Annotated in this window: 52 protein-coding genes and 2 pseudogenes (2 of these 54 cut by a window edge); 12 read left to right on the top strand and 42 right to left on the bottom strand. The window is 40.7% G+C overall.

The genetic code is table 11. The annotated features are described in order from the left end of the window. On the bottom strand, positions 1–338 hold the start of the coding sequence (gene hdcC, locus LDK34_RS04990; protein ID WP_017262073.1) for a histidine-histamine antiporter. It extends 1,123 nt beyond the left edge of the window; the window shows 338 of its 1,461 coding nt (coding positions 1–338); it begins with the start codon at positions 336–338; its stop codon lies beyond the left edge, outside the window. An 840-nt stretch (positions 339–1,178) separates the two neighbouring features. Here hdcC and LDK34_RS04985 point away from each other — a divergent pair. Together LDK34_RS04985 and speC (LDK34_RS04980) are read left to right on the top strand one after the other, a co-directional pair. Further along, on the top strand, positions 1,179–2,672 hold the full coding sequence (locus LDK34_RS04985; protein ID WP_236941536.1) for a BglG family transcription antiterminator: 1,494 nt from the start codon (positions 1,179–1,181) through the stop codon (positions 2,670–2,672). A 97-nt stretch (positions 2,673–2,769) separates the two neighbouring features. Beyond that, positions 2,770–4,947, top strand: coding sequence for an ornithine decarboxylase (gene speC / locus LDK34_RS04980; RefSeq protein ID WP_178942371.1), 2,178 nt, complete (start codon positions 2,770–2,772; stop codon positions 4,945–4,947). 147 nt (positions 4,948–5,094) lie between these two features. Here the strand turns inward: speC (LDK34_RS04980) and hisS are convergent, their stop codons facing one another. The 10 genes from hisS to LDK34_RS04930 form a co-directional block, all read right to left on the bottom strand. Further along, positions 5,095–6,381 carry a histidine--tRNA ligase gene (gene hisS / locus LDK34_RS04975; protein WP_178942370.1) on the bottom strand — a complete coding sequence of 429 codons (1,287 nt, stop codon included), beginning with the start codon at positions 6,379–6,381 and terminating at the stop codon, positions 5,095–5,097. Between the two features lie 370 nt (positions 6,382–6,751). Beyond that, positions 6,752–7,258: an ECF transporter S component gene (locus LDK34_RS04970; RefSeq protein WP_178942369.1), complete on the bottom strand. Its 507-nt coding sequence runs from the start codon at positions 7,256–7,258 to the stop codon at positions 6,752–6,754. A gap of 7 nt (positions 7,259–7,265) precedes the next feature. Continuing rightward, the gene (locus LDK34_RS04965; protein ID WP_178942368.1) at positions 7,266–7,838 is read right to left on the bottom strand and encodes a TIGR01440 family protein; all 573 of its coding nucleotides are present in this window, start codon (positions 7,836–7,838) and stop codon (positions 7,266–7,268) included. A gap of 39 nt (positions 7,839–7,877) precedes the next feature. Beyond that, complete coding sequence (locus LDK34_RS04960; RefSeq protein ID WP_178942367.1) at positions 7,878–8,369, bottom strand: pyridoxamine 5'-phosphate oxidase family protein; 492 nt, start codon at positions 8,367–8,369, stop codon at positions 7,878–7,880. A gap of 10 nt (positions 8,370–8,379) precedes the next feature. Beyond that, entirely contained in the window at positions 8,380–9,549 is a 1,170-nt protein-coding gene (locus tag LDK34_RS04955) for an MFS transporter (RefSeq protein ID WP_236941535.1), read from the bottom strand. 264 nt (positions 9,550–9,813) lie between these two features. Next, positions 9,814–10,611, bottom strand: coding sequence for a PfkB family carbohydrate kinase (locus LDK34_RS04950; protein ID WP_236941534.1), 798 nt, complete (start codon positions 10,609–10,611; stop codon positions 9,814–9,816). Positions 10,612–10,708: 97 nt separating this feature from the next. After that, complete coding sequence (potE, locus tag LDK34_RS04945; protein WP_178914265.1) at positions 10,709–12,022, bottom strand: putrescine-ornithine antiporter; 1,314 nt, start codon at positions 12,020–12,022, stop codon at positions 10,709–10,711. A gap of 75 nt (positions 12,023–12,097) precedes the next feature. After that, positions 12,098–14,275 (bottom strand): ornithine decarboxylase, encoded by a 2,178-nt coding sequence (gene speC, locus LDK34_RS04940; protein ID WP_178943545.1) that lies wholly within the window; start codon positions 14,273–14,275, stop codon positions 12,098–12,100. A gap of 300 nt (positions 14,276–14,575) precedes the next feature. Continuing rightward, positions 14,576–15,577 carry a LacI family DNA-binding transcriptional regulator gene (locus LDK34_RS04935; protein ID WP_178942363.1) on the bottom strand — a complete coding sequence of 334 codons (1,002 nt, stop codon included), beginning with the start codon at positions 15,575–15,577 and terminating at the stop codon, positions 14,576–14,578. A gap of 150 nt (positions 15,578–15,727) precedes the next feature. Further along, on the bottom strand, positions 15,728–16,579 hold the full coding sequence (locus tag LDK34_RS04930; RefSeq protein ID WP_178942362.1) for a bifunctional hydroxymethylpyrimidine kinase/phosphomethylpyrimidine kinase: 852 nt from the start codon (positions 16,577–16,579) through the stop codon (positions 15,728–15,730). Positions 16,580–16,778: 199 nt separating this feature from the next. Between LDK34_RS04930 and LDK34_RS04925 the strand changes: the two genes are divergently transcribed. The 5 genes from LDK34_RS04925 (at position 16,779) to LDK34_RS04910 (ending at position 19,175) form a co-directional block, all read left to right on the top strand. Then, positions 16,779–17,819 (top strand): DUF3114 domain-containing protein, encoded by a 1,041-nt coding sequence (locus tag LDK34_RS04925; RefSeq protein ID WP_178942361.1) that lies wholly within the window; start codon positions 16,779–16,781, stop codon positions 17,817–17,819. 213 nt (positions 17,820–18,032) lie between these two features. Then, complete coding sequence (locus LDK34_RS04920) at positions 18,033–18,236, top strand: DUF1659 domain-containing protein (RefSeq protein WP_161001134.1); 204 nt, start codon at positions 18,033–18,035, stop codon at positions 18,234–18,236. A gap of 25 nt (positions 18,237–18,261) precedes the next feature. Continuing rightward, positions 18,262–18,558 (top strand): DUF2922 domain-containing protein, encoded by a 297-nt coding sequence (locus tag LDK34_RS04915; protein WP_178942360.1) that lies wholly within the window; start codon positions 18,262–18,264, stop codon positions 18,556–18,558. Between the two features lie 106 nt (positions 18,559–18,664). Continuing rightward, positions 18,665–18,796: a hypothetical protein gene (locus tag LDK34_RS12610; protein WP_263863214.1), complete on the top strand. Its 132-nt coding sequence runs from the start codon at positions 18,665–18,667 to the stop codon at positions 18,794–18,796. A gap of 193 nt (positions 18,797–18,989) precedes the next feature. Beyond that, positions 18,990–19,175: a hypothetical protein gene (locus tag LDK34_RS04910; RefSeq protein ID WP_178942359.1), complete on the top strand. Its 186-nt coding sequence runs from the start codon at positions 18,990–18,992 to the stop codon at positions 19,173–19,175. Positions 19,176–19,262: 87 nt separating this feature from the next. Here LDK34_RS04910 and LDK34_RS04905 read toward each other — a convergent pair whose 3' ends face one another. Together LDK34_RS04905 and LDK34_RS04900 are read right to left on the bottom strand one after the other, a co-directional pair. Then, on the bottom strand, positions 19,263–19,841 hold the full coding sequence (locus LDK34_RS04905; RefSeq protein ID WP_178942358.1) for a hypothetical protein: 579 nt from the start codon (positions 19,839–19,841) through the stop codon (positions 19,263–19,265). A gap of 303 nt (positions 19,842–20,144) precedes the next feature. Continuing rightward, complete coding sequence (locus LDK34_RS04900; protein WP_178942357.1) at positions 20,145–20,747, bottom strand: nitroreductase family protein; 603 nt, start codon at positions 20,745–20,747, stop codon at positions 20,145–20,147. A gap of 178 nt (positions 20,748–20,925) precedes the next feature. Between LDK34_RS04900 and LDK34_RS04895 the strand changes: the two genes are divergently transcribed. Continuing rightward, positions 20,926–21,672 (top strand): NADP-dependent (R)-specific alcohol dehydrogenase, encoded by a 747-nt coding sequence (locus tag LDK34_RS04895; protein ID WP_236941533.1) that lies wholly within the window; start codon positions 20,926–20,928, stop codon positions 21,670–21,672. Positions 21,673–21,755: 83 nt separating this feature from the next. On the opposite strand, the gene LDK34_RS04890 is transcribed toward LDK34_RS04895, so the two are convergent. The 4 genes from LDK34_RS04890 to LDK34_RS04875 all read right to left on the bottom strand — a co-directional run bounded on the left by LDK34_RS04890 (position 21,756) and on the right by LDK34_RS04875 (position 23,828). Next, on the bottom strand, positions 21,756–22,172 hold the full coding sequence (locus tag LDK34_RS04890) for a pyridoxamine 5'-phosphate oxidase family protein (RefSeq protein ID WP_178942355.1): 417 nt from the start codon (positions 22,170–22,172) through the stop codon (positions 21,756–21,758). 88 nt (positions 22,173–22,260) lie between these two features. Then, positions 22,261–22,767: a hypothetical protein gene (locus tag LDK34_RS04885; protein ID WP_178942354.1), complete on the bottom strand. Its 507-nt coding sequence runs from the start codon at positions 22,765–22,767 to the stop codon at positions 22,261–22,263. A 107-nt stretch (positions 22,768–22,874) separates the two neighbouring features. Beyond that, complete coding sequence (locus LDK34_RS04880; RefSeq protein WP_178942353.1) at positions 22,875–23,378, bottom strand: pyridoxamine 5'-phosphate oxidase family protein; 504 nt, start codon at positions 23,376–23,378, stop codon at positions 22,875–22,877. A 285-nt stretch (positions 23,379–23,663) separates the two neighbouring features. Then, positions 23,664–23,828, bottom strand: a complete 165-nt coding sequence (locus LDK34_RS04875) for a hypothetical protein (protein WP_017262098.1) — start codon at positions 23,826–23,828, stop codon at positions 23,664–23,666. Between the two features lie 466 nt (positions 23,829–24,294). On the opposite strand from LDK34_RS04875, the gene LDK34_RS04870 reads away from it, so the two are divergent. Further along, on the top strand, positions 24,295–24,711 hold the full coding sequence (locus LDK34_RS04870) for a pyridoxamine 5'-phosphate oxidase family protein (protein WP_178942352.1): 417 nt from the start codon (positions 24,295–24,297) through the stop codon (positions 24,709–24,711). A gap of 69 nt (positions 24,712–24,780) precedes the next feature. On the opposite strand, the gene LDK34_RS04865 is transcribed toward LDK34_RS04870, so the two are convergent. The 10 genes from LDK34_RS04865 to LDK34_RS04820 all read right to left on the bottom strand — a co-directional run bounded on the left by LDK34_RS04865 (position 24,781) and on the right by LDK34_RS04820 (position 36,687). Continuing rightward, positions 24,781–25,563 carry a MurR/RpiR family transcriptional regulator gene (locus LDK34_RS04865; protein WP_161003022.1) on the bottom strand — a complete coding sequence of 261 codons (783 nt, stop codon included), beginning with the start codon at positions 25,561–25,563 and terminating at the stop codon, positions 24,781–24,783. Between the two features lies 1 nt (position 25,564). Then, complete coding sequence (gene aguA, locus LDK34_RS04860) at positions 25,565–26,671, bottom strand: agmatine deiminase (protein WP_178942351.1); 1,107 nt, start codon at positions 26,669–26,671, stop codon at positions 25,565–25,567. 214 nt (positions 26,672–26,885) lie between these two features. After that, on the bottom strand, positions 26,886–27,854 hold the full coding sequence (arcC, locus tag LDK34_RS04855; RefSeq protein ID WP_236941532.1) for a carbamate kinase: 969 nt from the start codon (positions 27,852–27,854) through the stop codon (positions 26,886–26,888). Positions 27,855–27,863: 9 nt separating this feature from the next. Next, positions 27,864–28,958 (bottom strand): agmatine deiminase, encoded by a 1,095-nt coding sequence (gene aguA, locus LDK34_RS04850; protein ID WP_178942349.1) that lies wholly within the window; start codon positions 28,956–28,958, stop codon positions 27,864–27,866. 7 nt (positions 28,959–28,965) lie between these two features. Next, complete coding sequence (locus tag LDK34_RS04845; RefSeq protein ID WP_236941531.1) at positions 28,966–30,390, bottom strand: APC family permease; 1,425 nt, start codon at positions 30,388–30,390, stop codon at positions 28,966–28,968. A 45-nt stretch (positions 30,391–30,435) separates the two neighbouring features. After that, positions 30,436–31,473, bottom strand: a complete 1,038-nt coding sequence (gene ptcA / locus LDK34_RS04840) for a putrescine carbamoyltransferase (protein ID WP_178942347.1) — start codon at positions 31,471–31,473, stop codon at positions 30,436–30,438. 487 nt (positions 31,474–31,960) lie between these two features. Next, positions 31,961–32,638, bottom strand: a complete 678-nt coding sequence (locus LDK34_RS04835; protein WP_178942346.1) for a hypothetical protein — start codon at positions 32,636–32,638, stop codon at positions 31,961–31,963. An 81-nt stretch (positions 32,639–32,719) separates the two neighbouring features. Further along, positions 32,720–33,862 (bottom strand): lactonase family protein, encoded by a 1,143-nt coding sequence (locus LDK34_RS04830; RefSeq protein ID WP_178942345.1) that lies wholly within the window; start codon positions 33,860–33,862, stop codon positions 32,720–32,722. A 34-nt stretch (positions 33,863–33,896) separates the two neighbouring features. Beyond that, the gene (locus LDK34_RS04825; RefSeq protein WP_236941530.1) at positions 33,897–35,114 is read right to left on the bottom strand and encodes a mandelate racemase/muconate lactonizing enzyme family protein; all 1,218 of its coding nucleotides are present in this window, start codon (positions 35,112–35,114) and stop codon (positions 33,897–33,899) included. A 244-nt stretch (positions 35,115–35,358) separates the two neighbouring features. Further along, positions 35,359–36,687, bottom strand: coding sequence for an enolase C-terminal domain-like protein (locus LDK34_RS04820; RefSeq protein ID WP_178943457.1), 1,329 nt, complete (start codon positions 36,685–36,687; stop codon positions 35,359–35,361). 135 nt (positions 36,688–36,822) lie between these two features. Between LDK34_RS04820 and LDK34_RS04815 the strand changes: the two genes are divergently transcribed. From LDK34_RS04815 to LDK34_RS04805, 3 genes and pseudogenes are all read left to right on the top strand, one after another. After that, positions 36,823–37,725, top strand: a complete 903-nt coding sequence (locus LDK34_RS04815) for a LysR family transcriptional regulator (RefSeq protein WP_178942344.1) — start codon at positions 36,823–36,825, stop codon at positions 37,723–37,725. Positions 37,726–38,032: 307 nt separating this feature from the next. Then, a complete protein-coding gene (locus LDK34_RS04810) occupies positions 38,033–39,022 on the top strand; it encodes a hydroxyacid dehydrogenase (RefSeq protein ID WP_178942343.1) in 990 nt (329 codons plus the stop codon). Next, positions 39,019–40,419, top strand: a pseudogene (locus tag LDK34_RS04805) (SLC13 family permease). Before LDK34_RS04810 ends, LDK34_RS04805 begins: the two are co-directional and overlap by 4 nt. 271 nt (positions 40,420–40,690) lie before the next feature. Here the strand turns inward: LDK34_RS04805 and argS are convergent. The 15 genes and pseudogenes from argS to fucP form a co-directional block, all read right to left on the bottom strand. After that, on the bottom strand, positions 40,691–42,379 hold the full coding sequence (argS, locus tag LDK34_RS04800; RefSeq protein WP_178942341.1) for an arginine--tRNA ligase: 1,689 nt from the start codon (positions 42,377–42,379) through the stop codon (positions 40,691–40,693). Positions 42,380–42,653: 274 nt separating this feature from the next. Further along, a pseudogene (locus LDK34_RS04795) lies at positions 42,654–44,131 on the bottom strand (amino acid permease). Positions 44,132–44,238: 107 nt separating this feature from the next. After that, positions 44,239–44,691 carry an arginine repressor gene (locus tag LDK34_RS04790; RefSeq protein WP_017262960.1) on the bottom strand — a complete coding sequence of 151 codons (453 nt, stop codon included), beginning with the start codon at positions 44,689–44,691 and terminating at the stop codon, positions 44,239–44,241. A 19-nt stretch (positions 44,692–44,710) separates the two neighbouring features. Then, positions 44,711–45,388 (bottom strand): Crp/Fnr family transcriptional regulator, encoded by a 678-nt coding sequence (locus LDK34_RS04785; protein ID WP_236941529.1) that lies wholly within the window; start codon positions 45,386–45,388, stop codon positions 44,711–44,713. 150 nt (positions 45,389–45,538) lie between these two features. Continuing rightward, a complete protein-coding gene (arcC, locus tag LDK34_RS04780; RefSeq protein WP_178942339.1) occupies positions 45,539–46,477 on the bottom strand; it encodes a carbamate kinase in 939 nt (312 codons plus the stop codon). 20 nt (positions 46,478–46,497) lie between these two features. Continuing rightward, positions 46,498–47,628 (bottom strand): aminotransferase, encoded by a 1,131-nt coding sequence (locus tag LDK34_RS04775; protein ID WP_236941528.1) that lies wholly within the window; start codon positions 47,626–47,628, stop codon positions 46,498–46,500. Positions 47,629–47,640: 12 nt separating this feature from the next. Then, positions 47,641–49,065 carry an arginine-ornithine antiporter gene (arcD, locus tag LDK34_RS04770; protein WP_178942337.1) on the bottom strand — a complete coding sequence of 475 codons (1,425 nt, stop codon included), beginning with the start codon at positions 49,063–49,065 and terminating at the stop codon, positions 47,641–47,643. A 71-nt stretch (positions 49,066–49,136) separates the two neighbouring features. Then, entirely contained in the window at positions 49,137–50,174 is a 1,038-nt protein-coding gene (gene argF / locus LDK34_RS04765; protein ID WP_236941527.1) for an ornithine carbamoyltransferase, read from the bottom strand. Between the two features lie 31 nt (positions 50,175–50,205). After that, positions 50,206–51,438 carry an arginine deiminase gene (arcA, locus tag LDK34_RS04760; protein WP_178914292.1) on the bottom strand — a complete coding sequence of 411 codons (1,233 nt, stop codon included), beginning with the start codon at positions 51,436–51,438 and terminating at the stop codon, positions 50,206–50,208. A 558-nt stretch (positions 51,439–51,996) separates the two neighbouring features. Next, entirely contained in the window at positions 51,997–52,701 is a 705-nt protein-coding gene (locus LDK34_RS04755; protein WP_178942335.1) for a B3/B4 domain-containing protein, read from the bottom strand. Between the two features lie 112 nt (positions 52,702–52,813). Continuing rightward, positions 52,814–54,349, bottom strand: a complete 1,536-nt coding sequence (locus LDK34_RS04750; RefSeq protein ID WP_178942334.1) for a YfcC family protein — start codon at positions 54,347–54,349, stop codon at positions 52,814–52,816. A gap of 348 nt (positions 54,350–54,697) precedes the next feature. Next, entirely contained in the window at positions 54,698–55,471 is a 774-nt protein-coding gene (locus tag LDK34_RS04745; protein WP_236357429.1) for an IS3 family transposase, read from the bottom strand. 274 nt (positions 55,472–55,745) lie between these two features. Beyond that, positions 55,746–56,258 carry a helix-turn-helix domain-containing protein gene (locus LDK34_RS04740; protein WP_236941526.1) on the bottom strand — a complete coding sequence of 171 codons (513 nt, stop codon included), beginning with the start codon at positions 56,256–56,258 and terminating at the stop codon, positions 55,746–55,748. Positions 56,259–56,384: 126 nt separating this feature from the next. Continuing rightward, positions 56,385–57,305, bottom strand: coding sequence for a ribokinase (rbsK, locus tag LDK34_RS04735; protein ID WP_026017234.1), 921 nt, complete (start codon positions 57,303–57,305; stop codon positions 56,385–56,387). Positions 57,306–57,401: 96 nt separating this feature from the next. Further along, positions 57,402–57,671, bottom strand: the 3' end of a protein-coding gene (gene fucP, locus LDK34_RS04730) for an L-fucose:H+ symporter permease (protein ID WP_347880575.1). It continues 1,068 nt past the right edge of the window; the window shows 270 of its 1,338 coding nt (coding positions 1,069–1,338); its start codon lies beyond the right edge, outside the window; it ends in the stop codon at positions 57,402–57,404.

Genomic DNA, 57,671 nt, shown 5'->3' with positions numbered 1-57,671 from the left:
AAAACAGCATATGCCGCATTAGCAGCACATTCACAAACAAAGTAACCCCATGCAGTAAAGAAACCAGTGAACGCTCCAAAACCTTGTTCACCATACTTATACAAGCCTGCGGTCAAATCAGGTTTAACATCACTCAAAATAACAAAGGTCTCGGCGATGAACCAGATACCAATTCCAGTCGTTATCCATGCTAGAAGCTGCCCATTAACACCGGCAACTTGTGACATGTTTTTAGGTAAATCGAAAACCCCAGATCCGACCATTGCACTAACTGTAAGTGCAACTAGGCCAACAAAACCCAGCTTACCCGCTTGGGCTTTTTTATTGCTCTCGTCCATAGTCTAAATTCTCCTTAAAGCCGATTGGCCAATTAAGTAAAAAAATCAGATTGTGGACAGCAATTAAAAACGTTTTCTCATTTGGCAAACTACCATGCACTTTTTTAAAAGTCAACAGACCATCTATTCAATAAAACGATGATTGGCTACTAAGTGATGTCTATAAATCGCCCTTCTTAATATAGTTTTAACGAAGTTTCTGAACTCCCTTTTTCAAATTCAAATTTTTTAATTACGCAGAGTCAGAGGCTGTAATCATATTTTTTGCGTTGAAAGTTTATTAAGCATACTTTTTTCTTAAAATGATTTATCAATGCAATAAGTAATTAATTATATTTAGTCTGAATAAATAGAGCTTCGAGAAAACGCTTTCATGATTTTACACAAAATATGCAAAATCAAAAACAAAATTGAGTGCAACCTACAGCCCTCCTCAATAGCGACGCCACGCCGTTAGCGCATTTTATTGGTAAATAACCATACACTTACGTAGAAATAAATGCGGCAAGTAAAGGTAAAAAAGCACGCATGTACGCATGATACATTAATCACGTGAACAGCATTAAAGCGTTTTCTCAAAAATTGTTTTACGTGTTGTTTATAAGCTAGCTTTGGTTAATTCGACTTAAATAAGTCACGTAAATGGCTTCATTTACGTTCTTTGTTCAACTCACGACATGTCGTTAAAAATCGAGTATGCGATTACTTTTGCAGGTGGTATGTCACTTAATTTTTATCTTTTAAAGATTTCTTCAGTAGTTCCCTAGCATCAGTCTTCAAAACCGTCTGATGACTAAATGGCAAATCCGCCGATTGTAAACTTTGGAGTAAGTGAACAATATGACAAATTACGATCAAAATCTCTTGAATTTAATGCTTGCAGAAACTTCCTATCGCTCAGCGGATTATTACGCAAACGCATTGGGTGTTTCCAAAAAAACAATCTACAACCATAGCAAGGGTGTAGAAACATATTTAAATAATCATGGCTTGTTCCTGGAAAGAATGCCAAGAAAAGGCTATTTAATCACTGGATCAAGTGAAAAGAAGCAGCACCTCCGCCTAATCTTAGGTAGAAAAGTTGCTACTCAACTTGATACAAAATTTACACCTCAATATCGACGATTGTATCTTTTCGCACAGCTATTGTTTTCTGATCGTAATAGCTATCGGGTATATGCCGAGTCCTTTTTCGTCTCTGTACAATCGATAAAAAAAGACTTTGATGAAATCAACGCTTTTTTACGAGACAAAAAGATTAGCCTGCCCGATCAAACAAGCCTAGTTCACTCCTTTGAGGTTGAAATTAAGATTGAGCAAGCATTTAAAGAATATTTAGATATGTACCTTGCTCATTCTGATTTAAAGCAATCTCAACTATTTGCCATCTTTGGTACCGCAATTTTTGAAATTTCCACAAATTTTGTAGACGACAATTCGGCTCAAGATGCACACGTACAAGATGAGTACCTTCCAGACTCCTTACGTGAATTATTATTGATTTTTTTAAAACGAGTTAAGCACGGTCTCCATCTGACTGGGACTAAAAATCAAATTATTGTATTCGAATTTCAAAAGGATACCGACCTATCTCGTGTTGTTTCAAATTTGGCAGAAACATGCAAATCACATGCGGGCGTAACTTTTACTAACGAGAATCTTCGTTTCTTAAACCTTTTACTTTTGGGTCACGGCATTAGCAGCAATCCAAACAACTTTTCATCCAAATACGATTTCACTATAGCGGCCAAACACTTAATTGAACGTGTCGGACAAGAACTTGAAACGGATTTTAATACTGATAGTGAACTTTTAAAAGTCACTATTTATCATTTAATTCCTATGGTTGCCCGTTTGAACTTAGGATTGCATATTACAGACTCACTTAAGTCTGAAATTTTTGCACATCACCGCGTTATTGCTCAAACCGTTAAGCGTAGTGCTGACGAGTTGGAAACTCACTACCACATTAACTTGTATGACGATGAAGTCTCTCTCTTGTCTTTGCATTTTCTCGTTGCTGCTGAACGACATAGACGTTCAAACCATGTTCTTGTCGTTTGTCACGCAGGGGCAGAAATTTCTCAATTCGTTTTACTTTCCTTGCAAAACAACCTGCCCTCAAACAACGAAATGACACTCATTGCGCCCAGCGAATTATCCAAAACAGACCTGACAAAATTTGATTTGGTAGTCTCAACCACAACTATTGTTGATCGTACGATTCCTGTGATGTACGTTTCAGTTCTTCCGCGCGAGGAAGAGATTTCAACAATTTACTGGAAACTTGTTGATGTATATCGTAAAAGATTCAAAACAATGCGCAATTTGTAATTTTTCAAAATTAGTACATGCCAGTTTCAATCGAATATTTAACTTTAAATCTAAGAAAGCTTTCCAATACTTCATCTATCGAAAGGAAGCAGGAAAAATGTCAAAATTGAACGTCGCGATGGCTCCCGAAATTGAGGACTATGTACAATCTGATCGGGAGGTCGTTGATGTCACATCCGTTACAGACTGGACCAACGTTGGTGCAGTTGTATTGACGGATGATGAACTAGAAATCGCCGACACAGTCAAAAAAACGACTTTTGGAATACCCGTTTTTTTAGCCACACACGATACTAATGCACTTGATAATAATCAGCATCTCGATGCCGTTGATCACCTAATTGATCTAAACAATGATTTTAACAAACAAATTTATTCTCGGGAAGTTGAGCACGCTGCTAGTGAATATGAAGAGAATTTAATGCCACCATTCTTTGCAGAATTAAACAAAGTTGTTAACCGTGGATCGTGGCAGTTTGAATGTGCTGGTCATCAAGGAGGCGCATTCTATCTTAAGTCCCCCGTTGGCCGTAAATTCTACGACTTTTATGGTGAACGATTCTTCCGAGCAGATGTTTCAATCTCGGAAGATGGACTTGGTGATGTTCTAACTCATGATGGCGCGGCCTTAAAAGCAGAAAAGCACGCCGCAAAAGTATTCAATGCGGACAAAGCATACTTTGTACTAAATGGATCAACAACGTCAAATAACATTGCTATCACCGCAGCTGTTACAAAGGGTGATTTAGTACTCTTTGATCGCAATAACCATAAATCGGCTTATAATAATGCACTCGTAATGAACGGCGGTATTCCGATTTATCTGGAAACAAGTCATAATTCGTATGGATTAATCGGTGGCATCAAGGACTCTGGGTACGATGAAAAGACACTTCGCGATGAAATTCGTAAGGTAGCACCCGAAAAGGCTGATCAAAAGCGACCATTCCGGTTAGCAATCATTGAACACGACACATACGACGGTACTATGGCAAACGCACAACAAATTGTCGATAAAATAGGTCATCTTTGTGACTATATTCTTTTCGATTCTGCTTGGGCGGGCTATGAACAGTTTATTCCAATGATGAAAGAGACTTCTCCCCTGTTAGTTAACCTTGGCCCCGAAGATCCCGGTTTACTCGTTGTTCAATCAATCCACAAACAGCAGGCTGGTATTTCTCAAGCGTCACAAATTCTTAAAAAAGACAGCCATATCAAGGGTCAACGTCGCTATATAAGTCACAAACAGTTCAACAACTCTTTCATGAAGTATTCCTCAACATCCCCATTCTATGGTATTTTTGCTTCAATCGATGTTTCAGCAAGAATGCAAGAAGGCGAAACTGGTAAAAAGATGTGGAACGACACCATGTTAACGGTTGTTCGAGCACGTAAACGCTTATTACGCGAAGCAACAATGATTCGTCCGTTCGTTCCACCTATGGTCCATGGAAAGCCTTGGGAAGACGCAGATGATCAGGAAATCGTCAACGACAAAGCCTACTGGGCTTTTGATCCCGACGAAAACTGGCACGGCTTTGATGGTTATAGCAAAGGACAATATTTCATTGATCCAAATAAGCTCATGCTCGTCACTGCTGGTCTTGATATTCCAAATGACAAATATGAAGACTTTGGTGTTCCCGGTTCAATCGTGACTCACTACTTACACGAACACGGTATTATTAATGAAAAGAATGATTTAAATTCGGTGCTGTTCTTAATTACACCTGCCGAAGATGATGCAAAGATGAACAACTTAGTTGACCAAATCCTTAAGCTGGAAAAATACATCAACGAAGATGCGCCACTTAAGGAAGTATTGCCTCACCTGTACCAACAGTATGAAGATCGATACAAAAATTACACAATCCGTCAACTTTGCCAAGAAATTCATGATTTCTACAAATCACACAATGCAAAGAAATATCAAAAGGACATCTTCACCAAGAAACATCTGCCAGAAAGAGCGATGACTTTGGAAGAAGCTGATACAGAATATCGGCGTAACAATGTTAAGCTCGTCAAATTAGATGACATTCTAGGAAAAATAGCCGTGGAAGGAATCATACCTTATCCACCTGGTATTTTTGCCATCGCCCCTGGCGAACGTTGGACTCAAACGATTTTGAACTACTTTAAAGTGCTTGAAGAATCTACGAATAAGTTCCCTGGATTCAGTACTGAGGTTCAAGGAATGTACTATAAGGAAGAAAACGGTCAGGAAGTTGCCTACGGATATGTTTACGATCCCGATGCAGCTAAAGATTAGTTCACTAATTTCTCTCAATATTTTCAAAGAAGACATCGTACTGATGTCTTCTTTTTTGTTTCATATAAAAACGACACTGCTGAATTTTTAGCCCCCAGCAATGTCGTCTTTTGTATTGTTTATTTAAGATCAACGTTAATCATTTATCTATTTTAAATATGTTATTGGGTCTGTTAATAAGTCATCAATATCAACCACTTGTTTCACGTTTGAATCAGCCTTTACCAATTCTATTTTTCTATCTGTAACTTCACGTTGTCCAACAACAGCATAATAACGGGCATTCTTCCGAATTGCTTCCTTAATTTGTGAACCAACCTTAATGCCTTGATAATCTTTATCGGCCGCTAAACCTTTCTGCCTCATAGCGTTCAGTAACTTAAACGCGAGATTGTCGCCATCCTCATCCGCCGATGCAAAGAAAATATCAGCTTGTGGTTGGGGAGCAAAGTTGGGATTCTCAGCTTTCAGCAACAGTAGCAAACGTTCTACTCCCATTCCGAAGCCAATTCCGCCCTCTTTAGGACCACCTAATTGCGAAATCAGCCCATCATAACGACCACCACCACAAACTGTGACAAAACCACCACCAAATACCTTGGCATCTGACATAATTTCAAAGATGGTCTGTGTGTAATAGTCCAAGCCTCGCACCATATCCGAGTCAATCTCATAATCAATGTTTAGTTCATCCAGAAGACTCTTGACCTGCTCAAAATAATTTCTTGAATAGTCACTCAAAGAATCTAAGATTGACGGTGCATTTGCAACAATCTTTTGATCAGCCTCGTCCTTGCTGTCCAAGACCCTCAACGGATTTTTGTACAGACGCGTCTTTGAATCATCACTTAGTTGATCATAAAATGGCTTCAAGTAATTAATCAACGACGCACGATAATTGTCACGAGTTTCCTGATCGCCCAGAGAATTGATTACCAGTTTTAAGTCACTTACCCCAAGTTTCTTAAAGAACTGCAATGCCATGGCAATAACCTCAACATCAATTTGCGGAGATTCGCTATTTAAAGCTTCACACCCAATCTGGTTAAACTGCCGTTGACGCCCTGATTGAGGTCGTTCATATCTAAACATTGGCCCCATGTAATACACTTTGTATGGTTTAGGATATTCAGGACCAAACAACTTATTCTGCACATATGCACGAACTGTACCAGCAGTGCCTTCTGGTCGTAATGCAATTCTTCGACCACCTTTGTCCTCAAAATCATACATTTGTTTCTCAACAATATCTGAAGTATCGCCAACGTTTCGAGCAAAAACATTGTAGTCTTCAAACATCGGGGTTCGAATGCCCCGATATCCATACTTCGGAAAGAGATCCCTGACAACACCTTCAAGTTTCTGCCAAGTTTCAATTTCACCTGGTAAAATATCTGCTGTACCTTTTGGTCTTTGATAATCATATTCAGTCATATAAATGTCCCCTTTTCTGTATAAAAAGAAATACGCCCTCCAAAGTTACATAATGTAACTTTGGAGGGCGTCAAAACGCTGTTCCACCTCAAATTCATAACAGTCTCACAACTGTTACCTCAGTGAGTCTCAGATCGCGAGCTCCAAGACTCAAGATTGTTAACGCAATCACGCGAAACTTGCTACTCGAATGCTAATTGTCTTCGCAAATTTGGTTCGTAGATGTGTTTCACCTCAAACGCCAACTTTCACCGCCGTTGGATCTCTAATACTTACAATGAAGCTTTTGCTCTACTCATAACCTCTGACATCATCGTATAACTATTTTTTGTAAAGTCAATACTTACGCCTTCTCATTTTTAAGGAATCATTATCGCCGTAACAAGCCACCAATTTTATCATTCAGAAAAAAGGCAACAATCGCCCCAACCATGCCTTGAATTAAATTGGCAGGAATTCCAATTAGTCCCATTGAAATTCCATACAATAAACTGTCCGACCCAAAATACCCACTAACCATAATCAGCGTTCCAATACATAGAACTAATACTTGACCTGCTTTTCCTAAAAGCTTAGCGGCCAGCAGGCCAACAACGAGTCCTTCTATTCCATGAATTGCCAAAGAAAAAAACATATATTGGGCGTAACCGGACAGCAAATCTAATATAAAACCCGTTAGTGCACCTACCGTGGCCCCTTCTCGAGGTCCAAGACTCAACGCTGTTAAAAATATTCCAGCATCACATAGATTTACGTTTCCGCGCGTTAGCGGGATGGGAATGAGAAAGATTCTACTAATAACCACAGTGACTGCCACCAACATCATGGTCAATGTCAAACGTCGTAGCTTTTGGTGCGACATAAACGAATCGTTCATTATACAATCACCGAATATCCTTCAAATTATCTTCAGTAAACGTGTACCGAGCCCGTTCCCCACCGATCAGTTTAGGCCGTGATGACAGGCCTACAACACGCGCTTCACCCACGTCACGGTGTGCCAAGCGAACCGGAATCTGCACAAACTTCACGTGCATCCCGATTTCCGTGCCACCAATATCTATGCCGCCATCTGCAACGATATGTTCCACTTCTACTGGATCGTCAAACTGCTGGTAGGCTGCCACTTGTGTGCCACCGCCAGCATGAATGGCCGGCTTGACTGAAACTATCTCGAATCCATGACGTTCAGCTACCGTGCGTTCAAGAACTAGTGCCCGGTTGATGTGTTCACATCCTTGAACAGCTAGGTTCAGATGACGGGGCTTAAGAAATGATTGAACCGTTTCTACGACAATTTTACCAACGTCTAAACTCGAATCTGTCCCCTTCCACTTACCCAAAATTTCACTAGTACTACAGCCAACGACAAAAATGCTATTTTCTGGCAATACAACTTTTTCAAAATATTCAGTCAAAAGCTCATTGAGGTCATTTTTAATAGTTTCTCTAGTCATCTTTTAACTCCTTGTTTGGCATGGCATCTTAAGTATTATCTACAGCTTGGGTTCAATATGTCCCTTTGCTGTGTAGTTTTCAACAACAATTCTAAAGACACTGACAAAATCCAAAGTTTGTCTATCAATTTGTGACCATTCATGACCGGTTTCATGAACTAGCAGCGTTTGTAAGGCCATCATTTTTTCGTCACGCGTTACTAATTGAACAGCCTGTCCATGCCCAATAATACTTCTATACCAGTAAGAATTATCACTAGCTTCTGAACTTGTGCTTGGCATCAGAGCGCCGCCATCATCTATTTCAAAGGCAACCTTGTCGTTGACTTTTAATAAATCAAACTTTTTCCCCTGCGGTGCACCGTGAAAGAACACGCTAAGTTTGCCATCTTCATTCAGCTTGTAACCATAATTTGTGGGTACCACGTATGGAAAATCACCATCGTTTAGTGCCAAGTGTAAAACGTGACTGTCTTTTAAAATTGAATCTATTAACCCTTGATCCACAATTTGTCGATCTTGTAACCGCATAGTGTCCTCCTTATTTCCTTTTAAAATTCAAAAGCAAAATCTCTGAAACCAGTAATAACAATATTGCCATCAAAAACAGCATTTGGTAGCCACTATTAACAATGACCACACCGCCTATACCTGGACCAACTGCTTTTCCAGTCGATGAAAATACATTCACTAGTCCCTGATTGCGTCCCTTAACTTTCACTGGCGAATTTTGGTCTACAACAACTGGCGCAGCTGGCACAAAAAGTGCTTCACCAATCGTTAAAAATACGGCCGCCACTAATAGACATATTTTATTGGTACTAGCAATTAAACAACCAAACGAAAGCACCAAGAAGAAAATACCAAATCTGGACTGCACAATTGATGTTTTAAAAAAGTGCGCGAATCGAAGTAAAAACACTTGAATAAGCGTGATTCCGATGCCATTAATCACCCAAACGTGACTATAAAACCCGGCAGAATAGCCCAAACTTGTAAAATAGACGGAAAAGTTGGTCATCCACTGCACATACACGACCCAAAATAAAAATAAGGTGATAAAAATACGGATGATTAAATCTCTTTTGAGGACCGTTCCGACTTGACTGTTAGGCTCCTGAACACTTACCCGACTGACATTTTCTACGACATTGTGTTGACCTGTACCTAGTCCAATTAGCGTCACAATTAATGCAATCACCGTTACAGTTGCCATCAACGTTTTAACTTCATTATGCCGATACAGTAATCCTAATGATCCAGATCCGGCTACTAGCCCCAAATTGACGGCCAAATAAAGCAAATTAAAGTTCTTTCTCGAATCATTTTCCAGATTAGGCACTTGTAAATCACTAACTAAAGCATATTGAACCGTTAAACACCATCCTGTAATAAACCCAAATGGCACCAAAAATAATATAAAGGCAATTAGCCTATCACCAAACATTCCAATAAAAGATACAGTCAGCAATAAATAAAAACCACTCATCAAAATCCTTTGATGCGACATCCGATCAAATAAGTATCCTGAAATTACGCTGCCGGCTGCATTAGCCAAGGAGTAGCACATTAGCACGACACCTATTAATGGCAAGGATAAACCAAAGGCATCATGCATGTATAAGGTGCTGACCGGCCAGATCATGCTATAAATAGCGTTCACTAAGAATGCCATTATCATAATACGATTGATCTGTAACTTGGTCGCCAATTTATCCACTCCTCAACTATCTTCAAAATCTATCGCTACACGTCCATATTACCAAAATCAATTGCGGAACTTTAAGCACGAATTACACAAGCGGTTGTGATAAAAGTTTATTTGGGACGAATAACGTGAGCAATAGCGCGCTCCAAAGTCCTGAGAATTCCGCTTAACCCAAAACTGACCCATTCCCCAAGTTCGAGAATAGGTCAGTTCGACGTTAATGCTCGTTCTCAAATCGGACTCAATGCCACAGCTGCTTCAACAAAGCTATAGCCAAAAATTAATCGATTCAATCGAATCTCCAACTTGTAGAACATTTCGGGTTGCGTCAGTGATAAATTCCTTAGCCGTCCGAATTGCATTCTCCGTTTTCTGTCCGTTTGCTAGTTCTGCCGTAATGCATGCAGACAAAGCATCATCCTTACCAGACGGTTGTGAAAAAGGTGCGTGTTTATCTGTTAGCCAAAAATCATCGCCATCTTCAAGCAATACATAATCACGAATGTTATCTAGACCTTGATGTTCGTTACTCCCCTTAATGAGAACATTCTGAACACCTATACCGCGAAGTTCATTCGCTGCGTGAATCACATCATCATCTGATGTAATTTCAAAACCAACTATCTTTTCGGCTTCTTCAATTGTTGGCGTAATAACATTGGCTAAGGGAATCAAATCACTCACATACTTTGAGAAAGCTCTGTCGTCCAAAATAGGTGCACCAGTTTCATCAAACAATATTGGATCTAAAACAACCGGACCGACACTTTGATTCCGACATGCTTGTTCAACTGCCGTAATTAAGTCCAAATTAGGCAAATATCCAACTTTGCAGCTAGAGATATGCAGACCATTTAAAATCGAACCAAATTGACGATCAACTGAAGTTGCCGACAACACAATGCCATCTTTCGATGACATTTCACCATCGCTAAAAATCGAGGTCAGAACTGTGACGCCATAAACACGTTTCACTGAAAAGGTGTTTAAGTCCGCTTGTAAATAACGATTGCCCATTGAATATAGCCCGTTTACAGTTAAAGCCAACGGTATGCTTTCATCCATTTACTCACCCTCATTCAGCCTCAACTTAGTTTTTTGCCGAAGAACCAAAGCGCGAATTGCTTTTTTCGCGTTACTTTATTCAATCGAGGATGCGTCATTAATTCGTCTTGGACAAATCAAATTTGTGTGACACAAATCCGTACAGGGTCCAACCCGCAAACGTCACAAGTGCACCATATGCAAGTTCTTCAAAGCCGACTGCGTACAGTGCATAGAGACTGTAGAGCGATGCAATCGTAGCAATGATATTTGTCGTGCGTCGTGCAGATGCCGATACCTTGGCATCGAGTTGCATTGTTTTAAGCGCACCCATTGATAGCAAGTATGGAATAACATTTGTCACCACCGCCAAATTTACTAGAATTGTGAACTGTTTTGACAGGGATGGGCTGATCGTCATAAGAGCCAATAAAGACTGTAAAACAGTAATAATAATCATACCAATAATAGGTGTACCATTGGCAATTGTTTTCCCAAATATTTTCGGGAAATACCCTTCATGTGCGGAACTACGAAAGACTTCAGCGATAGTAAATTGCCAACCCAATAATGATCCAAAACATGAAATAATCATCAATCCCATAACAATGTTCCCGACCATCGGTGTAAACATCTGACTGAATGCTACCCCAAACGGTGCATTTGATGCGGCTAACTTAGCGTTAGGCACAATACCCTGCATAACGTTTGTCGAAACGATATACATTACGGCTGCCCCAATGGTTCCACCTAAAACAGCAATGGGAACATTTTTCTTAGGATTTTCAACAGAATCCATATTTGCCGAAGCTGATTCCAGGCCTAAAAATGCCCACAATGTAATCGAAATTGAATTACTAATCCCCTTAAAGAATCCCATATTGTGAGGATTCCAAGATGCTGCGTAAAGGTGACCACTAAAGAAGAACCAGCCTGCTAGTGAAATAACGACAACCGGAATGATAACGCCCCAAACAGTGAAGGTACTGATTTGTCCAGTAATTCTTGCACCACCGAAGTTCATAACCGTAGCCAACCAAAGCGTAAAAATTGTGGCCAAAGCAACGCCAACTGGTGACATGTGTAAATGGAATAAGACATCAAAGTAACCAACCGCAGAAATTGCAATCGCTGCATTAGCAATCACAAGTGAAACACCGTACGTATAGTTAGCCATGAACGATCCTGCTTTACCGTAAGAATACTGAGCATAACCGCCCATACCACCAGAGTTTCTGGTATACATCCCAGCTCTCGAGAAAGCATAGGCTAAACACATTGCACCACCAGCTGTGACAATCCAAGATAATATCGACATCGTACCAACCTGCGCTAAATTGGTTGGCAGCATGATAATTCCTGAACCCATCATGTTAATGGCCGTAATAATCGTGAGCTGAACCACACTCATCTTTTTCTTTTCCTGGGCCATGATTTTACCTCTATCCGTTTTTCTAAAATTTATAAAAAAACGTGGTAGACATGACGTCCACCACGTTGAATGGAACTACTCACCCTTGTTTTCTGACTTAGGATCGTAGACATACCCGTATGCAGTAGTCTGTCCATTTTCATTTTCGAAATAGACACCTTGAATTTCAGGCGCAAACCCTGGGAAACGGTTAATTCCTTCTTCCAAGATTAAGAAGTAGGTTTGAGCAACCTTGCTCCATTTTTCACCTGGAACAACACAGAAAATACCAGGTGGGTATGGAAGTGCACCTTCTAAGGCAACTTCACCTTCAATATCTTTCAGTGGTACAAGCTTGGCGTTGTTATGCAATAACTCAACGTTAGCTTCGTATGGCGTCATTGCTTGTTCAGGGAAGTAATCGGCCAAGAACATTTCTTTTTGATATTCCTTAGCATTGTTTCCCTTATAGAAGTCATGTAACTCTTGGCACAGTTGACGAATCGTGTAACCTGCATAACGATCCTTATGTTGTGCATACAGGTTTGGAAGTACATCTTCCAGTGGTGCATCAGCCTTAACAAGTGATTCAAACTTAACGATTTGTGATACTAGGTTATTCATCTTAGCTGGTGTCTCTGCTGGCGTCATCAAGAACAAAATAGAATTCAAATCGTTCTTTTCAGGAATAATCCCGTGTTCACGCAAATAGTTAGCTAAGATAGTTGCCGGAATACCAAAGTCTTCATATTCACCCGTCTGAACATTAATACCAGGCGTTGTTAACATAAATTTGTTTGGATCAACAAAGTATTGATCATCCTCATAGCCATCAAAAGCATGCCATTTTGCACCCTTTTCAAAGCGCCAGTAATCAATGTTGCTGACAATTTCTTCAGTGTCAGCATCTTCCCAGTTTTTACCATTTACAACTGGTGGCACAAACGGACGAATCATTGTGGCATTCTTCATCAAGTTTTTACGTGCATTTACTGAAGTGATTAAAGCATCACGCCATAACTTTTTACCAGCTTCGCCTTCTTGCATCTTGGCGTTAACATCCAAAGTTGCAAAAAGTGGGTAGAACGGGGATGTTGAAGCATATTGCATATAAGCGTTGTTAAATCGTTTGTGATCGATGTACCGCTTTTGCCCCTTAATGTGAGCATCTTTTTTATGAATTTGTGATGCTTGAGAAAAACCAGCTTGTTGCTTATGCGTTGATTGAGTAACCAAAATACCCGGATCTTCAGGTCCCAGATCAAGTAACAATGGTGAAGAATCACGCATCATTGGAATAAATTGCTCGTAACCGACCCATGCAGAGTCAAAAAGAATGTAGTCACACAAGTGACCAATGCGTTCAACAACTTGTTTGGCATTATAAATGGTGCCGTCATAAGTACCTAACTGAATAACGGCTAAACGGAATGGCCGTTTTTGCTTAGCCTTTTCTGGGTCCACCTTAGCGGCTTGTTTACGAATATAATCTTCATCAAAATCGCGTGAATAAATACCACCGATAAAGCCGTATGGGTCACGTGAAGTTTCGAGGTAAACTGGACGGCCACCGTCTTTAACTAATGCCGCATTGTAAACAGATTTATGGTTATTACGATCAAATAAGACTAAATCATCCGGCGCAACGGCAGCGGTAATGGCAATATTATTTGATGTCGTCGTCCCGTTCATAACGAAGTATGTTTTATCAGCATTGAATACTTGTGCTGCATGCTTTTCGGCGTCCATCGCAGGACCCTCATGAATTAGCAAATCACCTAGATCAACATCGGCGTTACAAATATCTGATCGAAAGACATTTTCGCCAAAGAAATCATAGAATTGACGACCTGCTGGATGCTTACGGAAATATTGCCCCCCTTGATGTCCAGGACAATCAAATTGAATGTTTCCGCGTTCAACGTAAGCCTTTAATTCCTTGAAGAACGGTGGCAAAACGCCGTCTTCATATTTTGAGGCCGCTGCCTCAATTTCACGGTTATACAACTGATGGTCATATTGATTTTTGAGATCCAAAATGTGATAAATCTTTTCCATCGTGGAACCGTCAATCTTGGAACTGTCGTCAGAAATGACAAAAACGGGAATCCCAAATTTTGTTGCATTCGCTGCTTCAACAACGGATGTGTCTTCATCCATAACCACTACAGCCGCGACGTCAACAAAGTCAGTTTCTGTTGCAGACACAATTTCACGGTCTGTTTCAAAAAAGTTCATGGCCTTTTCCGTTGACGCAATTTTGAGCTTATCCATGTCGTACCTCCTAAAAATATTGTTGGTAAAGAACAAGTAAAACTTGCCACGGCTATATTTTTACTACCCGTTTTTTGCATTTACAATGCGAATTTGTAAACGTTTTCTTTTACGTTTTTTTTACATTGCTCATTTTTTGTCTAGTTTAGCACCCCTATTACGCCTACTAATTCGCATCTTTTTTGCGATTTTCTTAGCATTTTATAATTTTACGTTTTTTTTACCTGGCCAAATGGACACAAAAAAAGACAATCAATTATCACAATTGATTGTCTTGTCTTATCTTTTTAATGGATTCAATTAGATGTGCTTAATGCTTCCGCGTTTTTTCAGAACAACTGAAAAGAGTCTTTCATCTGAATCCGGTTTAAATTCATCGTCACTTTTTTTGGCGAATAATATTTTAACTAGCTTCTCACCCATCTCTTGAATTGGCTGATGAACCGTTGACAATTCTGGTTGGACATAGCGCGTAATTTCAATATCATCGAAGCCAAGAATAGAAATATCCTCCGGCACACGTTTTCCGTGAGCAAGGAGACCACGATTCAATCCGACAGCGAGCTCATCAGAGAAAGCAAAAACTGCGGTTGCGCCGCTATCAATAACCTGTTTGGCCGAATTAAAACCACTTACTTTAGAATCATCGGGCTGTTCAAAAAATAATGTTGGATCTAAATCCAAATGATATTCTTTCAAGCCATTTGAAAAACCTGTGATTCGATGTAGTTTACTTTCACTATTCCCCGTCTTCATCAGCAGGGCAATTTTTCTGTGTCCATTATCAAGTAAATATTCTGCCGATTTACTGCCAGCCTCAAGTTCATTAATAGCCACAGAAGACTCGTTGTCCTGTTGCGGATCCATGATGATGCTAGGCAGACCAGTATTGGCCAGCAGCGTTTGCACAAAAGCAAGATCCATATTATCTCCTGCAACGATAATTGCATCTACTGGTCGCTCACTTAATTCATGAATATGATAACCAATGCCCTCAGAATTTTCTGAAAATTCCACCGACAGTTCTGCGAACTGTGACACCAAGCCGTCCTGGACCCCGTGAATCAATTCACGGTAATACGGATTGTCCAGGCTCGGCACGATCATTCCAACCGTAACTTTTGATTCAAACGGCTTATCGTTCCCTGTATTGTGATAGCCCATCTTTTTTTGCAGACCGAGCACTTTTTGCCGTGTCGTGGCGCTAAAGCGCTCGCCTTTGCCATTAAGAATCTGTGAAACCGTTGTTGGCGAAATGCCTGCCTCATTTGCAATATCAGTTATCGTCGTTTTTTTAGACATAATTTACCCTACTCTTCATAAATAACTCTTTTATTCGTCACTTTACATAGCATAAGCCAAGTGGCAATAAAAGCATAGTGAAATGTAAGCCCTTTAATAGGGACCCGCTCAGCTTTTTGTACTCACCCTCATTCTTTTAACTAAAAGATTTTATGCAAAAGTCATTAATAGCGAAATTGCATCTTTAAGCCGAAGGCCTAACTTCCATTGAGCTGCTGGAAGAGCTGCTGTTTCTTGGATTGCTGCGTAAACAACAGCCATCGCTTCTGAAACCAGCTGGTCCACGTCAAGCTTTGGTGATCTAAGTTTCAATACATTAAACGTGGCACTAAACAAATCACCGGTACCAAAAAAGTGCCCTTTGATCATGTTTTTACCAACCCACCCAATTTCATTACCACGGAGCCAAGCGCAACCAAGCGCGCTGCCCTTTTTGACTCCCGTTACAATAATCTGACAGTCAGGAGCAAAACTTTGACACCGTTTCAGCGCCTGCCGTAATTTGTCATCCGACGGGGTCATTTCTAAATCGCTTTCTGACAACAGCCCCAGTTCGGTAACGTTAGGCAAAGCAATTTGCGCACCACTCATTAACCGTCTCATTTCCTCAACGTAACTTTTCGTCAGAGATGGATAGAGTCTGCCCTGATCAGCCATGGCTGGATCAACAATAAGGTTTGGATTGCGATGCTGCCTAATTTCCATATTCACTAGTTGAGCCAGTTCATTTGTTCCTAAGTATCCAATAAGCGTTGAGGTAAACGGCTTGATATCAATGGTATCCCAATGTTGCCAAACTTGTTCCATCCAGTCAGCCATTGTTTCCCTGTGAGGTTGACCAAACCCCTCTGTTTGCGTTGACAACATTTGAACTGGCAAAGACGCTGTCAAAATATTCATCGATTGGCTTACCGTTAATGCAGATGTCATGGACATCTGTCCAAGAGCAGTAAAATCTTGAATAATGAGTGTGCTTAAAACATTGCTCGCTTGCTTTTCCATTGAATAATTAACGACCCTTTCCCCTGAAATAAAAATCGAGTTCGGCTATTTAATAACTTTCTTTCAATTTACCACTGTTCATGTAGATCAGCTTTCGTAAATCCCATTTGCTAATCAAATGGATAATTTTCATTCAAACATTTCTTTTTCCCCGTCGCAATGTGTTACCCTTACGCTAAGAAGAACGAGGAGGCGCATTATGGCGCAACATCAAAGACTTATTTCGCTAATTGAACCACCTGTCAGTTTGTCCGACAGTAACATGTCAGCCTATGTCGAAGGAACCTACGATTTGCTGGTACGGTTGGCAGATCACCAGCAATGGGACGAAGCAGCTTTAACAGCTTTAACTAAAAAAATCGCGTCAACAGTTAACGATGCTAATTTAAAGACCCAGTTTAGTAACTGGCAAGCATCCAGTGCCACCGTAGGCAGTTCAGCATTTACCACTTTATTTGCCGCCAGTTCGATGGCGCCGCTGGACAAAATGCGACAATTACTTTCAATCCTGGGTGCTCATCTCAACAGCAACACCGGCGATTTAGTGGCGGATCATGAATTCGCCCGTGAAGCCGGTCCCAGCGACCCCTTCTGGCGCGAACTTGCTCATACTGTTCAGGCAGCTTTTCCAAACGGACTGGCTCAAGATGACGCAACGGTACGCATGGTTCATCAGTTACGGTACTTAATCGATGCACATAACGTCGCATTTGTGCGGCGTTCATTTGAACTCAACGGAGAAAACGATCTCGAAGCGCTCATTGCATTTGACAAAGACGCCATCGCTCACGGCAATATTGCCAGTAAAGCAGACTCTTCCCGTATGCATAACAAGCAGCCAGAGGCTTTAGCACGCGGCGTGTTGCCGGCACTCCCAACCGCTAATTTCAAACGACTAGTCGATTTTCATAGTGAATTTGTGATTGCCCCCGTTCCCGAACCGACATTCATCATTGTGCCACTGGGACAAATTGCTAATGTAAATGATGTGCCAGCATACGTCCGCGGTCTAACCTTAGAAGAACGCAACGCCCTAGTTAACGGGGCATCTTTCAATTATGCTGACTCAAACGATTATGGTCAACCTGAAAGTCGCCACGCTTTGTTTGACGTAAACTATGGCGAGAATGACCCGATGGTTCGTCGGTTAGCGATGAAACCATACACTAGTCCACGGGCAGAGCCACGCGCCATTTCCCTACTTCAGCAACAATACGATGCAGCCGTTCAACAGCGTTAATTAAATATAGAACACCATAAACTTTGTCACCTTGGTACTTTTTTACCAAGGATTGGCAAAGTTTTTTTTGCGCCGAAATGTACTGGCACGAAGCCTTTGTAGACTTACTACGCCATAAAAATTACCTTTACAAAGTGCGCTCGTCATTTCGTTACTAATGATGTAGTCGTGGCCACGATATACAAATACCTCAACATTTAAGGAGAGAAACACATGTCACAAAAATGGCTTAAAACGAGCGTTCAATATCTTATTTCAGGTGAAGGTCACAGTACGCCAATCAAACGGAACTATAATACCGTTGCTCAAAACGTCACTGATGATCAACTGAACAAGTTTGGCGCAGCAATTGCAAGTCTGTCAAACGACAGTGTTAACGACATCTTTGTTACCACAAAGCAAGAAGCGAACGCCTAACTCACACTCAAAGGAGAATTAGTCTATGAAAGAGCTCAGTTTAAAATTCAAAAACGGTGACGGCAAGGCCAGCCACCTAAAACTACGATACGTTAGTGAAGACTTAACTGAATCCGCAGTCCGTGCCGCAATGAAGACCATCGCAGAATCAAACGTGGTGGTTGATAAAGATAACCACCTGACATACGTAACCCCCGTTTCGGCTCAGTATATCGACACTGTAAATACGGTGATCTTTGACGATGAACCGACCAAGAAACCTCATGTTCCAACACCGCCTGCATCATCTGCCCCAAGCACCACTGCACAACCACAAGTTTAACCGTCAAGTTCTAGCAAACATTGGCACGCCTGTCCACTTCTGGAGGCGTGCCTCTTTTTATGTAAACGTAGCGTTAAATTCTAATACTGTTTCTGGAGGAGATTACATGAAACATTTAACTACTTTAACCGTTGGTCTACTGTGCTGGTGGATCGCCGCGACCATCTTTAACATGCCTCTGTCGCTATCCAAAATTTGTCAGTATCTTATCGAATCAATCCTCACGGTGAACTTTTAATGTTGCTTAGTTTTTTACCCCAAGTGCGTTAAAAAACAATCACTTTAAGGACCAATGATGACGTTTTCATTTGCTTTTGTAAAAAGTTTGACCTTTTCTGACTTTTATCGAGCATTTCTATTGACCCATCTTAAAAAAGATGGTATTTATAAGTAGTCAATTTTTTTAGATTTCTCGCATGGAGGGACAGCAGATGGAAACTGAAGCACATCGCAACATCATTACATCAAAACTACGTCGCTTATTTAAAACAAAGGTACAGACAAAAGAAGATCGGACCGTTATCGTGCCAAGCAGCGTTCGGTCAGAAAATCATCGTTTTGATCAGTCACTGTTCAACAGTCTGTTGAGCCTGCAATTTGCCCGAATTGACGACTAGTTCAGTAATTTAAAATTTAATCGATCCACAAAAAGGCGATCACTGAAATTCAGTGATCGCCTTTCTTCATTTCAAATATAAAATCGCTTAATTTGCAATACCGACCCATGGTTTGGCAACATTTGCTGACAGCAGTGTAATCAACCATTGATTCCACTGCTGCAACTCGATAACCTGCCGCAAAACTCGACTACGGGCATCAACTGTCTCAATTAAGACACGATCAGCAACTTTGGCAGCAACCTGTTGGACAAAGACAAATGCCACATGCGTTGCACCTAATGCCGTCAATACTGCCAACCGATCCGAACAAAACGGTGTTACGGTCTTCACTTCACCATCAGACGCAGCATTGTTCGTCAAAACGATCCGTTTTACCGGTCGTTTGAAATTAGTCAGTGCCCAACTCAAGGTGTGCAAGTATTTAACTGTCGCCATCCCTGAAGTTAGGTACACAGCGTCGATACCGGCAGTAGCCTCAGCCATGAATAGGCCATCGTCAGCCGCACCAACCAGAATTTCAAAACGTGCGCGAACCTGCTTTGATAAGCTGTGGGGATGCATCGTGGTCAAACGCAAGCGATCCGCAGGTTGAGCTGCGGCCATTGCCGAAATCAACGTTTGCGTGCTCTGCTGATCCGCATTGATAAATAGAATGTTTGCCATGGTACACCCTCCTTTGAAACAGTTAATGCCCATTGATAATTGCTATATGGACATTATAACCGTTTTTTCATAAAAAGGATATACCAAATATTAAAAATATACTATTTAAGTTGCGTACGTTCTATTTATCATCGCTTATAAATAGTCTTATACGGGCATTTATTTAAGTGAGTAAAACAATTTACCGATTATCAATATGATATATACCAATATTGTGAAAAGACACTTTACAAATTGGTGAATCCCATATACAAATAGGCTTTTCGCATCATTTTAAACGTCGTTTTGCTAAAACCATTTGTACTAATCGATTGTTTTAAAACGATCTTCGTCATCCATATAATCTTTGTCGTCGGCCGCACTTTCGATTGACCCAAATGGCATTTCACTGCGTAAGCGCCAGTTACTTGGCAAGTCAAAAGCCTTAGCAATGCTGTCGTCAATAAGCGGGTTGTAATGTTGAACGGATGCACCCAGATTGTTCTCAGCTAACGCAGTCCATGCTGCAAACTGACTGTTACCAATATGTTGTTCAGACCAGTCGTAGAAATTATCAGCATACAGTGGGAAGCCATCTTCCAATTCCTTAACTTTATCCATGTCGGTAAACCACAGAATCGTCCCAAATCCAGCCTTAAACTGCTGTTCAACCTTTTGCTTGCTGCCTTCAAATGCCTCCGCAGGCGCAACCTTCTTCAGTTCGTCTAACACAATGTCCCAAACCTTTTCGTGAGCGTCGCCAAAAGCAAAAACCACACGCGTTGTTTGACTATTAAAGGCGGACGGTGACTCCTTGATTACATCCTTAAGCATCGCAGTGATGTCTTCTTGCGACTGATTCACCTTTTTACCCAAGTTGTAAATTGATCGACGTTGCTTCATCAAGCTTAAAAGTTCTGTTTCCATGTCATCGTCCTCCAAAGTTTTGTCATTGTTTTCTATAACGGGGTTTACTATATCGCACTTACGAAAAGTAAGCAACAACATTTTCAATTATTTTCATTTTGTATATTACTTCACATTATTTACCAAACATGCGAAAATAACGGTGTAGCAGCAACCTAAACCAATGGAGGTTATGAAAATGGCAAATCGTTTAACGGATAAAGTTGCAATTATCACAGGTGGAACCAAGGGTATCGGGCTGGCAACCGCCGCCGCTTTTTTGCGGGAAGGTGCTAAAGTTGTTATCACCTCACGCAACAAGGATGACGGTCAAACAGCACTCGATGGTCTTAACGGCGGTGACAACGCTCTTTATATGCAACAAGATGCCTCTGATGAAGCTCGCTTTAAAGAAGTTATTGATGATACTGTTGCTAAGTTTGGTAAGCTTGATATCATTGTCAACAATGCCGGCATCGCCATTGCGAAAGATGTTGAGCACACCACAGCTGACGAATGGCACCAATTGCTGGGAATTAACTTGGATGGTGTCTTCTATGGTACAAAGTACGGCATGATTGCAATGAAGGACCACGGCGGCTCTATTATCAACATGTCCTCCATTGAAGGTTTCATCGGTGACCCACTATTGGCTGCTTACAATGCATCTAAAGGTGGCGTTCGCTTATTCAGCAAGTCTGCAGCGTTGTATGCCGCAAAACAAGGTTACGGCGTGCGCGTCAACACTGTGCACCCTGGGTACATCAAGACACCATTAGTGGAAGCCCAACCAGGAATGGAAGAAGCTCAAACAAAATTAACACCAGTTGGTCACATCGGTGAACCTGATGATATTGCAAACATCTGTGTTTACCTCGCCTCCGACGAATCTAAGTTCGCTACCGGATCAGAATTTGTCGTCGACGGTGGCTACACTGCTCAATAAAAAATTCAATTTCATTTTTATGCGTTATAAAAGCCCAACTCTGACGAATTGGGCTTTTTGCGCTTTATTGATTAAATTTTAAATTAATCTGGAACTGGTTCGTTTGCGATTTCTGTACCAGCGTCAGGACCTGCATTAAGACTCACAATTCGGTCAACGGAAATGACAACCGCTGCAATTAAATCAGGCAATTGATTGTCCACTGCATACTGATGAGCCGCCTCAAATACAGGGCCATCTTTATAGATTGTTGCGTACCCTTCAACTCGCAACCCAATCTTACCTGGATAAGGATGAACGGCAACCGCTATCTTATGGTTTGCCTGCAAATTGTGCCAAGCCTGGCGCCCAGTTTCCTCATTATAGATTAAATGTTCATCGTCCATGACTCTTAGCGTGCCCTTTGGACCAATTTGTGGATTTCCATCCTCATCAACGGTCGCAATAAACGGAAACGCTTGTGAAATCAAATCCTTCATTTCGGATGTCAATTTTGCCATACTGAAACCTCCTCAAACTTAATTGAATCCAGTATATAAAACATCCCATCGTCACGCTATTTTTCTGTTCTTTAGTAGCGATTCTTTATTACTTCCCCTGTTCGCGCATGATGATCATCGCTAACCCAATACCGGTCAATAGGCCGAAGGATTCATTTACAGTGACCGAAAACGCATCAGGATCATCAATTTGCTGCCGCATACTAACTACCGGTGTTTGATCAGCTGAACGAATTATCTGAAAGCTGGCATTACCAAGCCCGGCCTTCAACTGGTAGCGTTCATTCTTCACGTTAATGAGATAACCGTTTTGAAAATTATGGGTTACCACTAATGCCACCGGCTGATGGTTGATCTCCAAACGGTATTTACCACTCAATAAATGTGTCTTCGACTCGACCGTTAACGTCATTCCTTCCACGGTGAGTTCGTCATGAATTGGCATTGCCACAGCCCAGCCCAAAAATTGGTTCCACAAATTCGTCCAACCGTGATTTTTAACACGGCCCAATTCGTGACCGTCTTCATTGGTAAGTAAAAAACGTTTACCACGACCGGCATTAGCAATCAGGTGTGTGGTTAATCCACTTGTCATTTATATTATCCCCAAGTTTTTAAATTCGTGTCTCAGTCTGTGAGACTCAAATAAGTTTGAACTAACAAGGCCAACGTGTACATTTTGATTTTGGTGCGTTCAAGTCGCTATTGAGCCTGTGGTACTTCATGTTGTTTGGCCTTGTATTCCTGCACATCAATTCGATAAACGTTTACGTACTCAACACCATGAGGATCAATGTTTTCCCATGCATGACCTGTTTCGTGAATCAGTACTTGTTGTAATGCGTGTACTTTACCCTCTGTGTCTGTCACTTGATGAGCCACGCCAGTGCCGATAATACTGTGATAAAGCCAAGAGTTATGACTGGCCTCTGTCGATTCAGTCGGCATCAATGAACCCCCATCGTCAATCTCAAAACCGACCCGATTATCTCGTTTGATCAAGTCAACTTTCCGACCTTCCGGCGCACCATGAATGTACAGCGTTAATTTACCATCGTCCGTTATTTCAAAGCCGTAATTTGTCGGCACCACATAGGGAAAGTCTTCCGTGTTGATTGCTGTGTGAATAATGTGTGATTCCTTCAAAATCGCAGTTATCTTGCTAAGATCAGTTACTGCTCTTTTTGCTCGCCTTATCTCCGTCATCTGCGTTAGCTCCTATTCACTCATTTTTTGAAACCCAGTTGCTTAGAAACCTAAGCATAGCATATATTTCCATCAGAATTTTAATGATTTGTAAACCAATGTAAAACATCACTAAACCGATTTTAATATGAGCATTGAAGGCATCTTTTCGGGGGTCAACGGCCCTAAAAAATAGTCTCGTTTTTTCAATTAAGGACATTCACATAAAAAAGCATTGCGTCCACAAATGTGTGATAGACGTAATGCTTTTTGTTAAAAATAGCAATCCAATAAGAACCGATGAAATTACTGTAGTGGCAGATCCTGCTTCTGAAGAACCTTAGAATATAATTGATTGAATGACTGACTGTCTTTGTTGGCTCGAGTAGCGCTAGTTGATGCAAAACCTGTAACGACAGAACCTGCGACAACTAGTACAACAACGAGCGCACTAAAAAATAGTTTTTTCATTTTTCTCTCTCCCTTATGCAAGTCCTATTGTAGTGCATACGTCTTTCAGAAAACAAGGGATTTTAACGTAAAATCATGAAAACGATTTTTCGGATTCCTATAGAATCAGCGTTTGTGGAGAACATTGTTTTCATTTTCACATTAAGAAGAAACTGTTATTGAGCAAAAAAAGAGCAATAAAGAGGAAAATGAGGTTTTGTTTTTCAAAAATTGCATTTTATAAATATTGAGTGCAAATCGTTTGTGAATTATGTTCTTTGAAAAATAAATACAAAAAATATTTATTTTTTATGGTCATGTTTATTTTTACACTTAAACTAAAGTGTTCACATTTTGCAGTGAATGCGTAATTAACAGCATATTAAGCAGACGTTAGTCACCACAAGTGATTTTCCCAATCAGTTTTTTTCGTAATTACTTATTGTTATGATACCCTTTATTTAAAGAAAATATTTGGAGGATAGCCATGCTAAAAACCATTAAAGTCGCAGAAAAGATGCTTGAATCGGCCACTGTGTTTCAAGTTTCCACAATAGACTCACTTGGTTTTCCAAACATCACAGCCCTTACTCCCTTGAAAATGGACAGATCATTAGACACAATCTTTTTCTATACAAAGCACAATTCTGCCACAGTTAAAAATTTGAGCAACACAACCAATGCAGCTATTTATTGTTTTAACGAGGATGCTCATACATCCCTAATGCTAAAAGGGCGTTTTCTTATCATTAACCCACAGGAGTTAGACTCCTCCTGGACGGATTATCTTAACGGATTTCAAAAATCATTAAACTACATCGATCCCGCAATATTACGTTTCACATCACTTGCAGTAAAGGTCCGTGAATCCGGCAAAGTCTCATATTCCGACCTGCAAGACTAGTTTCGGAAAGGTTCATGACATAGCTAATCATTGACCGACAGCTATATTGAACTCTTTTTCAGCAATTTTCTACTCGTCCAGCCACTGATAGAGTATCAATTCCATAATCACAATTGCGGTCACACGGGAACTGATTTCGACGCCCTCTTTGGATCTGATTTGGTCAAAAAAAGTATACAAATTAATATCGCTCAGGTTTTGAATGGTGTTGTTGTCAGCTCCTGTAATCGACAGCACCATTGGCCGATTTAGGGGCTCTTTAAAAACCTGTTGAATAAGATTAACGAACTCAACCTCCTCACCCGTATAGTCGATAATAAGGATTAAGTCTTCCGCAGTAATGTGGTCCATTGCTGCGCGCCTATATAATTGATCTTCAGGAAAACTAACGTTGAATCCAGCTAATTGGTAAAGATTTGTAATGTACCTTGCCGCACTCTTACTTAGACCACGCGCAAAAATAAAAATCGTTCTCGTGTGTGATAACTTTGCCGTGATTTGATGAAGCACTTCAGGTCGAAGCACATGAACTGTTTCTTCAATATTCTTAAGATAATCTTCTCGATAGCTAGATTGATTAACAACAAATTGATTATTGGCCTGATCCCGCGCCTCACTGGCATTGTCACGTGTCGTGAACTTTAAAACCGTGATGAATTCACTGTATCCAGAAAAACCGATTTTTCTAACAAATCTTAAAAATGTCGCCGTTGATACAAAGCAAGTCGCTGAAACTTCACGAATCGACATTCCCTGAACGTCGCTCATGTTTTTAACAATGTAATCAAATAACTTTCGTTCATTATCCGTTAAACTTTGCAAGTGAGTACTGACAATTTCAAAAAAGTTCATGTTACTCACCTCCAGGATAGGATGTATCAGGGCGCGTGTGAACAACGGTGTGTAGGCCACCACCGCCTAAAATCATTTCATGTGCATTGAACGGTAAAACGCGTCGCTTAGGAAACAATCCTTGTAATTTGTCTACCGCAACGGCGTCATTGCTATCCCCAAACTGAGGCACAATCACAGCATCATTAATCAATACATAATTAACATAACTAGTCGTTAACCGTTGTCCTGGAGTCCGCGGCAACAAACCATTTATTGGATCAATTGACTCGCTTTCTACTTTTCCGACAGTCTGCACTTTTGGCATATTCAAATGGTGAATTTTTAAGGAACGATTATACGCATCTTTCGCCTTTAACAAAGCTCTTTCAATTTGCCGAACAGTTTGGAACATTGGATCCTTTTTATCCTCAGTCCAAGTAATCACCACTTCACCCGGCGCAATGAAATTGACAATATTATCGATGGCCCCATTCGTTTCATCTAAAAAGAAGCCATGCTTTAACCAAATAATTTTCTTTATGCCAAGGTATCTTTTTAACATCATTTCTACTTCCGATTTTGACTGACCTGGGTTACGGCCTTCAGACAGTAAAACATCCTCAGTAGTGATCAAGGTGCCTTGCCCATCGGTGATAATAGAACACCCCTCGACGATTAAATTATGTTCTACATAATATGGAATGTTGTTCAGCTCGGCTAACTTCCCGCTAATAAGCTGATCTTGATCCCACGGAAAATACAAGCCATCCAATAATCCACCCCATGCATTGAAGCCAAAATCAATTGCTTGAAGTTTACCGTCTGCTTCGACATAAATCGGGCCTGTATCTTTAATAAACGCGTCATTACTGCTCATCTCTAAAACACGTATATGATCGTCTAATAGATGCCTAGCATTTAAATATTGTTTGCTGGAAACCAACATTGTTGTTGGCTCATATTTACCGATCAGGTTGGCTAGCTTTGTAAACGCACGTTGGGCTGGTTTGGCACCATCTCGCCAATTGTCGGGTCTTTCAGGCCAAATCAAATAAGCATCTGTCTGTCTTTCAAATTCAGCAACAAACCTGACACCACTAGTTGGTGGCAAAGTAGTTAATTTCATGAATTTCCTCCTGAGTATATTTGTAATGGCACTTTACAAATATACAGTAATTACGTCATCAATATGATGCCACGACGGTATTAGTTTACTAGTGGACTAATAGCATTGAGTCTCCATACGTTTAATTTAAAATCAAAATGCACCGATTTCCTATTCCGTAGAAAATCAGTGCATTTTTGAAACAAAACCTAACTAAGTTCATGCAAAAATCAAATTACTTGTTCAGAACTATATTGCGTGTCTTCATAACCGTTGTACCTGCGCCAGAGGTAAGAAACTCACCAACATTGTCAAGCGACGTGATTACTGTTTTACCGTGGTCACTGTGATTTACAAAATCCATTGCGGCTTGAATTTTAGGCAGCATCGAACCAGGAGCAAATTGCTTTTCTTCGATATAATCGCTCAATTCCTCGACCGTTACATCAGTTAACTTTTGTTGATTTGCCTGATTGAAGTTCACATAAACGTTATCAACCGCGGTCAGAATAATCAGTAAATCCGCATGAATGAGTTCGGCTAATTTTTCTGAAGCAAAGTCCTTATCAATGACGGCCTCACGACCAATATATCGTGAACCATCTTTAACAACCGGAACACCGCCGCCACCAACAGAAATCGGAATAATATTAGCGTCGACCATCTGATTAATAACATCGGCTTCAACCACGCCGATTGGCTTTGGTGATGGCACTACTCGACGATAACCGCGTCCCGCATCTTCAACAAACGTAAACTCTGGATGATCCAGTCGTTGCTGGGCGACTTCATCGGCCTTATAAAAAGGCCCAATTGGCTTTGTAGGATTAGCAAAGGCCTGATCATCTGCATCAACCTCAACTTGTGTCACAACCGTGGCTACAGACTTATCTAAACCCTTTTCCGCCAGCGCCTCATCCATCGCATTTTGAAGCCAATACCCGATACTCCCTTGCGTCATTGAAACCGCGGAATCGATTGGCATTGCCGGATTCTTTTCTGTTGCGCCAGCGGCCTGCTGAAGTAACAAGTTGCCAACTTGAGGACCATTACCGTGAGAAATCACTAACTGATCACCTTGCTCAACGAACTGAACTAATGAAGCAGCAGTTTTGCGCAGTGCGTTTTGCTGAGCCTTAGCACTGGCATCGTTGGTCAAAATTGCGTTACCACCGAGAGCAACAACTATTTTTCTGCCTGCCATATTCTTCACCTACGCTTTCGGTACCTGTTGGGTAATGCAGTGAATATTGCCGCCGCCCAATAAAATTTCTCTAGCTGGTACCCCGACTACTTTGCGATCTGGATACAATTGTTCTAATACTTTTTGCGCGTTATCATCCGCCGGGTCTCCAAACGTTGGGTAGACAATACCGCCGTTTGCCGTGTAGTAGTTAACGTAACTTGCAGCTAAACGATCTCCGGCCTGCCGAGGTAAGGTTCCATCAACTGCATCGACGCCCTCACTTTCTTCTTTGGTAATCAAAACAGGCTTTGGCACATTTAACTTAACCACTTTAATCTGGCGACCTTTAGCATCGGTAGCATGTTCCAAAATATCTAGATTTTCTTTCGAAATTTGATATTGCGGGTCGTTTTGATCGTCTGTCCAGGCCAGGGCGACAACCCCTGGCTTTACAAAGTTGGCAATGTTATCCACGTGCCCATTAGTCTCATCATTATAAATCCCGTTTTTGAGCCAAATAATCTTTTTGAGATTCAGGTGTGTTTTTAGAACTTCCTCGATTTGTTCTTTTGAAAGTTGCGCGTTGCGACCCTTCGACAGAAGACATTCTTCTGTTGTAATTAAAGTGCCTTCCCCATCCACATGAATGGAACCACCTTCGAGAATGAAATCGTCTAATCGGTAGCGATCCACGTGTTCCATCTCGGCCATTTTTTGGGCCACACGGTCATCCTTATCCCATGGAAAATATAAGCCATCAACTAATCCACCCCATGAATTGAATGTCCAATCCACAGCACGTAGACCGCCCTTATCGTTTTTTACAAACGTTGCACCACAATCCCGTACCCAAGAGTCATTGTTTGAAATTTCCACGACTTCAACATTGTCGGGTAACATTGTTCGCGCATTCTCATACTGATCATCATTGACACCAACTGTGACATGTTCGAATTGGGAAATGGCCTCTGCAACTTTAACAAAAGTATGCTGAGCTGGTTTACCACCGTTACGCCAGTTATCAGGTCTTTGCGACCATAGAATGTAAACGCCTTGATGTTCTTCAAATTCTCCGGGCATTCTGTACCCATCTTGCTGAGGTGTGCTCGTTAAAGTTTTCATTATTTAGTTAGTCCTTTCCGCTGACATTCGCCGAATGAGTTGAATTTTGAGAAACCTTTTCATCTTTCGTGCTTGAATCGTCTTGTCGTTCCGCAACTCGAACAACGATTTCGCCGACAATAACTGCCAAAATGGTACCAATTAGAATCGGAACTTTGTTTGCCAACTCTGATGCTGACCCATTTAACGGTAAAATTGATAACAAAATTGTCGCAATAAGTAATACTTCAGGAACCCATGTCATAAGGTTGATCATGAATTTCCCACCGGGTACTTTAAATGGTCGTTCGCGTTGCGCATCATCACGTCGTAACTTCCAAAATGCTGGAAACATCATCGTGTACGACAACAGCAGTGCCACTACATTTAATGCAAAGAATGCCCAGAAGATATTTTGATTTGGAATAAATGGCGACGCCACTACTAAAACTGAAGCAATAATCCCATTCAAATACCCAGTACCCACAGGCATTCCTTTAGCATCTTCTTTACCGAAGATAGCCGGTAATGCATGATCCTTAGCAGCATAGTTAGCAACGTAATTAACACCTAGCGCCCAGGAAACCATTTCTGATGCGAGAATGTATAGAAACATAATGCCAATGATAACGACAAACCAGTTCATATGGCCAATCATCAGCACGAAACTATCAATCAAACCAGAAGACGCTGACAACTTATCGGTAGGAATAGCAGCGCCCATACCGAACGCAGCCAATAAATAGAAGAAAGCAATTAATATACCACCATAAATAATGGCCTGTGGAATTTGTTTCTTAGGATTATCCATATCGTCAGCCATAGTTGCGACTACTTCAAAGCCCAAGAAATTGAAGATAATTACCGAAGGGTTACTTAAACTTGAAAGGTTTAGTTTCGGTAGCAAATTGGTTCCACTAAAGTTATTTGCTAAACCTTTAGTTGCTGCAAAATAAATCCCCATAATACCCAACGACAATATCGTAAATATTTTAGCGAACGCCGCTAAATTCATAATCCATTTACTTTCACTGATTGGTTTATTACCTAATGTAACAACCGTCCAGACGAAGGCAAGTTCGATGATAATAGTCCAGAACGTATTGAAGTGAACTCCGAATATTTGTCCAGCAACTTCCGCGAATAGCACGCCAAGGCTGGCCATCCATAATGGATAATTTAACCAATAGAGCCATGCCAAACGACCACCCCAGCGACGCCCAAAGGCTTGTTTAACCCAGTCATATAAGCCACCATCGCCAACGTACGTCGTCCCTAATTCCGATGAGATGAGTCCGTACGGAATGAAGAAGAGAATTAGTAGAAAAATCCACCAAAAGAACTGTGATGGTCCAATGGCTGCAGCCGGTGCTGCTGATTCAACAACGAGTACCACAACGACCGCCATTAGCACCGCATCAAATAACCGAAACTTTTTCTTTTGCTTGTTCATCGCAATTTCCTTTCACGACACTACCAAAAGTGTTTGGAAATAGATTTAGTCACTGACAAGGTTGGTGTCCACTTGGTGGGCCAATAAATCGTCAATTTCGCTTTGATACTTTTTAGCTTCGGCATCTGAAGGATGTTTGATGCGTGGATTTAATAAGTAAGTAAAGATTGCACGCATGGCTGTCTTTCGATTACCAGCCTCTTCCCATGCTAATGAATAGTCAGAATCAATAACTTCATCTGTGACTTCCTCACCACGTGATGCAGGCAGGCAGTGTAAGAATTTAACATGATCTGAGGCCTTAGCAACAAGATCGGCGTTTACTTGGTACTTTGGATAGAAGATCTTCATCCGTTCGTCCTTTGGCAACTCTGACTCATACAAGCCGTACCAAACATCTGTATAGATAAAGTCGGCATCCTTCAACGCTTCATCAGCATCTTCAGTAACCAGAACTGAACCACCAGATACTTCAGCGTTCTTTTTACCAATCGCTAACGTTTCAGGCTTAATCTGGAATCCTTTTGGTCCAAATTGAACAAAGTCCATGCCCATCTTGGTTGCCATAAACATCGTTGAAACACAAACCTGTGTTGCATCCCCAACAAAGACAATCTTGCAGTCACTTAATTTCTTACCTTCTGGCAGATGCTCACTCATTGTGATGATGTCACCAAGTTCTTGCGTTGGATGGTTATAGTCACTCATAAAGTTAACAACTGGTACTTGAGCATACTTACCAACTTCGGCAACCGTCTTGTGACGTTCAACCCGTGCACCAATGATGTCTACAATGTTCCCTAGAACATGCGAAGTATCTTCAATAGTCTCATGACCACCCAGTTGAATTTGACCAGGGGCTAAGTATTGAGCGTGTCCACCCAATTCTGTCATTGCAGCTTCAGCTGAGGTCCGGGTACGTGTTGATGATTGCTCAAAGATCATACCTAATGTTTTATTTTTTAATACTTGCGGATAATAGCCTGCATTGATTGACTGCTTTAATTTAATGCCCAAATCAATCATGTATTGAATTTCTTCTTTGGTATAAGTGTTGGTGTCGATAAAATCACGTTTTTGCATAATGATGTGCTCCCTTTTGATATTTATTTTTCTTGCTTACGAAGACAGCATAACGGGCAGCACAGTTAAAATGAAGCGCTTTCATAATATTCAAAACGCATCAGAAAAAGGGTGTAACGTGTTTCATTTGGCGAAACATGTTACACCCTTTTTTATTCGTGGTAGTCTGCACCTTGAGCCTACTTTTACTTGGACGTGATTGATAATTTTCTGATATTGGACAAGTCCTTGTTACATTAACTTAAGCTGAATAAACCTTTATTGCATCAGGAACTCCTCTAATGGTTCCAAAAAAACAGTGTTTTGAGTCGGTACCAAATGGTGAACTAAGATAAATGCCAGTCGATTATATAGCTGTTCAAATTTTGAATAGGCATCTGGTCGATAAATGCATAAAGAGCTAAGAGAATCCAAAACCTCCACTAAAATCAAAAAACTCCATTAGTGTGGAGTTTTCATTTCAAATTCTATTCAAATATTCAATAACCTATTTGCTACCCTTGAAAATCGGTATCTTTGTTTCGACAACTTTTGAAACATCCATCGGTTCAATGCCATTCCGTAAAATAGTGTGCCACTGGTCCCCGGGCGTACGCACTACATCATCCAAATAAAGTTCCATATGCCAGCTTTCCGAGGCAACTGAACGATAACCGGCGTCTTGAATGAATTTTTGCAATTTGATGTTTGCTGGCCCAATGCGGGTCAGTACCCCATTATTGCCAATCTGGGCTTCAAGTCCTTCAGAGAAATGAAGCATTCGGATATCCCATAAATATTGTTGATCAACGTTAGTAATGTCAAATTCAGCCGTTTGTAAAATTTCCTTGGTGATAAAGGCTGGTTGACGAATCATCAATTGATAACGCCACTCTGCATCACGACCAGGTGTAACTCGTTCCCACATTGCCTGTAACGGATATCGTTTAAAGGGTGTATACCCTTCTATCTCCAAGTTATTATCAGGTGCGTTTGCCAAATAATCAGCTACTTTGTACAGAGCGTCTGCCTTCGCTGTGAAATCACGGTTATTCGGATCAGCTTTACCAACACCTGATAAAACAATATAGGAACGGGTCGGTAAATCAATAATTGAACCTTTGTTGGTATCATGGGTATATTCTTCCGGATCATCTGCTTGCCAATTAATTTCTTTATTTATCATTATTATCACTCCCAACAACAGCGTAGCATATTAGTGATAGCAATGAAAACGCTTTCTTAAATTCTGTTTATTTTTAAGTGTTCAGCTTAAAAAGTCTGTGGCTTCAAGGACCCTAACACATGCATCGTGTTTAATGTCACGCTGTACAATGTTGAGATAACCCTCTTTGGAATCACGCTTAAATAAAATTAATTCATTTGACATCTGATTAGCGCACAACAAGAAATCTCCATTTTTACTAAGATCAAAATCACGTGGAGAAACACCATCCGTTTTAATTGTCTGAATCTTTTCCAAATGTCCACCGCCATTTAAAACTTTATAAACAGCTAACGAATCATGTCCTCGGTTTGACGCATAAACAAATTTGCCATCAGCGGATACCCGAATCCCAGCAGATTGATTATGTCCGGCGTACCCTTCAGGAATATTTGAGTAATCATCAATTTGACTCAGCAAACCCGTTTCTGGATCATATTTCACGACTCCAGTACGACTACCCACTTCATTCAAAACGTAGATGTAATTATTGGTGTTTTCATTAAATGCTAGTTGACGGGGTCCGAAGCCCGCTTTCGTGTGAAATTCTGATACCGGACTTAAACTCGCATCATCATTTACATCAAAAATCATAATTTTGTCGGCACCTAATGAACAAACTATCAGGCGTCCATCTGGTAATAATCGTGTGTAATGAATATGTGCCGCATCTTGAACCGCTTTAGGCCCTCGTCCTTCAATTGGGTAACGATGCTCCGTAATAAACTGATAATTATCATCCAATTTCCAAGTATAAATGGCATTAGTATTATAGTTAGCGGCAAACACCATTTTTCGGTTCTCATCTAGATACACATATGATGGGACTGTGTAACGCAATTCATTCCAGTAATACAATTTTTTGAAGTAGTTATATGCCTCATAGCTGCCTTTGACTGATTGATCAAGCATCTTTTCGGCTATTAGTCGGCCCGTGCCCGTTTTTGCATTAACATCAATGATACCAACGCCACCAGTGCTGTCATCCTTTGTCATTACCACCGCAATTTTATGATTTTTCAATCCGTAGTTAAAAAATGCTGGATCATCTAGAGTAACCATTAATTTAATATCGGTCAATTGTTCCTTTTCAGTATCCAAACTCGCAACATAAATTCCTTCGGAATGATTATTTGGTGTGTAATTATCTGACGTATAGCCACCAAGTAAAAACTTATCAATCATAATAATTTCCCTCCATTATTTTGAAATTTTAATATTACTGAATAGTCACACGCTGGGATTTATCGATCGTTTCTGGCGTCAACTCTTGCCCAATACCAGGACGATCAGGAATATCAATGTGCCCATTTACAGGTTGAAAATCATCAAATTTACAAGTTGCACGATCCTTGGCATTGCGCGCCCGTTGATAAACTTCGTGAATCAAGAAGTTAGGAATCACCGCCTCAACTTGCAAAGCGGCAGCAACCGCAATCGGTCCACCGCACACATGAACTTGTGCATTAATGTCATACGTATAGGCCATATCACAAATCTTTTTTGCTTCTGTAATACCGCCAGCAAGACAGAGATCCGGTTGTGCTACCTTAATGGACCGATCTTCGAAGAATTTTCTAAAACCAAATCGAGTGAAGACACGTTCGCCAGCCGCAATTGGAATATTTACCTTGTTTGCAACCTCTAACGTGTTGTCTGGATTGAGCGTGCTAACTGGTTCCTCGTAATACATAATATCTAGGTCTTCCAATGCTTGACCAATCTTAATAGCCGATGTTGTATCAGAGTTAGCATGCATATCAATGATGAGACCAAGATTATCTCCACCCGCTTCTCGCATTGCTTTAACCCGATTATATGCAACGTCAACGATGTGTTTTGTGACCACCCCTTTGGTTTGCCAAGCACCACCACCATCTGGCTGATCACTTAACATAATTGGATCGAATTTTAGTGCATCATATCCTTCCGCCATGATTTTTCGAGTAACCTCGGCGTATTCTTCTGGGGTTATCAACTTCAACTTATCAATGTGTTCACCCCAGTTATATTGGAGCTGGCTTGCATAAGCTCGCAGATGATCATTAGTTTTTCCTCCGAGTAGTTCATAAACCGGCGTATTGTAATACTTACCCTTGATATCCCAGAGAGCGATATCAATTGCACTAATGGCCGCATTTACAACCACGCCACCAGCAATTCCCCAATAAGTAGATGTAAGCAATTTATTCCAAATTTTTTCATTATTAAGTGGATCTTCCCCAATAATGACTTCACTGAAATCCTGTAACATCCCAAATCCACCACGCCAGCCTTTTCCATAAGCTAAGCCTGCTTCACCAAATCCGGAAATTTTTTCATCCGTGTTAATTCTGATAACCAAAGGACACCAATCTTCTTTAGACCCTTGCCCGTTACCACTAAAACTAGGATCTTCACTAGGTATCTTCATAACGTCAACACTAGTAATCTTCATTAAGTTCACCCTCCACTTTATTAGCAGCAATGCTGGTAACCGCTTTCATTTGCTAGTATAAGTTCACTAAATCACAATTCATAGAAGCATTCTGTTCCCATGCTGAACCTAAAGTTCACGCTAAGCTTAACAGCCTACCTTTTACTAACATAAAAGCCACTCTATCGTGATCCCTTCAACAGAAATCATGACAAAGTGGCTAGTAGGTTTAATTTTCAAATTTAATCGTTCAAAGGAAGTTATTCTAACGAACCATAGCAGGACGCTTAGGGTCAAACTTCCAGCCTGGAATTAAATATTGCATTGTGATTGCGTCATCGCGAGCACCTAGATTATTGTCAACGTACAACTGATGAGCTTTCTTGACTGCTTCCATGTCAATTTCAACACCTAATCCTTCGTTGTTACGTGGAACAGTTAACTGACCATTTTTAATCTGATACGGGTTTTTGGTCAAATACTGCCCATCTTGCCAAATCCAGTGTGTATCGACATCATACACATTTCCAGGAGCGGCAGCAGCCGTATTTGCAATCATGGCTAAGGAAATATCAAAATGATTATTTGAATGAATACCCCAGTTAAGATTGAACTCATCGCAAAGTTGCGCAACACGCACCGCACCTTCCATCGTCCAAAAATGTGGATCAGCCAATGGGATGGAAATCGAGTTTAATGCCAATGCATGTGACATTTGCCGCCAATCAGTGTCAACCATATTAGTCGCAACTGGCATGTGCGTTAATTGCTGAAACTCTGCCAGAATTTCACGACCTGAGAATCCATCCTCTGCACCACAAGGATCTTCGATGTAGTGCAAATCTTGTTTCAATTCGTCTGCATAATGCAGGGCGTCCTTCAAATACCAGCCGCCATTTGGATCCAAATCAAGTTTGACATCTGGAAAGGCCTCATGAAGGCCTTTGATAGCAGCGACTTCTTTTTCACCATCAAACACACCCCCCTTTAACTTAAAGGTTTTAAATCCATATTTATCGTAGGATGCTCTTGCTAATCTGACTAGTGACTCAACATCGGTTACAGGTTTACGTCGGAGACGTCCCCATTCACTGGTATCGTCGTCATTCTGCAAATATGGCAGATCCGTTTTACTAGTATCACCAACCCAAAACAAATATCCTAAAAGGCCAACATGCTCGCGTTGTTGACCATCACCCAGAAGCGCGGCCACTGGTACGTGCAAATATTTGCCGAGTAAATCCAATAAAGCTGTCTCAACGCCAGTTAATGCATGTACCATAATCCGCAGATCAAATGTTTGATTACCACGTCCGCCCTTGTCCAAGTAAGAGAATTTATTCCTAATCTTTTGCAAAGTCGCTTTATACTCACCAATAGATGAGCCTTCAACCAACATCTTAGAATGTTCTAATGTATCAGTAATTTTTTGCCCACCTGGGACTTCACCAACACCTACAGCCCCGTTGTCAGCTGTCAACACAACAATGTTTCTTGTAAAGAATGGACCATGTGCACCACTTAAGTTCAATAACATACTGTCATAACCAGCAACAGGAAAAACTTCCATTTTCTTAATTTTCGGAACGCTCATCATAAGTCCTTCTTTCTTTGTGATCAATTTAACTTTCAGTTACATTGTAAAATTTATGAAAGTGCTATCATAGTGCATGATAAGTCACTAGGTGAACAAAATGTTCATTTAAAATAATTCGAGGGAGTATTGGAAATGGAAGTCAATAATCTCAAAACCTTTCTAGCAGTGGCCAAGTACGGCAGTTTCAAGGCAGGATCCGGTGAATTTTTCCTATCTCCACGTGCTGTTTCAAAGCAAATGGATCAATTGGAAAATGAACTTGGCGTTCAACTATTCTTGCGAAACAAAAATAGTTCTGAATTAACTACAGAAGGCAAAAAGTTTATCGTCGCAGCTCAAGATATTGTTAATACGTACAATAACGAGCTTAACCGCATTCAGAGTGAGCAACTTGAATCTAACCATCGCATTCGAATTGGCTTTGCATCTGCTAACCAAGAAATTGAATTACAGTCCCTTTTACTCCCTGTACTCAAAGAAAACAAGAAAGTTAATATAGACTTTGTTCAGGAAAGCGGTCGGCGATTGGTTAAACTTGTTGCAGCCGGTAGCTTAGACATTGCTATTTCCCCTTTTTACGATTTAACTGACCCATTAGTCACGAAACTTGGACGTGTCAGTTTAAAGCGTGGCGAATTAGTAGTCGGCGTCAGTAAGCTGAGCCGCCTAGCTAATAAAGAAAGCATCAGCAACAATGATTTAACAGATCAAAACGTTTTCTACTATTCACCATCAGACTCTGACTTTATGCAAGATGTCTTTCTCAATAAATTTCCAGACTTATTTTCCAAAAATCAAATCAAGCGATGCTCATCACTTGAACTGCGAGATGCTTATGTTGCTGCCAATAAAGGAATCGGCTTCTACCCAAGCCCGTTTATAGATATTGAAACAGTACGCAATCCGTTGCTCAATTTCATTCCATTACGGGAAACTGATAATAACCACTACTCTTCGAATTTGTTCTATGACAAAAACACAAAAAACAAGTTTCTCTTACGCTTAGTAAAACAAGTCCGTCAAAATTATTCATAATGTTAAGTATTAACTTAATAACCCTCAACACTGCAGATTACGAGGAAACGGTGTTAAGGGTTATTTATTTTTGGGGAATAAAAAATAAGAATAAAATTCACAAGTGCCCATTTGTAAATTGAAATCAAAAAAATAAGCTCATTTACTCACATCGCTTCGGAAGCGTTTTCCTTACCGATATTGTAAGCTTTCATCCATGTGTCTTTTTGGTTCATCTCATGTACTAATGAGCACTGTGCTTTAGTGATTTTACTCACTAGAATGAAGAATGAAAGTTATAACGAAATTCATTTTAGGAGGAGTCGTAATGAAAAAGGTACTTTTAAGCGAAAAGATTGATGATGTCGGAATCAAATTACTTCAAGACAACGAATTTACAGTAACAGTATCACCAAGTACTGATGCTGAGACCATGAAAAAGGAAATCAGAGATGCCTATGCAGTAATAATGCGATCATCTGCACTAACCAAAGATATTATTGACGCAGGCAAGGAACTCAAAATAATCTCACGCAATGGGACAGGTATCAATAATGTTGACGTTAATGCCGCCACCGCTAATCACGTTTTAGTGGCCAAAGTAAATGGTGCTAATGCATATGCCGTAGCAGAATACGTTATTAGTACCATGCTTTTGCTTAGTCGACGTCTACTAACATCTGACCATTTGTTACATGAAAAGAAAAATGAATTAAAAGGTCTTTCTTTACCAGGCTTTTCAACAGAATATGGTTTAAACGGTCATGAGATTAAAGGAAAAACTCTAGCAATTCTTGGATTAGGACACATTGGTCAAGTACTTGCGAAACTTGCACAAGCCTTTGGAATGAATGTCATTGGCTATGATCCTTATTTGAAAACTGCACCGGTTCCCCTGCTTGGCAGTTTAACTGAGATTTACAAACAGGCTGACTTTATTTCCGTTAATATGCCACTTACGAGTGAAACCAGGGATATGATTTCCGCTAAAGAAATGGCTCTAATGAAACCAACTACATGTATTATTAATTCTGCTCGCGGTGGCATCATTAACGAACAGGACCTTGCAACTGCATTAAATAATGACAAGCTAGGCGGCGCAGCCATTGATTCTTTCAGTCCCGAACCACCACAGCCTGATAATCCACTTTTTTCCAGTAAGCACACTCTATTAACTACCCATCTGGCGGGCACGACCCTAGAAGCAAATCAAGCATTAGGGATAGGAGCTGCACAAGCCATTATTGATTTTTCAAATGGCAAAATGCCTCAATTTCCTGTTAATCCGGAGGTTTTTAAGAAAGGAAACTCACTATGAAACATTCAAAATGGATTGCCGGTATTGTAGGCATTATTCTCGGTGTTTTAATTGCTTTTGTTGTTCCAACGCCCACAGGATTGACACATGCCGGAATGGTAGTATTAGCATCTCTGGTTACTGCTAATATTTTTTGGATTTTTAACGTAATTCCTAGTTTTGCCACTGGATTGTTAATGCTATGTTCATGGGTAGTTCTTGGCGCGGTTAATTTTGTCACGTCATTCAATATTTTCTCAACCACAACCATGTGGATTATCATCGGCGGTCTAGCACTTGGTGCAGCGGCAACTAAAACTGGTCTTATTAATCGAATTGCGCTAAAAGTCATGTCTTATCTCCCCGCCTCATTTCGTGGGCAGTCAATGGCGCTACTAGTATCAGGAACGATTATTTCGCCTATGATTCCAAGTGCTCATCCTAAAACCGCAATGGGAACACCAATTGCTAAGGGAATTAGTGATGCCTTAGGATACAAGCCTAAAGGCAAAGGAAGTTCTGGCTTATTCATGGCTGCCATTTGGGGATTCTTGGTTATGGAAGCAAGTTTTCTTAGTGCCACCGCACAAAACTATGCCTTCAAAGGGTTGTTGCCTATAAAATATCAAAACGTCCTGACTTGGGGAAATTGGTTTATTTTAATGCTACCTTGGACTATTTTAGCTTTAATTCTCGGCTACCTACTTCTGGTATTTCTGTTCAAACCTCAAGACGACACTCCCGTCAGCAAAGATTTCATCAATAAACAGTTGACCGAAATTGGTCCAATGTCGCGTGATGAAAAGATAACTGCGGCTGTGATTTTAGTTGCAATCGTCTTCTGGATTCTTGGCTCTTCTATCAAATTGTAAGCGGCCGTCACTGCCCTTATCGGCGTCAGCATTCTAGTTGCTACAAAAGTGCTTAGTCCAGACGACTTTAAAAACCGTTTGAGTTGGAATACTATTATTTTTATTGGAACTGTTATGGCTTTGGGAAATGTCATGCAATCGGTTGGGTTAACTAAGTGGTTATATATCGTTTTGAAGCCAGTAATTAGCCCGATTCTTAGTAATATTTGGATCACCGTTATTATTTTACCAATCGTTATTTATCTATGTAAATTTGTTGTTGTCTCCATGATTTCAACAGGTACTTTAATTCTTCTTTGCTTGTTACCATTCTTCCCAAGCATGCCCTTTAGTCCAGCATTATTAATTTTAATCATCACCACCAGTGTTAATATTTGGATGCTTGACTACATGGATGCACCAGTTATTACCGGTCAGGCAGCGGTTCATAGTAGCATGGTTTCTCGTGCCGGAATGGCTAAATCTTCACTTGGTTACATGGTCATTAACATTATTGGATTGCTTGCTTCGGTGCCAGTTTGGTACTTAATGGGACTAATCAAATAAAAGTGTACAATTCACATCATTATTCAAAAAATCGACTATAGAAAATGCAAAAGCACTTTCCCTAGCCGACTTTTTGAATGCTACATTGCTTTATTGACGCGCCTTAAAGACGTTCACAAACTTTCGTACTTCTGGATCAAGCGCATCTAACTTAAATTTTACTGATTATTGTGATCACTCTGTAAAAAAGTTAGCATCGCTTTTTTATAAAGTTTCAGGCTTACAACCGTGTTAAAAAGCCTTTTAGTATTCACAAGTACCTATTAAAAGGCTACATTTCACTTGGCGCCTGAACACCCAGCAAACGCAACGCTTCGGTTAACACTACACTGACACTTTTCACTAAGGCCAACCGATTGTCTAAATCGCCATCCTTAACTAGGATCTTAGTATTGCCATAATACTTATTAAAGGCTTGTGCCAAATGCAATGTGTACTTAGCAACTACTGATGGTTCATGCTCATCATTAGCTTCCTTGACGATATTTGGAAATTCATCGAGTAATTTAATGGTGTTCCACGCCTTTTCATCAGTCAAAGCATAATTTCCTTGTTGAAGTTCAACCCCAGCCTTAGCTAACAGACTTTGAGCACGGGCATTTGTGTACTGAACATAAGGACCTGTATCACCTTCAAACTTCAAGACATCTTCCAGATTAAAATCAATGTTCAAAATACGTTCATTTTTCAAATCATTAAAGACAACGGCACCAACACCGACCTGACGAGCAACTTCATCCTTATTTTTCAAATCCGGATTTTTGCTCTCAATCTGCTTTTTTGCTAAAGCGATTGAATCGTTTAAAACTTCCTCAAGTAAAATAATGCGCCCGGAACGCGTCGACAATTTTTTACCGTTCACTGTGATAAGACCAAATGGAATGTGCTCCATATGCTCGGCCGACTTAAATCCCATCTTTAACAACACAGCTTTAACCTGTTTGAAATAATACGTTTGTTCACTACCAACAACGTAGAGATTTTGAGCAAAGTTAAATTCACGTTCACGATAAATTGCCGTTGCTAGATCACGAGTAATATAAAGAGTCGCGCCATCACTTTTTAAAATCAAAGCTGGATTAAGCTTATATTCATCCAAGTTAACAATTTCGGCACCACGAGATTCTACCAATAAGTTTTTTTCTTTTAAAATGTCGATGACTTCCTGCATTTTATCGTTATAAAAGGCTTCACCATTATAAAGATCGAATTTCACACCGAGTAAATCATAGACTTTTTGGAATTCTTTGAGGGAAACTTCACTAAACCATTTCCATAAGCGATTAGCTTCTTCGTCTCCGTCTTCTAATTTTTTAAACCATTCACGGGCCTCATCATCTAACTCGGGATGTTCAACATCTTCTTGGTGAAACTTAACGTAATAAGCAACCAAATTCGTTATAGGATCCTTTCGAACGTCAGCCTCGTTACCCCATTTTTTATATGCAGTAATGAGCTTTCCAAATTGCGTTCCCCAGTCTCCAAGATGATTATCCTTAATTGGATGATAGCCACGTTTAGTCAGCAAATTGGCAATTGAGTTACCAATCACAGTCGAGCGTAAGTGTCCCATTGACATCGGCTTCGCAATGTTTGGCGATGACATATCAATTGGCACATTTCCACCGTGTCCTTCATCAAAGTCTCCGTAATGAGAACCTTGCTGCAAGATTGTACCCAGTACTTCATTGGCATATTGACCTTTGTCCAAGAAAAAGTTAATGTACGGACCAGCTTGAACAACCTTTTCAAAATTACTCTGATCAATTTTGGATAAAACATCTGCAGCAATATCATTAGGCGCGCGATGCATCGATTTGGCCAATGTAAAGGTTGGAAAAGCTAAATCACCCATCGTTGACGTTTTCGGCGTCTCAATTAATTTCTTTATTTGTTCTGTACTCAGCACATCCGTTAATGGTTTCGACAGTGCCTCCGCAATTTGTTGTTTATAATCCATATTCTTCTTCCTTTCAAAAAAACTCGTCTTTCTCCATGTCTAATAGCCATGAAAAGAGACGAGTTTGCCCGCGGTACCACTCTAATTGATAAAATCCACTCATTTAAATATTTAAATGTCGTTCTAAAGAACACGCCTTCAGGTAGCATCAACACTGGGCTCTCATCATCCCCAATTTGCTGTTGTCAATATCGACCCTACTACTTTCTTATCATCAAACATCACATTTGCATGGTAACAAACAGTAACTCCGAAAAGCAAATCGTTATTCAATTCATGCTTTATTTTGTTTTAATTCATCGTCACGAATAGTCGACTTTAGATCTACCTTAGACAATGGAATTAATGTAGTTCTATAACGCATTTTGTAATACAAGAACAAAATCAAAAATAGCGGAATACTCATATACGTTACACCAATTGACATCCAATCAAAATCTGCAAAAGATTTCAGGTTTTGTCCGATAATAACCAAAATACAGAGTACAAGTGCTAGCAGTGGTCCGAAAGGAAACAGCTGAGCATGATACCGCAACTCCGATAACTTATGTCCCTGCTTGATAAAAGCGCGCCGAAAGCGATAGTGTGAAATAGCAATTCCTATCCACGCAATAAAACCTGTTAGACCACTGGCTGAAACCAAGAAAAGGTACAGCTTTGGGCCAAAAAAACTCGTCAAAAACGTTAATGCCGAAATTAAAGTTGTTAGTAATAGCGAAAAAATTGGAATTCCTCGCTTGTTAGCTAACCCAAACGACTTAGCCGCATATCCTTGAAGTGACATTGAATACAACATTCTGGTAGACGCATACATACCTGAATTAGCGCTTGAAATGACAGAAGTCAGAATCACAGCATTCATAATGCTTGCAGCTCCTGCCAATCCGGCACGTTGAAATACAACAGTAAATGGACTAATAGCAATATCCTTTGCAGATGAGCCTAGTAAGGTCGGACTGGTATAAGGAATTATCAGTGAAATAACTAGGATTGAAAAATGTAGAAAATTAAAATTCTCCAAAACACCTGATGAATTGCTTTCGGAATGCTTTTTTCTGGAGTGGCTGACTCTCCTGCCGTAATACCGATTAATTCAGTACCCTGAAATGAGAAACCTGCAACTACAAACACGCTTAAAATTCCGGGAATGCCATTCACAAACGGTCCACTTCGATAATTCCAATATTTTAAACCAGTTCCCTGTCTGCCCATAATGCCAATAATACTCATCAGCCCAATCACTAGAAAGATTAGTACCGTTACGACTTTAATAATGGCCAACCAATACTCAGTTTCCCCAAATGATGAAACGGATATCGCATTGATAGTGAAAATAAGAATTAACGCAATAATACTGAATATCCATCCGGGTACATTCGGTAACCAGAAATGCATGATAAGTGAAACTGTACTGATATCAACGGCCACTGTGATTGCCCAATTAAACCAGTAATTCCATCCCATGGCAAAGCCAAGCGCTGGATCGACAAAACGCGTTGCATAAGCAGCAAAAGATCCTGAAACAGGTAAATAAGTCGCCATTTCACCTAGACTTGTCATTAAAAAGTAGACCATAATTCCGATCGCAATGTAAGCAACTAATGCACCGCCTGGCCCAGCAGTTGAGATAGCTGAGCCGCTTGCGACAAATAATCCAGTGCCAATGCTGCCACCTAATGCAATCATCGATAAGTGGCGGGTCTTTAACGAACGTTTCATCCTATTTTTGTTATCCTCGACAGGATCTTCCATACTCACCCTTCCTCACTCATCGATGTCATATTGTGCGATTTCCACTAATTGATTCAACTTGCAATTCATAATTTATCTTTTCACCAGTTTCTCAGATTTGTTGTCATTTATCCCATTAAGGCACGAATACGATTAGCAAACCGAGTTGCATCTTGATTTCCTTTAGTCAATACCCACATATTGTCGTAGCCAGCTAGAGTACTGACCACTTCAGGAAAATCTGAACGATCAATTAAATCAGAAATAGAATCAGTCCAATACGGTACGGTCCTAATAACAACGATAAAATCGTTCACAATCACATCCGTCACTTCATCTCGAACCTCTACTAGTAATTCATCACTAGGGTCCTTTTCTATCGATTGTTGTGCAAAATATCGCACTTTTGTTTCCGAATCCATAATTTTGCCAACTCGTAACGACTGCAAATCTCGTGACAATGTTGCCATTGCTACGTTTATTTCACGCTCAGCCAGCACACCGCGTAATTCAGTAATGCTGCTTATTTTTTGTGATCGAATAATCTTTAAAATCTCTGTTTGACGATCTTCACGTTTCATGTCTCAACATCCTCAATTTTTAGTTCAAAAAAGTGATTTTTTTGTGCACGTACGCAATTTTGTGATCTGCTATCAACTCACTGACAACTGCACTGGCCGTCTCACGAGTTGTTGCACTCACTTGAGCCAACTCAATTAAAGTCACGGGATAATCTACATGTATTTGCCCGTTCTCATCTTTTTGTCCAAGTCGATACCCGAAAATTTCTAACGCATGACGCACGCGATCACTGGCTGATGAGTTAACCATGTTCTGTAACTGGTCTTCATTTTGACTAATGATTTGACCCATTTCCTGAATGACAAGTTCCATCATCGCGTTATTCTGTCTGAGAATAATTTCAATTGTCGACATCGAGAACACTGCGATTGTTATTTTTGTCATTGCCCGGGCGGTGTATGAATATTCCCGGTCGTGGAATAAACCACGGTATGGAAACCCGTGATTCTTGTTAACATATTCGTAATAGTTAAATTCGCCGTTTTCATCAAATCGTTCTGTTCTGATAATTCCATCAATCAAAAAATAAAATTTGTCGCGCTTATCGCCTTGATCATATAGGGCTTGGCCCTTCGAATATTTTTTAAACACAACATCCTGAGAAAAAATTTGCATTTCATTCTCTGTAAATTTAGAAAATTCTGGTTTCGTCTGCAGCAAGGCCATGTATTTTGGATAGTCAGAGTGTGGAACCATAGGCACCTCCCAAAATTTATAAATTGAAATAACGACCTAAGACATCAGCTCATCGTTAATTTTCACTAATCATTTTTAACATTATTTGAATTACTGTTCATAAAAAGTACACGGCATGAATAATTCTATCACTCAGTCGATGTCACTTTTTTATTTAGTAATAATCGTTCCGCTGCCATCATTTAAATAATTAGCAACGTTCTGCAACGATGTCACCACTGCGGTTCCGCCACTTTTTTCAACAAACTCAATAGCGGCCTGCACCTTTGGTAACATTGAACCCTTTGCAAATTGATTTTCGTCCATGTATCGTTTCAATTCAGCAACAGTTACATGCTCTAATTTTTTCTGATCCGGCTTATTGAAATTGACATAAATATTATCAACCGCTGTCAGAATAATAAGTTGATCTGCATGAACGAGTTCTGCCAACTTTTCCGAAGCAAAGTCTTTATCAATCACAGCTTCACGGCCTACCAACTGATTGCCGTCTTTAACGACAGGCACGCCGCCGCCACCTACAGATATCGGCACAATATCATTCGCTACCATGGTATTGATTGTTCTATACTCCTGAACGCCAACAGGTCTTGGTGACGGAACCACTCGACGATACCCGCGGCCTGCATCTTCAACAAAAGTGAAATCTGAATTAGCGGCTTTGGCCTTTTTCATACCAGCTTCATCATAAAATGGTCCGACCGGTTTTGAGGGATTGCTAAAAGCCTGATCATTTGCATCAACTAGTACTTGGGTAACAACAGTTGCGACATCTCTATCGATGCCTTTTTCACGCAGGACACGCCCCAAAGCATTTTGAAGCCAGTAACCAATCGATCCTTGTGTCATTGCAACATCTGTATCTAGTGGCATTGCTGGATTCTTATCGGTCGATCCACCGGCCATTTGCAACAACAAGTTACCAACTTGCGGACCATTACCGTGCGAAACAATTAACTGATTCCCTTGGATTATGAACTCTGCCAAATATTCAGCAGTTTCAAGCAGTGCTTTCTGTTGCGCCGTTGCAGACGCATCATCCGTCAGAATGGCATTGCCTCCCAGTGCAACAACAATTTTTTTACCCATTTTATTTACCTCTTTTTTAATTACTTTGCGTATTTGCTATTGTGAAGAAACGACGACAAACGTTTTAATCCTTCCTGTAACGTTGCAGTATCAGTACAGTAACCAAGCCGTGCATGACTAGGCATATCAAAACGGTTACCAGGTACCAACAACACGCCTTCATCTTTAAGCAGATCAATGCAAAACTGCTCTGTCTGTTCAGGTTGGATATCTAACTTCACAAAGGATGTTGATACTGCGCGTGGAAAAATCATGCTAACTTTAGGTTCTTGAGCCACCCACTCTTTCAAGATGGACAAGTTATGCAACACAATTTGAGAATTTCGAGTCAAAACACGTGCACGATTTTTCAGTACATAAGTTCCCAATAAATCATTGAAAACCCCTGCGCAAATCATGGTGTAATCTCTATATTTGCGAAATATATCAGCGACCTCTTTGTTTGACGCGGTCCATCCCAAGCGGATTCCCGGGACAGAATATGTCTTTGATAACGAGTTGGTCGCAATGCCTTTGTCATACAAATCGGCAATTGAAACAAAACTGTCTGGATCGTCAAGCGGCAGGTAAACCTCATCCACCAAAACATAAGCGCCAACCTCTTTGGCCAGTTCAACAATCTGTTGAAGTAAATTACGATCTAAAATGGTTCCTGTCGGATTATTGGCGTTATTCAAACAAATCATTTTTGTGTTTGGTTTAATTAACTGCTTCAGCTCTTCAATGTCTGGATTCCAATTATTGTCTTCACGAATGTGCCAGTAATCTACTATTGCTCCCAAAGACTTAGGAATATCGTACAGTTGCTGATAACTTGGATATTCCGCAATGACATGATCTCCGGGCTCAATCAGGGAATACAAAGCCAGATGATTAGCACCAGTAGCTCCATTTGTCTGTAAAATATTTTCGGCAGGTACATGTTGATATAATTTTGCTGCCTCTTTTTTAAATTCAGGTGATCCTTCAATCCATCCGTAATTCATTTTTTCTCTGTTTAACGATGCGTAAAATGTCTGGCCATTCACACCGTCCAAGCTCAACAATTCAGCCATAGTCATGGATGAAATCGTACTTTGTGAGATATCGTAAGTAGCAGATTTTTCCCACTTATTCAGCCATTCTTCAACACCGAATCCTGCGATCTTCATATCTGCCTCCACTTAAACGGCGATCAATCCTTTACTCAGCAATACAATTCCGACAATGGCCGCAATTGTGATTACTATTGAAGCAACCCATTCCATCTTCGATAGATAGTGACCTGCCCCATTGTCTTTATTGGCCTTGGCGTAGAAGAAAATTCCTGGCACATAAACGATTAGGCATAGTAGTAAGTACTGCCAGCCAGCCATCAAGATACCAAAAACCTGAAATGCAGTGGCAAATACACCAATCCACATCTGACCCATCGAACCTTTTTCACTGCGATGTTGCCACGAATACTTAACTTGATACATTCCGACGAAGATGTAGCAGATAACAATTGCTGCCGTACAAAGTGACAGCGCAAAAGTATAGGCATTTTTAGCAAACAACAGTGACAACAAGAACAACTGAATTAGTACACCCGTCATAATTAACGAGAACGTGGGTGCATTATGTTTGTTCTCACGTCCAAAGATTGGTGGCAACAATTTACTCTTCTTCATGAGCAACATGGTCTCTGCCGGTAACATCGTCCAAGAAAGCCATGAACCTAAAATGGAAATAATAAGTCCAACACTAATGAACGCACCGCCCCAAGTTCCCAACATATCCTTGAAGATATAAACCATAGCCGGTTGCTGAATTGTTGCTAGTTTTTCTTGGCTCATATAGCCATACGGCAGCATTGATCCAAGAACATAAATAATTAATAGTGAAATCAAACCAATAATCGTTGCCTTGCTGGCATCGGACTTTTTACGCGCTCGTGACGACATCATAGTGGCGCCTTCAACACCGACGAATACCCACATAAGAACTAAAATAGTACTTTTGACTTGGGTCCAAATACTATCAGTACGACCTGCGTGGCTGGCCACATTCGTCCAGAAATCTGTGGTAAAAATGTGTCCCTTAAACAAAACTATTCCAACAACGATAAACGCAAATAATGGGATGATCTTGCAAATTGTCACGATCGCATTAATAGCAGCAGCACTCTCAACTCCGCGATTAACAACCCACGTTAAAATCCAGGACACAATACTGGCGACAATGATAGAGGGTACATTCTGTCCACCTTTAAACGCTGGAAAGAAGTAGCCCAGCGAACTCATTAAAACGGTGGCAAAAGCAACATTCCCTAGCCAAGCAGATAACCAATAGCCCCATCCACTGACAAAGCCAGCAAAGTGACCAAAACCATCCTCGGCGTACGTAAATATTCCTTCCAAATCAGGACGTTTGTTGCCTAGGTTGCTAAGTGATAGCGCAAGCATTAAAATGCCAAAGCCAACGATTACCCAGGCGATCAGAGCTGGGCCGGCGGCCGCGCCGCTCGACAAGTTTGATGTCAGAGCAAAGATTCCTGCCCCAATGGAAGAACTTACAACCAGCGCAACTAAGGCTGGTAGGCCAATCCCCTTTTTTTCAGGTTCCATTTTTTCGACCTCCATTTAAAATAAAAACGAGCGTATAGAACTCAATCTATACACTCGTCATGCAGCATCAGTTACATCTTTGGAATGAACAAGTCACCAAGTGTAGCTGCCATCATTGCTTTAATGGAGTGCATACGATTTTCCGCTTCTTCAAATTGACGCGCGTACTTAGAACGGAATACTTCGTCAGTAACTTCCATTTCAGTAATGCCGTATTTCTTCGCAACATCTTGTCCATATGATGTCTTGGTGTCATGGAAGGCTGGCAGACAGTGCATAAAGATCAATTGATCATCAGGTGTTCCCGTCTTTTTCATCATGTCCATGTTGACTTGATAAGGTGTTAGCAACTTAACCCGTTCTTCCCAGTTAGTTTCGCCCATTGAAACCCAGACATCAGTGTAAATAACGTTCGATCCCTTAACACCTTCGTCGATGTCGTCAGTGATTAGTAGTTTTGCGCCACTCTCATTGGCAAACTTTTGGGCAATGTTAACAACATCTTGAGCTGGATGTAACTCTTTAGGTGCCAGAATATGAATGTTAACGCCAAGCATTGCACCTGCAACTAACAAACTGTTAGCCATGTTATTTCTGCCGTCTCCGACAAATGTCAACGTTAGGCCTTTCAGATGGCCAAAGTTTTCCTTAACCGTCATAAAGTCAGCGATCATCTGAGTTGGGTGCCATTCATCCGTTAAGCCATTCCAAACTGGCACGCCTGCATATTTAGCAAGTTCCTCAACATCCTTATGAGCAAAACCACGGAATTCGATTCCATCAAACATACTGCCGAGCACCTTAGCGGTATCCTCAATTGATTCTTTCTTGCCCAATTGAATGTCACCAGCACCCATAAATTCTGGGTGAGCACCTAAATCAATTGCAGCAGTGGTAAATGCGGACCTTGTTCGTGTCGAAGTTTTTTCAAAAAGCAAAGCAATATTCTTACCTTCCAAATAGTGATGTGGAATATTCCGTTTCTTTAAGTGCTTCAAGTGGAGCGCAAAGTCAACCAGGTACTGAACCTCTGCTGGTGTAAAGTCCTTATCAGCTAAATAACTACGTCCTTGTAATTCAGACACATCAAATTGATCTTTTTCTGTCATTTTTAAAACCTTCCCTATCTCTATTTATGATCTACAGATCCTCACGAACTAATGGCATACTCATGCAACGTGGACCCCCACGGCCTCTTGATAGTTCACTTGAGAGAATGTCAATAACTTTCAAACCGTGCTTACGCAACAATTCATTTGAAACGTAGTTACGGTTATACGTCACAACAACACCTGGGGCGATTGCCAATGTATTCGAACCATCGTTCCATTGTTCACGGCCTGCAATGATTGGATCACCGTTACCGGTTGGAATTAAATCAAGTTCAGATAGCTTGAGTTCTTTTTTCAACACGGCCTGTAAATCTTGATTGTGTTCAATGGTGAAACCATCTTCGTTATCTGATGGGTGCAACGTCCAAGTATCAATTTTTCCACCATCACCCAAAATTCCTGGATGAACGGTAAACTGATCTTTGTTAATCATGGTGAACACAGTATCTAAGTGCATCATTGCGTGGTTATGCGGAATATGAATGGCAATAATCGTGTCGAAGCCACTGTCCTCTGTAAATAAGTTGCGGGCAATGTCTTGGATAGCATCGGCCGATGTCCGTTGAGAAACACCGATGGCCATAACGTGATTGTTCAGGATCAGTTCATCCCCACCTTCAATCCGCGTATCGTGATTGCGATCACGCCATACATGAACGCCTTGGTTAGCAAAACGTGGATGATATTTAATAATCGTTTCCATGAACAGAGACTCACGTCTGCGTGCGGTAAAAGTCATATGGTTGATACTTAATCCATCACCGATTGAAGCCGCTGGATCACGAGTAAAGTACAAGTTTGGCATTGGGTCCATATAAAATGGATACGTTGAATCCTCGGCTGCACTGACAAGATCGGTTGGTTTAAAATCAATCTCATTTTTTCTGATTCCAGCCATAATTTTGTCAACCATTTGTTGCGTGCTCATACTGAACAAATATTCATAAAGTGCATCATGAGTTGAACCGGCAGCATATCCAGATTCAGCCAACATTTGTTCAAGAAACGGCTTCTTTACATCTCCAGCATCAATTGCTTCTGCTGACAGTTTTTCGAGGTATAAAACCTCAGCACCATTTTCCTCAAGAACATGAGCAAAGTTGTCGTGTTCCTTTTGAGCAATTGGTAAGTACGGAATGTCATCAAACAACAAACGTTCCATCATATCTGGCGTAAAATTTTCAATTTCCTCGCCAGGTCGTTTTAGCAAAACAGTCTTCAACTTGCCAATCTCAGAACGAACATGAATTGGTGATGTCATCTTTGTAGCCTCCTGTTTGTTTTTTATTACACATGAAGTGTATTGCTGAAAGCGGTTTCAAAGTTTTGCCTATTTATCATCAAAAATGCGAAATAGTTCGCATTGTATATAAAATATGCAAGGTTTGAAAGCGTATACATTTTGGACTGCGATTTATAAAGAAAAACTGAAAACTTATGAAAATAATCAAAATATTACAAAGCTGTTACACCATTTTGAAAATTTATTAGTTTCCACATACTAGATCTGGGCACCTCACATGCATCCCCACCATTTCAAAGTCAAACGATAATAATTAATTACACTGGGTTTGCAAACAAGGTTAATTATTTGATGGTCTAATTAGTTCGTCCCCACTGACTGCATATTCTTTCAAGTCAAATCACATTTTTATTGCAATCATCCATCCTTGACCGTTAATTATTTTCCCGACCAACTTTAAAAACGCTGCTCACTTCGCATTTACGCCGGAAAAACAAAAAGGCAAAGCATGGTACTCTAAGTACCTCATGCCTTACCTTTTGTTGAGTTTGTTAATTGTTTTTCAAATCATAATTCCTAATTAAACTGTGTGCTCGATTTTGCTGTGGACACAAAAGTTATAGTACAGGTCGTGTTCAAGTAGTGTTTAAGACGTCTTTCAAGACAAGCAATTGCATTTCTATATTGCACCTGCCATTCCGGCTTTAAACACTCCATGTACATTACAACATTTTTTGTAGTCTCAGTTACTTCTGTTCGAGAACTATCACGCCATGCCCATTGACGGCTAGTTACATCAGTATCGTCACGATAAATCACCTCACCAGGCACTGCTATTTCGTCATCATTTTCCCCAATTGCGGAGAAATGTTCAGTCCCGTTTGCTACCGTTAACTCAAGTTGGCCATTAACTTTGTCTAAGTCTAAACAGCCAACTGGAAACCCATATTCTAAGGAAACAGAATTATATATGTCCACCAAAGGGTTAATCGAACGAACTGGGTTGCCATTTTTTGCCCTCTTTAATAGATTTTCAATTGCTCTACGTGCACCTTTATCCGTTTTAAATTTTCTAAAGGCATCACGCCATGCTCGAACAATCCCGTTGTTGCTGATTGGTTCATCTGGAATCAATGTAGGTGCAATCTCATTTGCATGTTGTAACACGCTATCTGGAACCTGCGTTCTATCCTGATTGTTAATGTTATGCACCGTGATGATTGCAATCTTAACCTCCGGGAACAGTTTCCAAAATGCCGGGCTAACAGAAAACATGTCCATACTTCTCGCGTCGATTTATGCATGATTTCTCTTGAATGTACTCATCTGTCTTCATAACCAGGGAATCACTTAGCTCGTTAATTGCCATTCATCCCGAATTAGTAGCACAGTGTCAGGACAACAATACTTCCGCCACTAATAAGCCACCACCGAAGACAAGTACGAACACTACGACAGGCCAAACAAAGCGAATCCAATGCGAATATTTCATATCCAACATCTGCAATGTCGCCATAACCAAACCTGTCGGCGCTAGAAATAACATCGCGTACTGTCCAAATTGATAGGCCGTTACCACCGTGTACCGTGGAATGTTTACCGTATCTGCAAGTGGTGCCAAAATTGGCATGGCCAACACAGCCAATCCAGATGAAGATGGCACGATAAAACCAAGAACAAAGAAGACAAACATCATGACAACGATAAATAACGGACCACTCATATGAGAAACAGCTTGCGTAGAGGCATGCAGGATAGTATCGGAAATGTATCCATTATTGAGTACTAAGTTAATACCTCGTGCCAAACCAATAATTAAAGAAACTCCTACCAGACTTGAAGAACCACTAACGAATGCATCAACAACACCCTTTTCGCCCAGTCCATGTTTTCCAAAACACGTAATAAACATGATAATCACTGCAATTATCAGAAATGACGAAGCCATGTCGGGAAATGCCCATCCCTCTGCCATTACTCCCCAAATCATAATTGGAAAGGCCATTGCAAACAGTATCAAAATCAGTTTCTTCTTTGCATCAAAGGTTAGGTCAGTTGCATTTTCTGAGGAAACGGACCACATTTCATTAAATGAATCATGATCGTCATATGAATAGGAAAACTTAGGATTCTGCTGCACCTTTCGAGCATAGCGGTACAAATACCAAAGAACAAAACATCCCGCAATGATTAACCCGACAACACGACCAGCTAGACCTTGAGTAAAATTCGTGCCCGCCGCGTTTGAAGCAATAACGACTGAAAACGGATTAATTGTTGAAAATGTGGTGCCCACAGAACTTGCCAAAAATATTGCTCCAACACAAACAATCGAATCATATCCCATGGCAATAAAAACTGGTACCAAAATTGGATAAAATGCAACGGCCTCTTCTTCAATTCCACAAAGTGTACCGCCAAGAAGTAGCAAAACTGCCACTAAAAATACGAGAGCAAATTCATGACCTTTTGTTTTTTTCGTTAAAGCCATTAAACCCGCTTCAAAGGAACCACTTGCTTTAACAATTCCGATCAAACCACCCAAAACTAGAATGAAAATCATAATGTCAACGGCTTCAATAGTGCCATTAACCATACTGGTAAAAATACTGAGAACACTTGCCGGATGTTGTTTTAACCGTTTATATGTATTCGGAATCGAAACTGGTTTACTAATTGCACCTGACTTGAACTGTGCGATATCAATTTTCACATGTAATTTGTTCAACGTCTCCTGCGTCGCAGGCAAAGAACTTTTAATACCGGTCGGTGACGTAACTTGTAAATGATTGCTACTATACTGCATTTTCGCGTAACTGCCAGCCGGTACAAACCACGTAAGCATCACTGCGACAATCGTAAGGAAAAATAAAATCGTGAATGCACCTGGCATTTTAATGTGAAACCTTTTCTTGATCGTACTGGTCATTATGAACTCCCCCAACAACTAAATTTTTGTCACTAAACGTAGCTAACACAAATTTGAATAACGTTTCTTTTTAGAAATAGAAAGCGCTTTCAAAAGCAGCTACAAAACATTGAATAAATTCAGTATGACAAAGTAAATAACGAATTCAATACATTAGAGATAACTGATAGAAACATCTCAAGGCAGTGTCAGTCAATTTTGCATTATGTTTGCGACAAATCTAACATTTAGGTATTTGGAAAAAATATCATCGTAGTGACGCCACTTTTTTAAAACTCACAAAAGGCCGCTCACTGCACTAGGCCCTGTCAAGTTGACAGATGAAATAATATAAACTTTTGTTTGTCTCTAAACGGCTTCATTCCAGTATTCATCTGGAGTGAGGCCGTTTCTTTGTGCCGAACGATTATGATGATTGAAGTATTCGATGCCGTCTTCAACCAACTCCACGAGCTCTTGGTAGGTCTTTGCCAGCGGATGACGATCCATCCAGCGAAGTTTGAACTCATTCCACCAGCGTTCCATTGGGGCGTTATCATATGGTGTTCCTGGACGAGACATGCTTCTCGGGACATGATGACGACTTAAAAAGTTATTAAATGCTCCGGCTGTGTACGCTGGGCCACGATCCGTATGCACCAGTGGATGAACATCGCCAGATGCCTCAAACGCACGGTGAAAAACTTGAATCTCCGCTGCCGCAGTCTCAGTAACGCTAAGATTGTAAGACAACAATCGGCGTCCATAGAGGTCCATGACGCCACTTAAGCGCATCTTGTACTGGCCGTTTACGCCGTACGTTAACTCTGTTGAATCAGACAGCCAGACCTCATTGGGCACCTCCACGTCAAAGTCCTGGTTGAGCACGTTGTCTAAGATATACTGCTCACTTTCTTTACGTCGATGATGTTTCTTAACCCGAATTTGACATTTCAGTCCGAGTTCACGCATCACACGACGAACCATTTTTATCGTAACTGCGAAGTCAATCAATTTATCATGTTGGAGATTGATCAAGAGATTTCCAGCTCCGATACCTTGGTGATGAAAATCGAACCAATACTGTGTTCGTTCCTTAAGTGCTCGGTCTCGCTGCTCCCAAGCAGTCTCTGAACGATTCAAACCTTTATGATAGGCCTGACGGCTGATCCCAATAAGGCCTAATAACTTTGTGATGGCTCCTGCTGTCCTTGACTGACTTCCTTGATTGCGTGGTAGGCCAGTCGGTGTTGTTGATTCACCCCTTGCGCTGAAGTTCCTGTAATTTTTTTGCGAATGCTTTATATAACTCCTGATCTTTGAGCTGCGATTCTAACTGGCGAATGCGGAGGTTGGCCTTATCTAAATCAGTTAGTTCGTGCTCTGGTTTGCGGTGACCACGGTTATCCACTAGTGCCTAATAACCACCATTTTTGGCCTTCAAGACCCATGAACGAGCTTGTTGATATGAAACTTGAAAATGATTAGCTGTCTCAGTGTAACTATGTTCACCCTTAACAACGTATTCGACAATTTCAATGCGTTCTTCGAAAGTTGTTTTTCGACTCATGATGGGGACCTGCTTTCTAGACGGCGAAGCCGTTAATTTGTCTCCATTATACTTTGAAATCCATTCTTCAAGTTGTCGTGTTCCACGTAAACCAAATTTTATGCTAAGCGTTTCAAGTGTACCTTCGCCTGCCAAGTATGCTTGAACGACCCTTAGTTTAAACGTTTGAGAATAGTGGGCATTGTTTCGCACTGCTTGTAATCCTGCGGGTCCATATCGTTGGAAAAGTCCAATCCAACGTTTAAGTGTCTTGGGGGTAATTCGCTTCATCTTGGCGAAGGTGCTTAAAGAAATTTCTTGTTGCTGATACTCCATAATGATTGCCAGTTTTTGTCGTGTTGTATGTCTTGATCTAGGCATAGAAAAATCCCTCCATGATTGATAGATGAATTATGATATTTCATCTGTCAATCATGAAGGGATTATCACAAAAGCAACAGCTTTCATGAATGATGTCTTTTACCGAACTCAAAATCGGTAACTTACTTATTTATATTCTGCCTTAATCTCATCCAGTGTTGGAATTGAAGGCTGAGCACCAAGACGTTGAACAGTAATCGATGAAGCGTGGTTAGCAAACGTAATGGCCTCACGCATGTTACTGAAGTCTGGCTTCAATTGTGAACTTAAAGCGCCAAGGAATGTGTCCCCGGCAGCTGTTGTGTCAACGGCCTTCACTTTGAATGCATCAACGAAACCACTACCGTTCTGGTTCGCATAAAAGGCGCCACGGGCACCAACGGTAATGATCAGTTCCTTACAACCCATTTGAGCGAACTTAGCAGCGTTCAACAACATTGAAGCGGCATCAGTCACTTCGATACCAGTGATGGTTGCGGATTCTGTTTCGTTTGGTGCAATCAAATCAGTGACCTTTAATAGATCAGCTGGGATCGTTGGGATCGCTGGTGCTGGGTTTAAGATGGTCGTTACGCCAACGGATTGCGCGTACTCAAATGCATACGTCGTCGTTTCAATTGGTGTCTCAAATTGAGAAATCAAGAAATCGGCATCTTTGATCACATCTTTGGCAGCATCAACATCGGCCTTACTTAATGACTGGTTAGAACCAGCGTAAACAAGAATCGAGTTTTGACCACTTTCTTGCAATAAAATGAACGCTTGACCAGAACCGCGTTGTTCATCCGTCGTGACATGTTCAACACTAATGTTGTCTGACTTCAAAGCATCGCGCAATACTTCAGCGGCATCGTCAGCACCAACTTTACCGATGAATGATGTTTGTGCGCCAGCACGAGCAGCAGCAACAGCCTGGTTAGCACCCTTACCACCAGGTGCAGAACTTTTATCCGTCATTTCCATAGTTTCGCCGCCAAGTGGCAGACGTGGAATCCGTAGGATGGAATCCATGTTTAGACTTCCTAATACAACGACTTTGTTCGCCATAATTGTCCCCTTTTATATTCAATAATAAATCGCATAAATTGTTCTATGAACAATTTACCATAAAACACCTAAACAAGAGTAGTGCTTACGATGCTTTTAGTGTTCCGCAACAGTTTCTGGATGTGCAACTTCATAACGATGTTCAAAGAAGAAGTATGTCGTTACGATGACGAAACAGATAACTGGCACGATGAATGAAAATTGCATTGTCGTCAGATCAGAAACGGCACCCTGCAACAATGGCATTACTGCACCACCAATGATGGCCATAACCAGAATGGCACCAGACGTTTCGGTGTACTTCTTTTCGGTAACTGTGTCCAGTGTGTGTGCATAAATCGTTGGCCATTCGGGGCCGAAGAAGAA

The sequence above is a fragment of the Furfurilactobacillus milii genome (assembly GCF_021654115.1).
GTDB lineage: Bacteria > Bacillota > Bacilli > Lactobacillales > Lactobacillaceae > Furfurilactobacillus > Furfurilactobacillus milii.
Note: the sequence above shows the minus strand (reverse complement) of the source record. Positions and strands in the feature narration are given on the sequence as shown.

Coding starts and splice junctions, on each gene's coding strand:
- LDK34_RS04985 (WP_236941536.1), top strand. CDS start 1,179: ATGACAAATTACGATCAAAATCTCTTGAATTTAATGCTTGCAGAAACT.
- speC (WP_178942371.1), top strand. CDS start 2,770: ATGTCAAAATTGAACGTCGCGATGGCTCCCGAAATTGAGGACTATGTA.
- hisS (WP_178942370.1), bottom strand. CDS start 6,381: ATGACTGAATATGATTATCAAAGACCAAAAGGTACAGCAGATATTTTA.
- LDK34_RS04970 (WP_178942369.1), bottom strand. CDS start 7,258: ATGAACGATTCGTTTATGTCGCACCAAAAGCTACGACGTTTGACATTG.
- LDK34_RS04965 (WP_178942368.1), bottom strand. CDS start 7,838: ATGACTAGAGAAACTATTAAAAATGACCTCAATGAGCTTTTGACTGAA.
- LDK34_RS04960 (WP_178942367.1), bottom strand. CDS start 8,369: ATGCGGTTACAAGATCGACAAATTGTGGATCAAGGGTTAATAGATTCA.
- LDK34_RS04950 (WP_236941534.1), bottom strand. CDS start 10,611: ATGGATGAAAGCATACCGTTGGCTTTAACTGTAAACGGGCTATATTCA.
- potE (WP_178914265.1), bottom strand. CDS start 12,022: ATGGCCCAGGAAAAGAAAAAGATGAGTGTGGTTCAGCTCACGATTATT.
- speC (WP_178943545.1), bottom strand. CDS start 14,275: ATGGATAAGCTCAAAATTGCGTCAACGGAAAAGGCCATGAACTTTTTT.
- LDK34_RS04935 (WP_178942363.1), bottom strand. CDS start 15,577: ATGTCTAAAAAAACGACGATAACTGATATTGCAAATGAGGCAGGCATT.
- LDK34_RS04930 (WP_178942362.1), bottom strand. CDS start 16,579: ATGGAAAAGCAAGCGAGCAATGTTTTAAGCACACTCATTATTCAAGAT.
- LDK34_RS04925 (WP_178942361.1), top strand. CDS start 16,779: ATGGCGCAACATCAAAGACTTATTTCGCTAATTGAACCACCTGTCAGT.
- LDK34_RS04920 (WP_161001134.1), top strand. CDS start 18,033: ATGTCACAAAAATGGCTTAAAACGAGCGTTCAATATCTTATTTCAGGT.
- LDK34_RS04915 (WP_178942360.1), top strand. CDS start 18,262: ATGAAAGAGCTCAGTTTAAAATTCAAAAACGGTGACGGCAAGGCCAGC.
- LDK34_RS12610 (WP_263863214.1), top strand. CDS start 18,665: ATGAAACATTTAACTACTTTAACCGTTGGTCTACTGTGCTGGTGGATC.
- LDK34_RS04910 (WP_178942359.1), top strand. CDS start 18,990: ATGGAAACTGAAGCACATCGCAACATCATTACATCAAAACTACGTCGC.
- LDK34_RS04905 (WP_178942358.1), bottom strand. CDS start 19,841: ATGGCAAACATTCTATTTATCAATGCGGATCAGCAGAGCACGCAAACG.
- LDK34_RS04900 (WP_178942357.1), bottom strand. CDS start 20,747: ATGGAAACAGAACTTTTAAGCTTGATGAAGCAACGTCGATCAATTTAC.
- LDK34_RS04895 (WP_236941533.1), top strand. CDS start 20,926: ATGGCAAATCGTTTAACGGATAAAGTTGCAATTATCACAGGTGGAACC.
- LDK34_RS04890 (WP_178942355.1), bottom strand. CDS start 22,172: ATGGCAAAATTGACATCCGAAATGAAGGATTTGATTTCACAAGCGTTT.
- LDK34_RS04885 (WP_178942354.1), bottom strand. CDS start 22,767: ATGACAAGTGGATTAACCACACACCTGATTGCTAATGCCGGTCGTGGT.
- LDK34_RS04880 (WP_178942353.1), bottom strand. CDS start 23,378: ATGACGGAGATAAGGCGAGCAAAAAGAGCAGTAACTGATCTTAGCAAG.
- LDK34_RS04875 (WP_017262098.1), bottom strand. CDS start 23,828: ATGAAAAAACTATTTTTTAGTGCGCTCGTTGTTGTACTAGTTGTCGCA.
- LDK34_RS04870 (WP_178942352.1), top strand. CDS start 24,295: ATGCTAAAAACCATTAAAGTCGCAGAAAAGATGCTTGAATCGGCCACT.
- LDK34_RS04865 (WP_161003022.1), bottom strand. CDS start 25,563: ATGAACTTTTTTGAAATTGTCAGTACTCACTTGCAAAGTTTAACGGAT.
- aguA (WP_178942351.1), bottom strand. CDS start 26,671: ATGAAATTAACTACTTTGCCACCAACTAGTGGTGTCAGGTTTGTTGCT.
- arcC (WP_236941532.1), bottom strand. CDS start 27,854: ATGGCAGGCAGAAAAATAGTTGTTGCTCTCGGTGGTAACGCAATTTTG.
- aguA (WP_178942349.1), bottom strand. CDS start 28,958: ATGAAAACTTTAACGAGCACACCTCAGCAAGATGGGTACAGAATGCCC.
- LDK34_RS04845 (WP_236941531.1), bottom strand. CDS start 30,390: ATGAACAAGCAAAAGAAAAAGTTTCGGTTATTTGATGCGGTGCTAATG.
- ptcA (WP_178942347.1), bottom strand. CDS start 31,473: ATGCAAAAACGTGATTTTATCGACACCAACACTTATACCAAAGAAGAA.
- LDK34_RS04835 (WP_178942346.1), bottom strand. CDS start 32,638: ATGATAAATAAAGAAATTAATTGGCAAGCAGATGATCCGGAAGAATAT.
- LDK34_RS04830 (WP_178942345.1), bottom strand. CDS start 33,862: ATGATTGATAAGTTTTTACTTGGTGGCTATACGTCAGATAATTACACA.
- LDK34_RS04825 (WP_236941530.1), bottom strand. CDS start 35,114: ATGAAGATTACTAGTGTTGACGTTATGAAGATACCTAGTGAAGATCCT.
- LDK34_RS04820 (WP_178943457.1), bottom strand. CDS start 36,687: ATGAGCGTTCCGAAAATTAAGAAAATGGAAGTTTTTCCTGTTGCTGGT.
- LDK34_RS04815 (WP_178942344.1), top strand. CDS start 36,823: ATGGAAGTCAATAATCTCAAAACCTTTCTAGCAGTGGCCAAGTACGGC.
- LDK34_RS04810 (WP_178942343.1), top strand. CDS start 38,033: ATGAAAAAGGTACTTTTAAGCGAAAAGATTGATGATGTCGGAATCAAA.
- argS (WP_178942341.1), bottom strand. CDS start 42,379: ATGGATTATAAACAACAAATTGCGGAGGCACTGTCGAAACCATTAACG.
- LDK34_RS04790 (WP_017262960.1), bottom strand. CDS start 44,691: ATGAAACGTGAAGATCGTCAAACAGAGATTTTAAAGATTATTCGATCA.
- LDK34_RS04785 (WP_236941529.1), bottom strand. CDS start 45,388: ATGGTTCCACACTCTGACTATCCAAAATACATGGCCTTGCTGCAGACG.
- arcC (WP_178942339.1), bottom strand. CDS start 46,477: ATGGGTAAAAAAATTGTTGTTGCACTGGGAGGCAATGCCATTCTGACG.
- LDK34_RS04775 (WP_236941528.1), bottom strand. CDS start 47,628: ATGAAGATCGCAGGATTCGGTGTTGAAGAATGGCTGAATAAGTGGGAA.
- arcD (WP_178942337.1), bottom strand. CDS start 49,065: ATGGAACCTGAAAAAAAGGGGATTGGCCTACCAGCCTTAGTTGCGCTG.
- argF (WP_236941527.1), bottom strand. CDS start 50,174: ATGACAGAAAAAGATCAATTTGATGTGTCTGAATTACAAGGACGTAGT.
- arcA (WP_178914292.1), bottom strand. CDS start 51,438: ATGACATCACCAATTCATGTTCGTTCTGAGATTGGCAAGTTGAAGACT.
- LDK34_RS04755 (WP_178942335.1), bottom strand. CDS start 52,701: ATGGACATGTTTTCTGTTAGCCCGGCATTTTGGAAACTGTTCCCGGAG.
- LDK34_RS04750 (WP_178942334.1), bottom strand. CDS start 54,349: ATGACCAGTACGATCAAGAAAAGGTTTCACATTAAAATGCCAGGTGCA.
- LDK34_RS04740 (WP_236941526.1), bottom strand. CDS start 56,258: ATGCCTAGATCAAGACATACAACACGACAAAAACTGGCAATCATTATG.
- rbsK (WP_026017234.1), bottom strand. CDS start 57,305: ATGGCGAACAAAGTCGTTGTATTAGGAAGTCTAAACATGGATTCCATC.